The 57,227-nt window shown below is 67.7% G+C and carries 48 protein-coding genes and 2 pseudogenes (1 of these 50 only partly in view); 28 read left to right on the forward strand and 22 right to left on the reverse strand.

All coding sequences use genetic code 11. The features are described from left to right. Positions 1-67: 67 nt before the first annotated feature. Entirely contained in the window at positions 68-460 is a 393-nt protein-coding gene (locus LGM89_RS27550; protein ID WP_089458062.1) for a TraR/DksA family transcriptional regulator, read from the forward strand. A gap of 153 nt (positions 461-613) precedes the next feature. Next, the gene (polX, locus tag LGM89_RS27555) at positions 614-2,383 is read left to right on the forward strand and encodes a DNA polymerase/3'-5' exonuclease PolX (RefSeq protein WP_226274576.1); all 1,770 of its coding nucleotides are present in this window, start codon (positions 614-616) and stop codon (positions 2,381-2,383) included. A gap of 54 nt (positions 2,384-2,437) precedes the next feature. Here polX and ald read toward each other — a convergent pair whose 3' ends face one another. Continuing rightward, positions 2,438-3,553, reverse strand: a complete 1,116-nt coding sequence (gene ald, locus LGM89_RS27560) for an alanine dehydrogenase (RefSeq protein ID WP_226274577.1) — start codon at positions 3,551-3,553, stop codon at positions 2,438-2,440. A 338-nt stretch (positions 3,554-3,891) separates the two neighbouring features. Here ald and LGM89_RS27565 point away from each other — a divergent pair, with 338 nt between their 5' ends. After that, the gene (locus LGM89_RS27565) at positions 3,892-4,308 is read left to right on the forward strand and encodes a DUF3995 domain-containing protein (RefSeq protein ID WP_226274578.1); all 417 of its coding nucleotides are present in this window, start codon (positions 3,892-3,894) and stop codon (positions 4,306-4,308) included. A gap of 9 nt (positions 4,309-4,317) precedes the next feature. Here LGM89_RS27565 and LGM89_RS27570 read toward each other — a convergent pair whose 3' ends face one another. Beyond that, a complete protein-coding gene (locus tag LGM89_RS27570) occupies positions 4,318-4,905 on the reverse strand; it encodes an RNA 2'-phosphotransferase (protein ID WP_089458067.1) in 588 nt (195 codons plus the stop codon). A gap of 604 nt (positions 4,906-5,509) precedes the next feature. Between LGM89_RS27570 and LGM89_RS27575 the strand changes: the two genes are divergently transcribed. From LGM89_RS27575 to LGM89_RS27590, 4 genes are all read left to right on the forward strand, one after another. Then, positions 5,510-6,247 (forward strand): gluconate 2-dehydrogenase subunit 3 family protein, encoded by a 738-nt coding sequence (locus LGM89_RS27575; RefSeq protein WP_069251416.1) that lies wholly within the window; start codon positions 5,510-5,512, stop codon positions 6,245-6,247. Next, complete coding sequence (locus LGM89_RS27580) at positions 6,247-8,025, forward strand: GMC family oxidoreductase (RefSeq protein ID WP_089427650.1); 1,779 nt, start codon at positions 6,247-6,249, stop codon at positions 8,023-8,025. The genes LGM89_RS27575 and LGM89_RS27580 overlap by 1 nt, the downstream gene beginning before the upstream one ends. Further along, entirely contained in the window at positions 8,022-9,434 is a 1,413-nt protein-coding gene (locus LGM89_RS27585) for a c-type cytochrome (RefSeq protein WP_226274579.1), read from the forward strand. Before LGM89_RS27580 ends, LGM89_RS27585 begins: the two co-directional genes overlap by 4 nt. Positions 9,435-9,643: 209 nt before the next feature. Continuing rightward, positions 9,644-11,362: a cation:proton antiporter gene (locus LGM89_RS27590; protein ID WP_226274580.1), complete on the forward strand. Its 1,719-nt coding sequence runs from the start codon at positions 9,644-9,646 to the stop codon at positions 11,360-11,362. A 221-nt stretch (positions 11,363-11,583) separates the two neighbouring features. Here the strand turns inward: LGM89_RS27590 and LGM89_RS27595 are convergent, their stop codons facing one another. Both LGM89_RS27595 and LGM89_RS27600 read right to left on the reverse strand, forming a co-directional pair. Next, positions 11,584-13,482, reverse strand: a complete 1,899-nt coding sequence (locus LGM89_RS27595) for a peptidoglycan D,D-transpeptidase FtsI family protein (protein WP_226274581.1) — start codon at positions 13,480-13,482, stop codon at positions 11,584-11,586. A gap of 410 nt (positions 13,483-13,892) precedes the next feature. Further along, complete coding sequence (locus LGM89_RS27600; RefSeq protein ID WP_089474731.1) at positions 13,893-14,237, reverse strand: DUF3564 family protein; 345 nt, start codon at positions 14,235-14,237, stop codon at positions 13,893-13,895. Positions 14,238-14,888: 651 nt separating this feature from the next. Here LGM89_RS27600 and LGM89_RS27605 point away from each other — a divergent pair. After that, positions 14,889-16,100 (forward strand): SDR family oxidoreductase, encoded by a 1,212-nt coding sequence (locus LGM89_RS27605; protein ID WP_226274582.1) that lies wholly within the window; start codon positions 14,889-14,891, stop codon positions 16,098-16,100. Positions 16,101-16,155: 55 nt separating this feature from the next. Here LGM89_RS27605 and hpaR read toward each other — a convergent pair whose 3' ends face one another. After that, positions 16,156-16,596 carry a homoprotocatechuate degradation operon regulator HpaR gene (hpaR, locus tag LGM89_RS27610; RefSeq protein ID WP_039356885.1) on the reverse strand — a complete coding sequence of 147 codons (441 nt, stop codon included), beginning with the start codon at positions 16,594-16,596 and terminating at the stop codon, positions 16,156-16,158. A gap of 152 nt (positions 16,597-16,748) precedes the next feature. Between hpaR and LGM89_RS27615 the strand changes: the two genes are divergently transcribed. The 10 genes and pseudogenes from LGM89_RS27615 to LGM89_RS27660 all read left to right on the forward strand — a co-directional run bounded on the left by LGM89_RS27615 (position 16,749) and on the right by LGM89_RS27660 (position 24,959). Beyond that, complete coding sequence (locus LGM89_RS27615) at positions 16,749-17,438, forward strand: fumarylacetoacetate hydrolase family protein (RefSeq protein ID WP_226203582.1); 690 nt, start codon at positions 16,749-16,751, stop codon at positions 17,436-17,438. Continuing rightward, complete coding sequence (locus LGM89_RS27620) at positions 17,435-18,199, forward strand: fumarylacetoacetate hydrolase family protein (RefSeq protein ID WP_089474734.1); 765 nt, start codon at positions 17,435-17,437, stop codon at positions 18,197-18,199. Before LGM89_RS27615 ends, LGM89_RS27620 begins: the two co-directional genes overlap by 4 nt. Before the next feature lie 22 nt (positions 18,200-18,221). Next, positions 18,222-19,685, forward strand: coding sequence for a 5-carboxymethyl-2-hydroxymuconate semialdehyde dehydrogenase (gene hpaE, locus LGM89_RS27625; protein WP_059696297.1), 1,464 nt, complete (start codon positions 18,222-18,224; stop codon positions 19,683-19,685). Positions 19,686-19,734: 49 nt separating this feature from the next. Further along, positions 19,735-20,583: a 3,4-dihydroxyphenylacetate 2,3-dioxygenase gene (gene hpaD, locus LGM89_RS27630; RefSeq protein ID WP_226274583.1), complete on the forward strand. Its 849-nt coding sequence runs from the start codon at positions 19,735-19,737 to the stop codon at positions 20,581-20,583. Between the two features lie 33 nt (positions 20,584-20,616). Next, positions 20,617-21,009, forward strand: coding sequence for a 5-carboxymethyl-2-hydroxymuconate Delta-isomerase (locus LGM89_RS27635; protein WP_089427640.1), 393 nt, complete (start codon positions 20,617-20,619; stop codon positions 21,007-21,009). Positions 21,010-21,029: 20 nt separating this feature from the next. Beyond that, positions 21,030-21,833 (forward strand): 2-oxo-hept-4-ene-1,7-dioate hydratase, encoded by an 804-nt coding sequence (hpaH, locus tag LGM89_RS27640; RefSeq protein WP_175238808.1) that lies wholly within the window; start codon positions 21,030-21,032, stop codon positions 21,831-21,833. A 12-nt stretch (positions 21,834-21,845) separates the two neighbouring features. After that, the gene (gene hpaI, locus LGM89_RS27645; protein ID WP_226274584.1) at positions 21,846-22,646 is read left to right on the forward strand and encodes a 4-hydroxy-2-oxoheptanedioate aldolase; all 801 of its coding nucleotides are present in this window, start codon (positions 21,846-21,848) and stop codon (positions 22,644-22,646) included. A gap of 29 nt (positions 22,647-22,675) precedes the next feature. Then, positions 22,676-23,068 (forward strand): annotated as a pseudogene (locus tag LGM89_RS27650) (DNA-binding protein). Positions 23,069-23,271: 203 nt separating this feature from the next. Further along, positions 23,272-24,462 carry a DUF6402 family protein gene (locus LGM89_RS27655; protein WP_226274585.1) on the forward strand — a complete coding sequence of 397 codons (1,191 nt, stop codon included), beginning with the start codon at positions 23,272-23,274 and terminating at the stop codon, positions 24,460-24,462. Further along, a complete protein-coding gene (locus LGM89_RS27660; protein ID WP_226274586.1) occupies positions 24,459-24,959 on the forward strand; it encodes a hypothetical protein in 501 nt (166 codons plus the stop codon). Before LGM89_RS27655 ends, LGM89_RS27660 begins: the two co-directional genes overlap by 4 nt. A 312-nt stretch (positions 24,960-25,271) precedes the next feature. Here LGM89_RS27660 and LGM89_RS27665 read toward each other — a convergent pair whose 3' ends face one another. Then, complete coding sequence (locus tag LGM89_RS27665; RefSeq protein WP_226274587.1) at positions 25,272-26,069, reverse strand: AraC family transcriptional regulator; 798 nt, start codon at positions 26,067-26,069, stop codon at positions 25,272-25,274. A 95-nt stretch (positions 26,070-26,164) separates the two neighbouring features. On the opposite strand from LGM89_RS27665, the gene LGM89_RS27670 reads away from it, so the two are divergent. Then, entirely contained in the window at positions 26,165-26,416 is a 252-nt protein-coding gene (locus tag LGM89_RS27670; protein ID WP_226274588.1) for a hypothetical protein, read from the forward strand. Positions 26,417-26,462: 46 nt separating this feature from the next. Beyond that, positions 26,463-27,428 (forward strand): quinone oxidoreductase family protein, encoded by a 966-nt coding sequence (locus tag LGM89_RS27675; RefSeq protein WP_226274589.1) that lies wholly within the window; start codon positions 26,463-26,465, stop codon positions 27,426-27,428. 188 nt (positions 27,429-27,616) lie between these two features. Here LGM89_RS27675 and LGM89_RS27680 read toward each other — a convergent pair whose 3' ends face one another. From LGM89_RS27680 to LGM89_RS27700, 5 genes are all read right to left on the reverse strand, one after another. Beyond that, the gene (locus tag LGM89_RS27680; RefSeq protein ID WP_226274590.1) at positions 27,617-28,708 is read right to left on the reverse strand and encodes a porin; all 1,092 of its coding nucleotides are present in this window, start codon (positions 28,706-28,708) and stop codon (positions 27,617-27,619) included. Positions 28,709-28,838: 130 nt separating this feature from the next. Continuing rightward, on the reverse strand, positions 28,839-29,906 hold the full coding sequence (locus LGM89_RS27685) for an ABC transporter ATP-binding protein (RefSeq protein WP_226274591.1): 1,068 nt from the start codon (positions 29,904-29,906) through the stop codon (positions 28,839-28,841). Then, positions 29,899-31,671 carry an ABC transporter permease gene (locus LGM89_RS27690; protein WP_175239325.1) on the reverse strand — a complete coding sequence of 591 codons (1,773 nt, stop codon included), beginning with the start codon at positions 31,669-31,671 and terminating at the stop codon, positions 29,899-29,901. Before LGM89_RS27690 ends, LGM89_RS27685 begins: the two co-directional genes overlap by 8 nt. Positions 31,672-31,783: 112 nt before the next feature. Beyond that, entirely contained in the window at positions 31,784-32,884 is a 1,101-nt protein-coding gene (locus LGM89_RS27695) for an ABC transporter substrate-binding protein (RefSeq protein ID WP_089427630.1), read from the reverse strand. Positions 32,885-33,102: 218 nt separating this feature from the next. After that, positions 33,103-34,593 carry a PLP-dependent aminotransferase family protein gene (locus tag LGM89_RS27700; protein ID WP_226274592.1) on the reverse strand — a complete coding sequence of 497 codons (1,491 nt, stop codon included), beginning with the start codon at positions 34,591-34,593 and terminating at the stop codon, positions 33,103-33,105. Positions 34,594-34,695: 102 nt separating this feature from the next. Between LGM89_RS27700 and LGM89_RS27705 the strand changes: the two genes are divergently transcribed. The 3 genes from LGM89_RS27705 to LGM89_RS27715 all read left to right on the forward strand — a co-directional run bounded on the left by LGM89_RS27705 (position 34,696) and on the right by LGM89_RS27715 (position 38,338). Next, positions 34,696-35,934, forward strand: coding sequence for a multidrug effflux MFS transporter (locus LGM89_RS27705; protein ID WP_226274593.1), 1,239 nt, complete (start codon positions 34,696-34,698; stop codon positions 35,932-35,934). A 123-nt stretch (positions 35,935-36,057) separates the two neighbouring features. Beyond that, positions 36,058-36,738: a response regulator gene (locus LGM89_RS27710; RefSeq protein WP_089497090.1), complete on the forward strand. Its 681-nt coding sequence runs from the start codon at positions 36,058-36,060 to the stop codon at positions 36,736-36,738. Positions 36,739-36,919: 181 nt separating this feature from the next. Next, positions 36,920-38,338, forward strand: coding sequence for a sensor histidine kinase (locus LGM89_RS27715; RefSeq protein ID WP_226274594.1), 1,419 nt, complete (start codon positions 36,920-36,922; stop codon positions 38,336-38,338). Positions 38,339-38,422: 84 nt separating this feature from the next. Here LGM89_RS27715 and LGM89_RS27720 read toward each other — a convergent pair whose 3' ends face one another. The 8 genes and pseudogenes from LGM89_RS27720 to LGM89_RS27755 form a co-directional block, all read right to left on the reverse strand. Further along, on the reverse strand, positions 38,423-39,289 hold the full coding sequence (locus LGM89_RS27720; RefSeq protein WP_226274595.1) for an MOSC domain-containing protein: 867 nt from the start codon (positions 39,287-39,289) through the stop codon (positions 38,423-38,425). Between the two features lie 83 nt (positions 39,290-39,372). Continuing rightward, positions 39,373-40,325 (reverse strand): annotated as a pseudogene (locus LGM89_RS27725) (ABC transporter substrate-binding protein). A 37-nt stretch (positions 40,326-40,362) separates the two neighbouring features. Beyond that, positions 40,363-41,547, reverse strand: a complete 1,185-nt coding sequence (locus LGM89_RS27730; protein WP_226274596.1) for a c-type cytochrome — start codon at positions 41,545-41,547, stop codon at positions 40,363-40,365. 50 nt (positions 41,548-41,597) lie between these two features. Further along, positions 41,598-42,425, reverse strand: a complete 828-nt coding sequence (locus tag LGM89_RS27735; protein ID WP_089497085.1) for an ABC transporter ATP-binding protein — start codon at positions 42,423-42,425, stop codon at positions 41,598-41,600. Beyond that, a complete protein-coding gene (locus LGM89_RS27740) occupies positions 42,419-43,525 on the reverse strand; it encodes an ABC transporter permease (protein WP_226274597.1) in 1,107 nt (368 codons plus the stop codon). The genes LGM89_RS27735 and LGM89_RS27740 overlap by 7 nt, the downstream gene beginning before the upstream one ends. A gap of 4 nt (positions 43,526-43,529) precedes the next feature. Next, positions 43,530-44,564: an ABC transporter substrate-binding protein gene (locus LGM89_RS27745; RefSeq protein WP_226274598.1), complete on the reverse strand. Its 1,035-nt coding sequence runs from the start codon at positions 44,562-44,564 to the stop codon at positions 43,530-43,532. A 32-nt stretch (positions 44,565-44,596) separates the two neighbouring features. Further along, the gene (locus LGM89_RS27750; RefSeq protein ID WP_226274599.1) at positions 44,597-45,436 is read right to left on the reverse strand and encodes a class II aldolase/adducin family protein; all 840 of its coding nucleotides are present in this window, start codon (positions 45,434-45,436) and stop codon (positions 44,597-44,599) included. A gap of 33 nt (positions 45,437-45,469) precedes the next feature. Next, positions 45,470-46,555: an LLM class flavin-dependent oxidoreductase gene (locus LGM89_RS27755; RefSeq protein WP_226274600.1), complete on the reverse strand. Its 1,086-nt coding sequence runs from the start codon at positions 46,553-46,555 to the stop codon at positions 45,470-45,472. A 306-nt stretch (positions 46,556-46,861) separates the two neighbouring features. Between LGM89_RS27755 and LGM89_RS27760 the strand changes: the two genes are divergently transcribed. Next, positions 46,862-48,214 carry an acyl-CoA dehydrogenase family protein gene (locus tag LGM89_RS27760; RefSeq protein WP_226274601.1) on the forward strand — a complete coding sequence of 451 codons (1,353 nt, stop codon included), beginning with the start codon at positions 46,862-46,864 and terminating at the stop codon, positions 48,212-48,214. 70 nt (positions 48,215-48,284) lie between these two features. Here LGM89_RS27760 and LGM89_RS27765 read toward each other — a convergent pair whose 3' ends face one another. Further along, entirely contained in the window at positions 48,285-49,259 is a 975-nt protein-coding gene (locus LGM89_RS27765; protein WP_226274602.1) for a LysR family transcriptional regulator, read from the reverse strand. Between the two features lie 17 nt (positions 49,260-49,276). On the opposite strand from LGM89_RS27765, the gene LGM89_RS27770 reads away from it, so the two are divergent. Together LGM89_RS27770 and LGM89_RS27775 are read left to right on the forward strand one after the other, a co-directional pair. Further along, on the forward strand, positions 49,277-49,843 hold the full coding sequence (locus LGM89_RS27770; RefSeq protein ID WP_089497081.1) for a cysteine dioxygenase: 567 nt from the start codon (positions 49,277-49,279) through the stop codon (positions 49,841-49,843). A gap of 116 nt (positions 49,844-49,959) precedes the next feature. Then, positions 49,960-51,588, forward strand: a complete 1,629-nt coding sequence (locus LGM89_RS27775; RefSeq protein WP_226274603.1) for a rhodanese-related sulfurtransferase — start codon at positions 49,960-49,962, stop codon at positions 51,586-51,588. Between the two features lie 57 nt (positions 51,589-51,645). On the opposite strand, the gene LGM89_RS27780 is transcribed toward LGM89_RS27775, so the two are convergent. After that, entirely contained in the window at positions 51,646-52,791 is a 1,146-nt protein-coding gene (locus tag LGM89_RS27780) for a glycerophosphodiester phosphodiesterase (protein WP_226274604.1), read from the reverse strand. Between the two features lie 375 nt (positions 52,792-53,166). On the opposite strand from LGM89_RS27780, the gene LGM89_RS27785 reads away from it, so the two are divergent. Both LGM89_RS27785 and LGM89_RS27790 read left to right on the forward strand, forming a co-directional pair. Continuing rightward, the gene (locus LGM89_RS27785) at positions 53,167-54,231 is read left to right on the forward strand and encodes a phytoene/squalene synthase family protein (RefSeq protein ID WP_226274605.1); all 1,065 of its coding nucleotides are present in this window, start codon (positions 53,167-53,169) and stop codon (positions 54,229-54,231) included. A 490-nt stretch (positions 54,232-54,721) separates the two neighbouring features. Continuing rightward, entirely contained in the window at positions 54,722-55,936 is a 1,215-nt protein-coding gene (locus LGM89_RS27790) for a porin (RefSeq protein WP_226203529.1), read from the forward strand. A 225-nt stretch (positions 55,937-56,161) separates the two neighbouring features. Here LGM89_RS27790 and LGM89_RS27795 read toward each other — a convergent pair whose 3' ends face one another. Beyond that, positions 56,162-57,227, reverse strand: partial view of an efflux transporter outer membrane subunit gene (locus LGM89_RS27795; protein ID WP_226274606.1) — the 3' portion only. 431 nt of this gene lie beyond the right edge of the window; 1,066 of the gene's 1,497 nt are visible here — the last part of the coding sequence; its start codon lies beyond the right edge, outside the window — the gene reads right to left on this strand; it ends in the stop codon at positions 56,162-56,164.

Genomic DNA, 57,227 nt, shown 5'->3' on the forward strand with positions numbered 1-57,227 from the left:
GCCGTGCACCGGTGCGACACCGCGCGCCGCCATGCGCCGCGCGGAACCCGGAACAGGAGAGACGGCCATGGCGCTCGACCCACAACAACGGCAGACGCTGAAACAGCGGCTGAACGAGAGCGAGCAGACGTTGCGTGCGGAGATCCGCGCCAGCGAAGACCAGCGTGCGTCGGAATCCTACGCAGACCTCGCCGGCGCGGCGCCGGACGAGGGCGACGAGGCCAATGCGGATCTGTTCGTCGACGTCGATCATGCGTTGATCGGCATGAAACTGACCGAGCTGCGCGCGATCGGCCGCGCCCAGCAGCGGATGCGTGACGGCAGCTACGGCGAGTGCATTGACTGCGACGGCTCGGTCGGCTACGAGCGCCTGCTGGCGCGCCCGGCCGCCGAACGCTGCACGCATTGCCAGTCGATCTACGAGCGGCACTACGCCACCACGCCGCGCGCCTCCCTCTGACGCCGACATCGTCGCCATCACGGCGCCGCGCACGCGGCGCGGCCGGCGTACGATGATGAACGGGCGCCCGGCGGCGTCAGCATGCGGCGCCGGGCGGGCAGACGCCGTCGCGTATGCGCGGCGCCATCCACGTGGAAGGGAGCCACGCCGATCATGCCGATCCACAATGCCGAGTGTGCGACCGTGTTCGCCGAGATCGCCGACATGCTCGAAATCCAGGGCGCCAATCCGTTCCGGGTGCGTGCCTATCGCAACGCAGCACGGACGATTGCCGACTACGGGCGCGATATCCCGACGATGATCGCGAACGGCGACGATCTCGGGAAGATTCCGTCGATCGGGCCCGATCTCGCGTCGAAGCTGCGCGAGATTGCCGCGACCGGCACCTGCGAACTGCAGCAAACGCTGCGTCACGCGCTGCCGGGCGCGATCGTCGAGCTGCTCGACGTGCCGGGGCTCGGCGCGAAGCGCGTGAAGGCGCTCCATGACGCACTGCACGTCGATTCGCTCGAGCAGCTTCGCGCGGAAGCGAAGAGCGGGCACGTGCGCGAGTTGCCGGGCTTCGGCGCGAAAACCGAAGCGCATCTGCTCGAAGCGATCGACGACCGGCTGAAACGCGAACCTCAACGTTTCCTGCTGCCGGATGCGACGCACGCGCTGCAGCCGCTGCTCGAACGCCTGCGCGCGATCGCGGGCGTCGGCAAGGCCGTGCCGGCCGGCAGCTTTCGCCGCCGCCGCGAGACGGTCGGCGATCTCGACATCCTCGTCACCGCACGTGATCCGGTGGCCGTCGCCGACGCGTTCGTCGCCTATGGCGAGGTCGTGCGCGTGCTCGCGCACGGCAAGACGAAGTCGAGCGTCGTGCTCGCCGGCGGGTTGCAGGTCGACCTGCGCGTCGTCGATGCCGATGCGTTCGGCGCGGCGCTCGTCTATTTCACGGGATCGAAGGCGCACAACATCGCGTTGCGCAGGATCGCGCAGGCCGGCGGGCTGAAGATCAACGAGTACGGCGTGTTTCGCGGCGACGAACGGATTGCCGGCGCGACCGAGGCGTCGGTCTATGCGGCGATCGGGTTGCACGACGTGCCGCCCGAGTTGCGCGAGGATCGCGGCGAGATCGAGGCCGCTCGCGCGGGCACGCTGCCGGCACTGGTCGAGCGCAAGCACGTGCGCGGCGACCTGCACGCGCATACCGACGCGTCGGCCGGCCGCGACAGCCTGCGTGCGATGGCCGATGCGGCCCGCGCACGCGGGTTCGCGTACCTGGCCATCACCGACCGGGCGCCGCAGGCCGGCGGCAGCCGCAGCGACTTCGACTGGCTTGCCCGGCAGCTCGACGAGATCGATCGTCTCAACGCGTCGTTCGACGATCTCGTGCTGCTCAAGGGCGTTGAGGCCGGCATTCGCGAGGATGGCAGCCTCGATGTGCCCGATGCGATGCTCGGCCGGCTCGATCTCGTGGTCGGCGCGGTACGCGACGGCTTCGAGCTGTCGCGCGACGCACAGACCGCGCGCATGCTGCGCGCGATGGACCATCCGTATTTCTCGATTCTCGCGCACCCGACGGGCCGCGTGCTCGGCGAGCGCGATGCTTGCGAACTCGACGTGCCGCGCGTGATCGCGCACGCCGCGGCGCGCGGTTGCTTCGTCGAACTCGATGCGCAGCCGCGGCGGCTCGACCTGCCGGACGTCTGGTGCCGCGAGGCCGCGAAGGCCGGCGTGCCCGTGGCGATTGGCTCGGATGCGTGCAGCCCGGACGAACTCGACCATCTTGCGTACGGCGTCGATGAGGCGCGACGGGGCTGGCTCACGCGGCCCGACGTGCTCAACACGCGCACGCTCGCGCAATTGAGGCCGCTGCTGGCACGCACGATGGGAGCGGGCGGCGCGTCGAAGCGCAGCGGCGGCGCGAAGGGCGCGTGAACGCAGCCGCCGGCGCGTGCCGTCAGCGGCTGGCCGGTCACGAATGCGGTCGCGTCATGCCAGTACGCCGGCCGCCGGCACATAGGGCAGGCCGAGCGCCAGTGCTACGGCTTCGTACGTGATGTGTCCGTCGCACACGTTCAGGCCCGCGCGCAGATGCGGATCGTCGATCATCGCCTGCTTCCAGCCCTTGTCGGCGAGCGCGAGCGCATGGGTGAGCGTCGCGTTGTTCAGCGCGAAGGTCGACGTGCGCGCGACTGCGCCGGGCATGTTCGCGACGCAGTAGTGCACGACGCCGTCGACGACGAAGGTCGGGTCCGCGTGCGTCGTCGCATGCGAGGTCTCGAAGCATCCGCCCTGGTCGATCGCGACGTCGACGACGACCGCTCCCGTGCGCATCGTCGCGATCATGTCGCGCGTGACGAGCCGCGGCGCCGAGGCCCCCGGCACGAGCACGGCGCCGATCACGACGTCGGCATCGCGCACGGCTTCGTCGATCGTGTGTGCATTCGAGCAGACGGTCGCGATCCGGTTGGCGAAGACGAGGTCGAGCTGGCGCAGCCGGTTCACGTTGGTATCGAGCACGGTGACGCGTGCGCCGAGGCCGACCGCCATCTGCAGGGCGCCGGTGCCCACCACGCCCGCGCCGAGCACGACGACATGCGCGGCCGGCACGCCGGGCACCCCGGCCATCAGCAGGCCACGCCCGCCGCGCGGGCTTTCGAGATGGGTCGCCGCGACCTGGATCGACATGCGCCCGGCCACCTCGCTCATCGGTGCGAGCAGCGGCAGGCCGCCACCGGGGCCCGTCACGGTTTCGTACGCGATGCAGACGGCGCCGGACTTCACGAGTGCGGCCGCCTGGTCGGGATCGGGCGCGAGATGCAGGTACGTGTAGAGGATCTGGCCGCGTCGCAGCATCGCGCATTCCGCCGGCTGCGGCTCCTTGACCTTGATGATCATGTCGGCGCGCGCGAAGACTTCGTCGGCGCCGTCGCAGAGCGATGCGCCCGCGGCCGTATAGTCGCGGTCGAGCAGGCCGATCGCCGTGCCCGCGCCGCGCTGCACCAATACGCGATGGCCGTGCCGCGTCAGTTCGCGCGCGCCGGCCGGCGTGAGGCCCACGCGATATTCGTGGTTCTTGATCTCTTTCGGCACACCGATCAGCATGAGTCGCCTCCATGGCCTTCGTTATCGTTTTCGTGCAGGTGTGCAACGCGGCGAACGATGCACGTGCGGCCGATCGCGCAGAGGCGTATCGACCGCAGTACTGGAATATCAGGGTAGTAGTGCGCGGAGGGAAGTCAAGCGGCCGGACCGCGTGCAGCGGCGCGCGCCCTGCATCGCAACATGCGCGGTTCCGGGTGGCGCGTTGCGACCGGAGGTCGCAATGCACGTGGTGCCGGGTTTCGGTATCGTCACGTGTGGCGCGGATCGAGGCCGCGCGCCGGAACGTTGCCGGCAACCCATCGCGATAACGAGACAACGACACGAGGACATTGACTCACATGACCGGAGCGTATTTCAGCGTGCCGACGCTTTGCGCAATCGCGCTCGTTCACGTCTACTGGGCGTTGGGCGGGCGGCGCGGCAAGGGGGCGGCCATTCCGGAGCAGGAGGGCGAGCCGCTGTTGCGGCCGACCGCCGTCGGCACGCTCGCGGTCGCGGTGGCGCTGCTGGGCGGCGCGTGCGTGGTTGCCGCGCGTGCCGGCTGGCTGGGGCCGAATGCCTATCCCGGCACGATCTCGTTCGCGGTCGTTGCGTTCGCACTGATCTTCGCGGTGCGGGCCGTCGGCGATTTCCGTTACGTCGGCTTCTTCAAGCGGATTCGCGGGTCGCGTTTCGCACGCATGGACACGCTGTATTACTCGCCGCTTTGCGCGGCGCTGGCGCTGTCCATCGCGTCGATGTTCTGGCCGTGGTGAGCGCGCGTCTCAGCGCGCGGGCCCGTCGATCTCTTTAAGAAATTCCGCCGGCACGGTGTCGGTCAGCCATACGCCGTTTTCCGCGACGAAGAACGTGTGGCCTTGCCGATGCATGCGTTGCGCATCGACTTCGAGTATCGCAGGCACGCCGTAGCGTGTGCCGACGGCCAGCGCCGTCCGGATATCCGGCGACAGATGCACGTGATGACGGGCGCCGGGTTTCAGCCCTTGCACCCGAATCGAATCCAGGAAGCGCGTCGCCGTGCCGTGATACAGGCGCTCGGGCGGCGGCGCGGTGGGATAGCGGCGCTGCACGACGGGCGTCGAATGGCCTTGGACCGCACGGATGCGATGGCCGTCGTCGGAAAGGGCGAAGCGCTGCTTGTCGTTGGTCGCGCAGACGGTTTCGAGCGTCGCACGATCGAGGTGGAGCCCGCGGCGGGCAACGCCGGTAAGCAGTGCGTCGATATCGGCCCAGCCTTCCGGGTCGAGTTGCAGCCCGATCGACTGCGGTGCGTGGCGCAGCAGGTAGCTGAGATATCGGCTGATGCCGGTCGCGTCGGTCGCCGGCAGTTCATTCTTCTGGTGTGGTTTCATCAGACGCGGAGGCTACCAGAGCACTCCGCAAAAGGGCACGCCCCGGTACCCCGCGTGGCTGGAAAGAGACAACCTTTGGCGCCGCTCGCCACACAACAATCGTCTACCTGATGCCCCTCATCAGTCGGCGTTCACGCGATCCTTGCCGATTCCGACTCCCCGATTTTTCAATTGTTGCGATTTTCGATGCATTGAATTGCACTGATACGACACTCATTGGAACCGGTTCCATCTATAATTCGCGGCACTTGTCGCCGGACCCGCAAGAGGGTCGTGCACGTCGCGCTTGCTGTCGGCAAATGCGGCGTCTAAGTTGAATGAGGGTCGTGAGCGATGAGGGGCAGATGCGGGTAGATGCCTGCATTTGTCAGACGATAAGGCTCGCGAAGAAGCCGATCCGTGCAGCGCAACCTGAATTGGCGCGATGCGCGGCTGCATGAAGGCGCTGCCGTGCATGGCATGGCCGGCGCCTGCAGCGAGGTTGTTCGCAACACAGACGAAAGAACAGGACGGCCAGCCGCATGCGGCATGGCTGCCATGCCGGACATGCCGCATGCGGAGTGCGCGCGTCCGGGTCCCGATCCCCAACGATCAACATCCGACCATGTCCACGCCACCTGACAAACCCAACTCGCGCCGCCGTTTCCTGCGCACGTCGGTCGCGCTCGTGCCGATCGCGTCGGTCGCCGGCTGCGACCTGCGTTCGTCGTCGCCTTCCGCGACGACCGGCAACGCGCCCGGTGCATCGGCCAACGCCGAACGCGCGCCGTACAAGCCGACCTTCTTCGATGCGAAGGAATGGGCGTTCGTCCAGGCCGCCGTCGACCGGCTGATTCCGGCCGACGCCGAGGGCCCCGGCGCGCTCGAATCGGGCGTGCCCGAATTCATCGACCGCCAGATGGAGACGCCGTATGCGCACGGCGCGACCTGGTACATGCAGGGGCCGTTCCAGCAAGGCGTGCCCGAGCTCGGCTACCAGCTGAAGCTGGTGCCGCGCGACATCTACCGGCTCGGTATCGCTGCGGTCAACCGTTATTGCGAGAAGACCCACGGCAAGGCGTTCGCGGATCTCGACGCGCCGACGCGCGACACCGTGCTCGGCGCGCTGGAGAAGGGCGGCGCGCAGATCGACGACGTGCCGCCCGGCGTGTTCTTCGGTCAGTTGCTGCAGAACACGCGCGAGGGTTACTTCTGCGATCCGGTGCATGGCGGCAATCACGACATGGCCGCGTGGAAGATGATCGGCTTTCCGGGCGCGCGCGCGGACTTCATGGATTTCGTCAACCAGAACGGCAAGCCGTATCCGTACGGCCCCGTCTCGATCAACGGGGAGCGCAGCTGATGGCCGCAGAGAAAAAGCCGCATGTCGATGCGGTGATCGTCGGCTTCGGCTGGACCGGCGCGATTCTCGCGAAGGAACTGACCGAAGCGGGCCTGAACGTGGTCGCGCTCGAGCGTGGCGAGTATCGCGACACCTATCCGGACGGCGCGTATCCGAACACGATCGACGAGCTGACCTACAACATCCGCAAGAAGCTGTTCCTCGACCTGTCGAAGACGACCGTGTCGATCCGCCACGGCCTGCAGGACACCGCGCTGCCGTACCGGCAGCTCGCCGCGTTCCTGCCGGGCGAAGGCGTGGGTGGCGCGGGGCTGCACTGGTCGGGCGTGCATTTCCGGATCACGCCGGAAGAGCTGCGCCTGCGCAGCCACTATGAAGAGCGCTACGGCAAGAAGTTCATCCCCGAAGGGATGACGATCCAGGACACGGGCGTGACCTACGAGGAGCTCGAACCGCATTTCGACTTCGCGGAGAAGGTGTTCGGCACGTCGGGGCAGGCGTACAAGGTCGGCGGCAAGGTGGTCGGCGACGGCAACGTGTTCGAGGCGAACCGCAGCGACAACTTCCCGCTGCCCGCGCAGCTCAATACCTATTCGGCGCAGCGCTTCTCCGACGCGGCGAAGTCGCTCGGCCTGCATCCGTATCGGCTGCCGTCGGCGAACACGTCGGGGCCGTACACAAACCCGTACGGCGTGCAGATGGGCCCGTGCAACTTCTGCGGCTACTGCAGCGGCTACGCGTGCTACATGTACTCGAAGGCGTCGCCGAACCTGAACATCCTGCCCGCGCTGAAGCAGGCGCCGAACTTCGAGCTGCGCTCGAAGTGCCACGTGCTACGCGTCGACCTCGACGATACGAAGAAGCGCGCGACGGGCGTGACCTACGTCGATCCGGCCGGGCGTGAAGTGCACCAGCCGGCGGATCTCGTGATCGTGGCCGCGTTCCAGTACCACAACGTGCACCTGCTGCTGCTGTCGGGCATCGGCAAGCCGTACGACCCGATCTCGGGCGAAGGCGTCGTGGGCCGCAATTTCGCGTACCAGAACCTGTCGACGATCAAGGCGTTCTTCGACAAGGATACCTACACGAATCCGTTCATCGGCGCGGGCGGCAACGGCGTCGCGGTGGACGATTTCAACGCGGACAACTTCGACCACGGCCCGCTCGGCTTCGTCGGCGGCTCGCCGCTGTGGGTGAACCAGGCCGGCGTGAAGCCGATCAGCGGCATCGCGACGCCGCCCGGTACGCCGCAGTGGGGCTCGGCGTGGAAGAAGGCGGTGAAGGACAACTACGCGCACACGATCTCGATGGACGCGCACGGCACCAACATGTCGTACCGTGACGTGTATCTCGACCTCGATCCGACCTATCGCGATTCGTACGGCCAGCCGCTGCTGCGGATGACGTTCGACTGGAAGGACAACGACATCAAGATGGCGCAGTACGTGACGGGGCAGATGAAGAAGATCGCGGAGGCGATGGGGCCGAAGGCGATCAGCGTGTCGACGCGCGAGTTCGGCAAGCACTTCGATTCGCGCGCGTACCAGACGACCCACCTCGTCGGCGGCGCGATCATGGGCACCGACCCGAAGACGAGCGTGCTGAACCGCTACCTGCAGTGCTGGGACGTGCACAACGTGTTCGTGATGGGCGCATCGGCGCTGCCGCAGGGTATCGGCTACAACCCGACCGGGATCATCGCGGCGCTGGCCTACTGGTCGGCACGTGCGATCCGCGAGCAATACCTGAAAAATCCCGCCCCGCTGGTGACCGCATGAAGAGGACGATGAACCACAACGTCGCGCGCCGGATGTCGCGCGCGCTGGCGGCCGGTGCGGCCTGGGCCGCGTTCGGCTTCGCGGGCACGGCGGCGTTCGCGCAGCCGGCAACGCCCGCGGCGGCTTCCGGCCCGGCGGCCGCACCCGCGGCCCAATCCGCCGACGCGGCGCTCATCAAGCGCGGCGAATATCTCGCGCGGGCAGGCGACTGTATCGCTTGCCACACCGCGAGCGGCGGCAAGCCGTTCGCGGGCGGCCTGAAATTCGACACGCCGATCGGCGGGATCTACTCGACGAACATCACGCCGGACCCGAAAACGGGCCTGGGCGGCTGGACCGTCGAGGACTTCACGCGCGCGGTGCGCGAAGGCGTGCGCAAGAACGGCGACACGATGTATCCGGCCATGCCGTTCCCGTCCTACGCGCGCCTGACCGACGACGACATGAAGGCGCTGTACGCGTACTTCATGCACGGCGTCGCGCCCGTCGAGCACGAGAACCGTGCGGTCGACATCGTGTGGCCGCTGTCGATGCGCTGGCCGCTCGGGATCTGGCGCAAGATGTTCGCGCCGACGCCGAAGCCGTTCGACGCGGCGCCATACACCGATCCGGTGGTCGCGCGCGGGGCGTATCTCGTGCAGGGTCTCGGCCACTGCGGCGCGTGCCATACGCCGCGCGCGCCGACCATGCAGGAGCGCGGGCTGACCGACGCGGATGGCCCGGACTTCCTGGCCGGCGGCGCGGCGATCGACGGCTGGGGGCCGACGAGCCTGCGCGGCGAGCCGCGCACGGGCCTCGGCACGTGGACGGAAACCGAGATCGTGCAGTTCCTGAAGACGGGCCGCACGCTGCGCACGGCCGCGTTCGGCGGGATGACGGACGTGGTCGGCCACAGCATGCAGCACATGACCGACGACGACCTGAACGCGATCGCGCGCTACCTGAAGACGCTGCCGCCGCGCGTGCAGGGCGAGCAGCCGCACGTGTACGACGCGGCCGCCGCGAGGGCGCTGCAGACCGGCGACGCGAGCAAGCCGGGCGCGGCCGTCTATCGCGACAACTGCATGGCGTGCCACCGCAGCGACGGCCACGGCTACACGCGGGTGTTCCCGGCGCTGGCCGGCAACCCGGTCGTGCAGGGCGACGATCCGACCTCGCTAATCCACGTCGTGCTGGAAGGCAGCGCACTGCAGGGTACGCGCACCGCGCCGTCGACGTTCACGATGCCGCCGTTCGGCTGGCGCCTGTCGGATCAGGAAGTCGCGGACGTGTCCAACTTCGTGCGCACGAGCTGGGGCAACACGGGTGCTGCCGTGACGGCCGCGCAGGTCGCGAAGGTGCGCAAGAGCGTGCCGTCGACCCGGCCCGAACCGCCGCCGGGCGCGCGGTTCCCGCAGGCGTCGCGCTGACGGGGCGGCGGGGCGTCAGCCCCGCCTGTCCGATGTGCTTCAAGGCGCCGCCGTATCCGCGCGGCGCCTTTTGTTTCGCCGGGGGTTGCACCCCGCAAAGGCGCGCCAATGCGTGAATTTTTCGCGGCGGCGCGCCATTTTTCCGCCTCATCCCTTATCCTTTCGTTCTTGAACCTTACTAAATAGTTACAAGAACTTCGGGAGGGGGGATGCCTCATGACGTCAGCCTGATTGCGTTGCTCGCGGCCGGTTTCGGTCTCGCGATGGTCTTCGGTTATTTCGCGTCGCTGTTGAAAATGCCGCCGCTCGTCGGCTATCTGCTCGCCGGGATCGTGATCGGCCCCGGCACGCCCGGCTTCGTCGGCGACCTGTCGCTCGCGCAGCAGCTCGCCGAAGTCGGCGTGATGCTGCTGATGTTCGGCGTCGGCCTGCATTTCTCGCTCGGCGATCTGCTCGCGGTGCGCAAGATCGCGCTGCCCGGCGCGATCGTCCAGATTACGGTGGCCACGCTGCTCGGCGGCGGGCTCGCGCTCACCTGGGGTTGGAGCGTCGGCGCAGCGCTCGTGTTCGGGCTCGCGCTGTCGGTCGCGAGCACGGTGGTGCTGCTGCGTGCGCTCGAAGGGCGCGGGCTGGTCGAGACGGTCAACGGGCGCATCGCGGTCGGCTGGCTCGTCGTCGAGGATCTCGTGATGGTGCTCGTGCTGGTGCTGCTGCCGCCCGTCGCGGGGCTGCTCGGCGGCACGCCGCCCGGCGACGCGCAGGCGGCCGGCGGCAGCGTGTGGGGCACGCTCGGCGTCACGATGCTGAAGGTCGCGGCGTTCATCGCATTGATGCTGGTGGTCGGCAAGCGCGTGTTTCCGCGCATTCTGTGGCTCGTCGCGCGCACCGGCTCGCGCGAGCTGTTCACGCTGTGCATGATCGCGGCCGCGGTCGGCATCGCGTTCGGCGCGGCGAAGCTGTTCGACGTGTCGTTCGCGCTCGGCGCGTTCTTCGCCGGGATGATGATGCGCGAGTCGGAATTCAGCCGGCGCGCGGCCGACGAGACGCTGCCGCTGCGCGATGCGTTCTCGGTGTTGTTCTTCATCTCGGTCGGGATGCTGTTCGACCCGAAGATCCTGCTCGCGGAGCCGCTGCACGTGATCGAGGTCGCGGCGATCGTGGTGATCGGCAAGACGCTCGCGGCGGTCGCGCTCGTGATCGCGTTCCGCTATCCGCTGAATACCGCGCTGACGGTCGGCGCGGGGCTCGCGCAGATCGGCGAGTTCTCGTTCATCCTCGCCGGGCTCGGCCGTGCGCTCGGGCTGCTGTCGGCCGAGGGGCAGAGCCTGATTCTGGCCGTCGCGCTGATCTCGATCGCGATGAACACGCTGCTGTTCGCGATGATCGATCCGGCGCTCGCGTGGATCCGCAAGCATTCGGCGTTCGCGCGCAAGCTCGAGGCCCGCGACGATCCGCTCGCCGCGCTGCCGATGTCGACGCCGCAGACGCACCTGACCGGGCAGGTCGTGATCGTCGGCTACGGCAAGGTCGGTACCCGAATCGCGCACGCGCTGGACGAGCGCGGCATCGCGTATGTCGTCGTCGAGCAGAATCGCGAGCTCGTCGAGAAACTGCGTGAGGACGGTGTCGCGGCCGTGTCGGGCGACGCGATCGAGCCGATCGTGCTCGTGCAGGCGCATATCGCGCGCGCCGGGATGCTGGTCGTCACGCTGCCCGACGTGTTCGACGTGCGGCAGATCGTCGAGATCTCGCGCACCTTGAATCCGGCGCTCGAGGTCGTGCTGTGCACGAACAGCGGCGACGAGGCGTCGCTGCTGTCGAACGAGGGGATCGGCACCGTGTTCATGGGCGAGACCGAACTCGCGCGCGGGATGACCGAGCACGTGCTCGGCAGGATGACGAAGCCGGCCGCGGCCGCTGCGCATTGACGGCGCGCGGCATCGTGCCGCGGACCGGGCAGGGCGCGGCGGCCCGGGTGGGCCGAGGCGCGTAAAAATGGCAGGAGGCGACGGCGGGAACGCTCAAATGATGCGCTGCGTTCCTGGATCGAATGACGGTGCCCGATGACGGGGAAGTCCGAGGCGGCGACGAGGCCGTCGGAGCGTGACGCGCGCGCCGGGACGGCGGCGCGTCGCGCGGGCTGCGCCGATCAACCCGCTGCCGTGTCTGCCTGCGCCGGCGCGCTCGATGGCGAGGCAGTCTTCAGGGATGCGGCGGTTTTCGGCGCCGCGGCTGTCTTGGCCTGCGTCGCCGCCGCTTTCGGTGCAGCCACCGTCTTTTGCGGCGCAACGGCCTTCGCCGGCGGCGTCTTCTCGGGCTCGACCGGCGCGTCGGGCGGCACGCCGAGCAGTTGCAGCGAGCCGCTCGTGACCGACGCGAACACCGGGCCGGCCACCGTGCCGCCGTAGTAGCCCTTGCCGCGCGGCTCGTCGATCATCACCGCGACGATCAGGCGCGGGTTGCTCATCGGCGCCATCCCGGCGAACAGCGCGCGGTACTTGCCCTTCGCATAGGTCGCGCCGACCTGCTTGCGCGCGGTACCCGTCTTGCCGCCGATCCGGTAGCCGTCGACGCGCGCGCGGCGCCCCGTGCCGCCTTCGCCGACCGCCATCTCGAGCATCGAGCGGATCGCCGCGGCTGTTTGCGGCGACGTCACGCGGTGGCCGCGATGCGCGTCGATCGTCTGCTGGTCGGTGCCGTTCTTCAGCAGCGACACCGGGTGCAGCGTGCCGTCGCCGGCATAGGCCGTGTAGGTCTGTGCGATCTGCAGCAGCGACATCGACAGGCCGTAGCCGTACGCCATCGTCGCCTGCTCGATCGGCCGCCAGCGCTTGTAGCCGCGCAGCCGGCCCGACGCGACGCCCGGGAACGTGAGTTCCGGCGCGCGGCCGATTCCGTATTCCTGGTATTTGTTCCAGATCGTTTCGGCAGGCAGGTTCAGCGCGAGCTTCGCGAGCGCGACGTTGCTCGACTTCTGCAGCGCCTGCGACACCGTCAGCGACCCGTGATTCGACGTGTCGTGGATCACGGCCGGGCCGATCTTGTAGGTGCCCGGCGACGTGTTGATGATCGTGTTCGGCGTGACCTTGCGCTCGTCGATCGACAGCGCGACGACGAGCGGCTTGATCGTCGAGCCCGGCTCGAACGTGTCGATCACCGCGCGGTTGCGCAACTGCTGGCCGGTGAGGCGCGCGCGGTCGTTCGGGTCGAAGGTCGGATAGTTCGCGAGCGCGAGGATTTCGCCGTTCTGCGCGTCGAGCACCACGACGCTGCCGGCCACCGCGTTGTTCTCGACCACGGCCGCCTTGAGCTGGCTGAACGCGAGCTGCTGGATGCGGCGGTCGATCGTCAGTTCGATCGTCGCGCCGTGCTGTGCCGGGACGAGCGGGCGCGTGTCCGACACGATACGGCCGAGCCGGTCGCGGATCACTTCGCGCTGCCCGGACGTGCCCACCAGGCGCGCATTCGCCGCGAGCTCGACGCCTTCCTGCCCCTTGTCCTCGACGTTCGTGAAGCCGACCACGTGCGCGGCCGATTCGCCTTCCGGGTAGAAACGCTTCGAATCGGCGATCTGCGTGATGCCGTCGATCGCGAGCTTGTCGAGCTTGCCCGCGGTGTCCGCGTCGACCTGCCGCTTGAGCAGCACGAACGTCTTGTCGTTGCCGAGGCGCCGCTTGACCTCGACGAGCGGCATGTCGAGCAGCTTCGAGATCTGCGGGTAATCGGTGTCGGCGACCTGCTTCGGGTTCGCCCAGATTTCATAGGTCGACAGGCTGACGGCAAGCATCGCGCCGTTGCGGTCGACGATGCGCCCGCGCGTCGCATCGAGCTCGATCGTGCGCTGGTAGCGTTTCTGACCCTGGCCGACGTAGAACTCCTTGTTCGCGACCTGCACCCAGAAGGCGCGGCCGATCAGCGCGGCGAACGCGAGGAACACGATGATCACGATCAGCTTCGAGCGCCACATCGGCAGGCGTGACGCAAGCATCGGATGCTTGGTCGCGGCCGCGTACGGATCGGCGGGGTGGGTCTTCTTTTTCACGCTCATGCAATGGCCGGGTCGGGCCGCCCGGGGGCGGCGAGTCAGTCTGAATAATGCGATTGTAATAAATGAGTAATCGCCGTGTGGGGAAAGTATGTTCCGGCCCCGAGAAAACGCGGGTATCGGCGCGCTGACACCGGGTGAAAAAGGGGGAGTGAGCGACATTTTCCCGAAGCAGGTGACGATGAAACTCGGGTGACTTGCGACGTGCAGAACGGGGGGCGGCCGGGGATTTCAGGTATGGATCGAGGCCCGGTCCCCCGGTGTGCGATCAATTGACCGGCCCGCGGTTATTTCTTTAAACCGGAAAATGAAAAACGCCCCGAAGTGGGGCGCCGTTAATGCTGAATATCGAAATGAATATCGCTGAAACCGGAATAAACCCGAAAACCGCAGACGAATTACATCGATAATTTCTATCGGGCGACGGAAATGAATTCCCGGTATTCCGGCTCGCTCGTGCAACGATCGACAGCCTGCAGTCGCCACGCGCCGGGGTGATTGCCGGCGAGCACCGCGGGGCCCTGTTCGCGCTGGGTCGCATCGAACGACAGCCCCTTCAACTGGCACACGGCATTCCCGCTGTCGGCCGCGCAGAGCGCCATTGCGCCCTCGACGTCGCGGACCTTGCCCCAGGTCGGAAGATCCATGCCCTGATGTGCCTCGCGCGACCACAGGCCCTCGTCGGTATCGACCCACAGTACCGCGAAGGCATGCCGGGTTGCCGATTCGCTGCCATTAATCCGAATGGTGAGGCGCATTGTGATCGTCTCCTAAAAAAATGACACATTCGACCGTTTTGACTTGATCAGTCTAGATAGACTGGTGTGAAACGCAAGTGATAATCCGCAATAAATTCATAGCGAGTCCATTGCGATTTCAGATGGAACGACGTCTGACGATTCATGGTTATTCCGGCCGGGCACGCGCAAACACATGCGTACCGGCGATCGCGGTGCCGATGGGGGGCGGCCGATCATCGAGACATGGGATGACAGGGCCGCGAGGCGCGTCGATCTGTCGCGCAGGACCCGCCGGGGAAACCGGGCCGACCGGGGCGGCACCGCACCGTCGAAACGCGGGCCGGTCGGATGTTGGGGCAGGTTGACGGCGCGCCCGGTACGACACACTCCGACAATCCCATACAAATCGGCACACTTTCACGAAACTTTCGGGACAGACTTGCCTGCGGTCGGGCCCCACACTGGGATCTTCCCGATCCACTGCCGCGGACGCCCGTCCTCGGCGGCTGCCGCCGCCTCGTGCCAGAGACGCGATCGACGCGATCGCGGGCCGCACGCCCGATCGGGACTGCCGGGGCGCGCGTCAGGCCCCGGCCCGGCCGGTGAGCCGTGCGCAGCCCGCAACCGCGGGCGTCGCGCCGCCCGGCCGACTCTTCGAAGGAGACTATCGTGCTGATCTGGAAAACCGCGTTGTCGCTCAACTGGCGGACGAGCCTCGTGTCGCCGGCCAGCGCACCGGTCGCGGCGGCGAACGTCGGGCGGCTGGTGCTGACCGGCGCAACCGGCTTCATCGGCAGTACCGTGCTGACGGCGCTCGTCAATGCGGGGCTGCTCGAGCGCATCGTCTGCGTCGTGCGGGCGCAGGATCGCGGCCACGCCGTCGCGCGGCTGCGCGAAGCGGCGCTGCGCGCGGGGCTGGCGCCGTACTGGGCGTCGCGCCTGACCGATGCGAACGTGATCGTCGGTGCGCTCGGCGACGTGTGGCAGGGCGCCGACGCGCCGCGCCTCGCCGCCGCGACGCACGTGATTCATTGCGCGGGCCATGCGTCGCCGGCCGACGGCGCGCACCTGCGGGCCGACATCGCCGATGCGGTGCGCTTCGCCGAGCGCTTCGCCCGGGCGCCGCGCCTGCAGCGCTTCGTGTACGTTGGCACGGCCTATGCGCATGCGGGCCGCGGCGGGATCGTGCAGGAAGAAGCAGCGGCCGCTGCGGCGAACGACGGCGCGCGCGACGCGGAAGGCCTGCCGGGTGCGGTGCTCGCGGCGGACTACCTGCATGCGAAGGCCGAGACCGAGCAGCGGCTGCGGGCGCTCGGGCTGCCGCTCGTCGTGGTGCGGCCGTCGCATGTGGTCGGCCACACGGTGCTCGGTACGCGGCCCGCGCCGAATTCGTTCTGGATGTTCCGGCTCGCGCATGCCGCGCGCCGCTTCACCGCGCGGCCGATGACCCGCATCGACATCGTGTCGGTGGACGACGTGGCGCGTGCGACGATGCTGCTGGCCGTCAAGCCGACGCTCGCGCACGACCTGTATCACGTGTCGGCCGGCGACGAGGCGCCGCAGGTCGCGCAGATCGTGCGCGCGATGGACGAGGCGGCGGGGATGACGGGCGCGCCGCGCTACGCGGCGTGTGCGCCGGCCGAATTGCCGCTCGTGGTGCGCGATGTGCTGGGGCGGACCGATCCGGCACTCGAACGCGTGATCGGCCGGGCACTGCAGCGCTGCGGGGAATTCGCGACGGTCGATCGCGTGTTCGACAATCGCCGCGTGCGCGACGAAATCGATTTCGAGCCGCTGCCGTTCATCGATTACGTCGAGGAATGCATGCGCACGTCGCGCGGCGTGGCCGTGACCGAACTGATGCGCGGCGCGGTGCACTGATCGCCCGCGCCGCACCGGCGCCCGTTCCCGCGGTTGGCGGGAACGGGCGCCGTTTTCACGTGTTGCCGCCGAGCTCGATGAGCCGGTCGAGCGCGCGATAGATGTCTTCGAGGCCGTCCTGGCCGAACCGCGATTCGAGCTGCCGGTACTGCTCGTCGATCCGCGGACCGATTTCCGTGACCAGTTTCCTGCTTTGCGGTGTCAGGCTGACCAGCAGCCGGCGCTGATCTTCCTGCGCGCGCGTGCGCGTGATCAGGCCGTCGCGCTCCATCCGTTCCAGTACGCCCGTGAGGCTCGGGCTCAGGATGCAGCAGCGCCGCGCGATCTGTCCCGCTTCGAGCGCCTGCGCCGGTTCGCCGTCGAGCACGCGGATGATCCGCCATTGCTGTTCGGTCAGCGCGAATTCCTTGAGAATGGGGCGAAACAGACCCATCAGCGTTTCGCGGGCCTCGAGCAGCAGCATGGCCAGGTTGCGGTGGTCGAGCGTACGGTTCATCGGGGAGAGCGGAGGACGGGGACGCATCAATCTTAACAGCCGCGGGTAGTGAATTTCGCGTATCAGGGTAATCGAGGTTGCCAGCGTTCGATTGTTTACTTAAGATATTAACTATTGACGATGCGCCGCGACGCGCGGCAGGGGAATGACGCATGGAGCTGTCTTGCACGACCGCCGCGGCGCCGCCGTTGCCGGTCGCCATCGGTACCGTCTACGGTGCGCTGCTCAACGAGCGCGCGGCGCTCGACGCGCTTGGCGATGCCGTGAACGCACCGCCTTACGGCCGCCCGCCGCAGGCGCCGATCCTGTACATCAAGCCCGCCAACACGCATGCGAGCGACGGCGCGGCCGTCGTCGTGCCGGCCGGCGTCGACGCGCTGGAGATCGGTGCGTCGGTGGCCGTCGTGTTTGCTCGCCGCGCGACGCGCGTGCCGGCCGAACGCGCGCTCGACTATGTGCACGGCTTCACGCTCGCAAGCGATGTGTCGGTGCCGCACCCGGATTACTACCGTCCGGCCGTGCGCTTCAAGTGCCGCGATGGTTTCTGCCCGCTGGGCCCGGCCATCGTGCCGGCGTCTGCGCTGGGCGAGGTCGACGCGATCGGCCTGACCGTGCGGATCGATGGCGAGGTGGCCGTGTCTGCCTCGACGGCCACGCTGATTCGGCCCGTGCGTGAGCTGATCGCCGACGTGACGGCGTTCATGTCCTTCGACGCGGGCGATGTCCTGCTGCTCGGCGTTGCCGGCGGCGCACCGCGCGCCCGCGCGGGCAGCACGATCGAGATTTCGGCCGCCGGCATCGGCACGTTGCGGCACACGCTGATCGCGGAGGAAGCACGATGAAGACGGCGCGCGTGATCTACAACGGCGCACTGCATGCGGCCGAACCGGCCGGCGACGGTGCGATCCGCCTCGATACGGGGCGCGTCGTCGCGGAAGAGGCGGTCGAATGGCTGCCGCCCGTCGCACCGCGCACGACGTTCGCGCTCGGCCTCAACTACGCCGACCACGCGAAGGAACTCGCGTTCAAGGCGCCGAGCGAGCCGCTGATCTTCCTGAAGGGGCCGAACACGTTCATCGGCCACCGGTCGCGCACCGTGCGCCCGGCGGATGCCACCCACATGCATTACGAGTGCGAACTGGCCGTCGTGATCGGCCGGCCCGCGCGCAACGTGAGCCGCGCGCAGGCGCTCGACTACGTGGCCGGCTATACGGTCGCGAACGACTACGCGATCCGCGACTATCTCGAGAACTACTACCGCCCGAACCTGCGCGTGAAGAACCGCGACACCTGCACGCCGCTCGGCCCGTGGTTCGTCAGCCGCGACGAGATCGGCGATGCGGGCGACCTGACGCTGCGCACGACGGTGAACGGCCAGGAGACGCAGCGCGGCAGCACGCGCGACATGATTTTCGACGTGCCCGCGCTGATCGAGCACATCAGCGGCTTCATGACGCTCTCGCCGGGCGACCTGATCCTGACCGGCACGCCCGAGGGGCTGGCGGACACGAAGCCGGGCGACGAGGTCGTGACCGAGATCGAAGGGATTGGCCGGCTCGTGAACACGATCGTCGGCGAAGCAGACTACTATCGCGCCGGCTGAGCCCGTCGCCCAAGGAGAGAGCATGACCATCAAGCACTGGATCGACGGCCGCGAAGTCGAGAGCCGCGAGACGTTCACGACGCTGAATCCCGCGACAGGTGAGGTCATCACCGACGTCGCATCGGGCGGCGAGGCCGAAGTCGACGCGGCCGTGCGCGCCGCCAAGGAAGCGTTCCCGAAATGGGCGAACACGCCCGCCAAGGAGCGCGCGAAGCTGATGCGCAAGCTCGGCGAGCTGATCGAGAAGAACGTGCCGATGCTCGCGGCGCTGGAGACGCAGGACACCGGCCTGCCGATCGCGCAGACGAGCAAGCAGCTGATTCCGCGCGCGTCCGAGAACTTCAACTTCTTCGCGGAAGTGTGCGTGCAGATGAACGGCCGCACTTATCCGGTCGACGACCAGATGCTGAACTACACGCTGTACCAGCCGGTCGGCGTGTGTGCGCTGGTGTCGCCGTGGAACGTGCCGTTCATGACCGCGACGTGGAAGACGGCGCCGTGTCTCGCGCTCGGCAACACGGCCGTGCTGAAGATGTCGGAACTGTCGCCGCTGACGGCCGACCAGCTCGGCCGCCTCGCGCTCGAAGCCGGCATTCCGCCCGGCGTGCTCAACGTCGTGCAGGGTTATGGCGCGACGGCCGGCGATGCACTCGTGCGCCATCCGGACGTGCGTGCGGTGTCGTTTACCGGCGGCACGGTCACCGGCAAGCGGATCATGGAGCGGGCCGGTCTCAAGAAGTATTCGATGGAACTCGGCGGCAAGTCGCCGGTGCTGATCTTCGACGATGCCGATTTCGATCGCGCGCTCGACGCGTCGCTGTTCACGATTTTCTCGATCAACGGCGAACGCTGCACGGCCGGCTCGCGGATTTTCGTGCAGCGCACGATCTACGACCGCTTCGTGCAGGAATTCGCGCGCCGCGCGAACAACCTGGTGGTCGGCGATCCGTCCGATCCCGCCACGAATCTCGGCGCGATGATCACACGCCAGCACTGGGAGAAGGTGACGGGCTATATCCGCATCGGCGAGCAGGAAGGCGCGCGCGTGGTCGCGGGCGGCGCGGACAAGCCGGCGGGCCTGCCTGACCATCTGCGCAACGGCAACTTCGTGCGGCCGACCGTGCTGGCCGACGTCGACAACCGGATGCGCGTCGCGCAGGAAGAGATCTTCGGGCCGGTCGCGTGCCTGATCCCGTTCGAGGACGAGGAAGAAGGGCTGCGGCTCGCGAACGACACGTCGTACGGGCTTGCCTCGTACATCTGGACGCAGGATGTCGGCAAGGTGCATCGCCTCGCACGCGGCATCGAGGCCGGGATGGTGTTCGTGAACAGCCAGAACGTGCGCGACCTGCGCCAGCCGTTCGGCGGCGTGAAGGAGTCGGGCACCGGACGCGAGGGCGGCGAATACAGTTTCGAGGTGTTCGCGGAGATCAAGAACGTGTGCATCTCGATGGGTTCGCACCACATTCCGCGCTGGGGCGTGTGACGGGCGACGGTCGTCGGCAGCACGAAAGAACCATACGGAGACTTGAACGATGGGCAAACTGTCCCTCGCCGCGAAAATCACGCACGTGCCGTCGATGTACCTGTCGGAACTGCCCGGCAGGCATCACGGCTGCCGCGAAGCGGCGATCCGCGGCCATCAACTGATCGGCGAGCGCTGTCGCGCGCTCGGCGTCGACACGATCGTCGTGTCGGACGTGCACTGGCTCGTCAACGCCGGCTATCACGTGAACTGCAATGCGCAGTTCTCGGGCACGTACACGAGCAACGAGCTGCCGCACTTCATCCGCGACATGCAGTACGCGTATCCAGGCAACCCGGCGCTCGGCCGGCTGATCGCCGAGACGGCCACCGAGCGCGGGATCGCGACCCGCGCGCACGAGATCGACAGCCTCGAACTCGAATACGGCACGCTGGTGCCGATGCGCTACATGAACGCCGACCAGCACTTCAAGGTCGTGTCGATCGCCGGCTGGTGCATGTGGCATCAGCTCGACGAAAGCCGCCGCTTCGGCGAGGCGCTGCTCGAAGCGATCGAGAAGAGCGACTCGAACGTCGCGTTCCTCGCGAGCGGGTCGCTGTCGCACCGATTCAACGACAACGGCAGTCCCGAGGAATCGATCCACGAGATCAGCCGCGAATTCTTCCGGCAGGTCGACCTGCGCGTGGTCGAGCTGTGGAAGCAGGGGGACTTCAAGACCTTCTGCGCGATGCTGCCCGAGTACAACACGCATTGCCACGGCGAAGGCGGGATGCACGACACCGCGATGCTGCTCGGCTTGCTCGGCTGGGATCGCTACGACAAGCCCGTCGAGATCGTCACCGACTATTTCGTGAGTTCGGGCACCGGGCAGATCAATGCGATCTTTCCGCTCGCCTGAGCGCTGTGCCACGCCTTCGACAGGAGACCCGCCATGCCCCATATCGTCGTCGAATACACCGCGAACATTCGCGACGACGCGCGCATTCCCGCGCTGCTGCGCACGATCAACGCCACGCTGATCGCACAGGGTGGCGTGTTCCCGACGGGCGGCATCCGCTCGCGCGCGATCGAGCTGCAGGACTATTGCGTGGCCGACGGCACGGAGGACGATGCGTTCGTCCACGTGACGCTCAAGATCGGCTCGGGCCGTACCGACGAGCAGAAAAAGGCCGCGTGCGACGCCCTGTTCGACGCGATCAACGCGCATTTCGCGGAGTTGTACGCAAAACGCTACCTCGCGCTGTCGATGGAACTGACCGAGTTCAGCGAAAGCGGCTCGTACAAGCACAACAACATCCATGCCCGCTACAAGCGGGCCGGCTGAACCCCATTCCCGATCCGACCATGCTCGAACCCGCCATCATCGACCAGCTCGCGCAGCGTCTGCACGACGCCGAGCGCGAGCGCAAGCAGATCCGCCAGATCTCGCTCGACCATCCCGACATCACGATCGACGACGCGTACGCGATCCAGCGCACGTGGGTCGCCCTCAAGCTCGCGGAAGGCCGCACGCTGAAGGGCCACAAGATCGGCCTGACGTCGAAGGCGATGCAGAACACGTCGCAGATCGACGAGCCCGACTACGGCGCGCTGCTCGACGACATGTTCTTCGCCGACGGCGGCACGATTCCCACCGGCCGCTTCATCGTGCCGCGCGTCGAGGTTGAGCTCGCGTTCGTGCTCGGCAAGCGGCTCACCGGCCCGGACTGCACGATCTTCGACGTGTACGACGCGGTCGACTATGTGGTGCCGGCGCTCGAGATCATCGATGCGCGCAGCCAGTCGATCGACCCCAACACGAAGCGGCCGCGCAAGGTGTTCGACACGATCGCCGACAACGCGGCGAACGCGGGCGTCGTGATCGGCGGGCGGCCGGTGAAACCGCAGGACGTCGACCTGCGCTGGGTCGCGGCGATCATGTCGCGCAACGGCGTGGTCGAGGAGACGGGCGTTGCGGCTGGCGTGCTGAACCATCCGGCGAACGGCGTTGCGTGGCTCGCGAACCGGCTGGCGCGCTTCGATGTCGCGCTGGAGCCGGGGCAGATCGTGCTCGGCGGCTCGTTCACGCGGCCGTGCGCGGCGCGGCCGGGCGATACGTTCAGCGTCGACTACGGTCCGCTCGGGACGATCCAGTGCTACTTCGAGTGAGGTGAGCGAGCGATGCAGATTCCTTCGAATGTCTTCAAGACGGCGCTGGCAAGCGGCGACGCGCAGATCGGGCTGTGGCTCGGGCTCGCGAATCCGTACAGCGCCGAAGTGGTTGCGGGCGCCGGTTTCGACTGGCTGCTGATCGACGGCGAGCATGCGCCGAACACGGTGCCGACGATCCTCGCGCAATTGCAGGCGATCGCGCCGTATCCATCGCATCCGGTCGTGCGCGTACCGTGGAACGATCCGGTGATCGTCAAGCAGGTGCTCGACCTCGGCGCGCAAACGTTGCTCGTGCCGATGGTGCAGAGCGCCGACGAGGCGCGCGCGGCGGTGGCGGCGACGCGTTATCCGCCGCATGGCATTCGAGGTGTCGGCAGCGCGCTGGCGCGTGCGTCGCGGTGGAATCGCGTCGGTGACTACCTGCATCGCGCGAACGACGAGATGGCCGTGCTCGTGCAGGTCGAGACGCGGGCGGGACTCGACGCGATCGATGCGATTGCGCGGGTCGAAGGTGTGGACGGCGTGTTCATCGGGCCGGCGGATCTCGCTGCTGATCTCGGGCATCTCGGCAATCCGGGGCATCCGGATGTGCAGGCGGCAATTGACGGCGCGATCCGGACGATCAAGGCGGCCGGCAAGGCGCCGGGGATTTTGAGCGCCGATGAGGCGGCTGCGCGGCGCTATCTGGAAGCGGGGGCGTTGTTCGTCGCGGTCGGGGTGGATACGACACTGCTGGCAAGGGGCGCGGAGCGGTTGGCTGCGCTGTTCAAGGGGGAGGGGGCCGTGAAGAAGGGGGATGGGACGTATTGAGCCAAGTGGGCTTGCCCGTCGAGCGCGGGATGCAGGCGACTGACGAAAGGCCGCGCATGCCGACGGTTTATCTCGCAACGGGAACCGATTTGCAGCCCATTCAGATCTTCGACGGCAGAATCGCGAGCATCCGGTTGAGCTTCCGACGCCTGCTTTGGGTCTTTTGGTGAACATCCTCGCGGAGTTGGCCGACCGAAACGCGGTCAAGGTGTACCCATTCATGCGGAATTGACGACCCAGGAAGCGGCAAAATTTCTCAATGCTTCTCGTCCCCACCCGGTCACGCTGCTTGAACCGGATGCGTTGCCATAGTCAAGCATCGGCGCATACGCTTTTCCGATTTGAGGCATCACAAGGCAGAGCGCGGTCAGGCGAGTGCCGACGCAAGGTGGGCTCAGGCGTTGCGGATGGTCTACGAATGACAAGTTCGCCGTTTGCAGTTGTCGACAATGGTCGGGAAGGATTTAGTTCGACTATCTGGCCCGTGACAGGCAAGCGCGACAAGTGCTTCTGTAAGTTTGCTGTGACTCGCTCGATGGGGCACTGTTGATGAGTGGTGGTGCGCGGCATTGTTGGGTTTCGTGCGGCATTGTAAGGTCGACGACTCTACAATCCGAGTGAAAGCATGACGCGCTATAACAATAGGATTCCATACTTCAAGATCAACAAGCTAGTTTGGACGTGGAAGCGATGTGAGGGGGACGATGCAGGCATCCCGGTGTGCGATGTCGGTTTATCAATGGCAATGGCTCCCCCAGTGAAGGCGTCACCAGTAAAGCCATCTATGCCCATCGCACGGGCCGACAAGCGGGATTCGTTCGATAAGATGGTGGACGACATCGAAAGAATTGCGGGTGCATTTTCACGCTTCAAGCAATGGTTGGATGCGCCTGATCCGCCCAAGCGACCGAAACCGGCGGAGAAGGAAAGGGAAGTGCCGCCTTTCGATATTCAGCAAATCCCAGACGCTATGCGCAAGGAGCATATGCCGGTTTCGGCGAAGCTGATGGAGCGATGGTTTTCTGGAGAGCTTAACTATTCGATCACACCAAAGGATCAGCAGAACGAGATCAACCAGAATGGCGAGCTCTACCCTGAGTCGATGGTCGATCGAACCACCATTAAACTAGATTGGGTTCTTAGGCATGTGCGTGCAAAAAAGCAATATGATTATCTCATAAATGCCGCCATATATAGTCCGCTCGCATACGAAATACTTAAGGATATTCTTGTTCGATATAGCAGTATCGGGGGCGTATCACCGTGGGAAATAAGCGGAAACGATATCCGAAAACTACACAAGAAATTCCAGTTCCAGCGAGCGGCGGTGGAGAGTTCATTTGAACAGAAAGCATTGCAGGCTGTTCGACGGTTTCCGGAAGGTGGCGTTCCCGACGATCTTACTGGTGCATTGGGGGCGTTCAATTTTTATGCGGCAGTGGCACGCGCTACTTTCGATGCTGAAAATAATAGCGCGACGGTTACGCATATCGTCGTATACGTGAGAGATGGTTATTCCTTTGAAGGGCCTGAGGATTCGCGGTCACAGTATCTAGGCCATTGGGGAAAAGGCGGCGTGATAATCGTGCCGATTTACGCGGCGGCGAATCTTGCGGATCAGCCCTGGTTTGATTTTCCCATAGTGGCAGGCGGCACGGCCGCGAACCTCTATGAACCCGGGAAAACATACTATCCGGTTCGAAATCGCTCGTTCAGAGAGTGGCAAGCTAAGTACCGCCGAGGGGGAGATTTCATAATTTTTTCCGACTATAAGCCAATCATGCTGGCTAAACCAATAACGGTGTATTTTGAATGAATGGCTTGGCCACTGCTATGCAAGGGGCGGGAATTCTTGTGCTCGCGGAAATTGTGGTGATTGTATTAATTGCATGTATTCTGACGGTTGTTTTGTATGGGGTGTCGCATAAAGAGGGGCGTTTCACGCGAATGAAAGCACGAATGAAGACGCTAGGTTTTGCTCTGGCATTTGTCACTTTTCTGTGCTGGGCCGGTTCTTACTATCAGGATGCGCGCATACGTGCTCATGCAACACATTTTGATACCGAGCGATCGAGGAACGATGGGGGCCGTTACACGGCGCAATATGCGTACCTGGGAAGAGATCGGATTCTTTTGCGACTCTATCGGACATCCGACATGCGATTGCTTGCCGAGCGGACTTACGAGTATCCGGATGCCGTCCGCTTGGTGTGGACTAAGGAATCCTTGATATTCGATACTGCCGTTGATAGTGGTGGAGAGATTAAACTCCCGCCTACACATTTTGATCGATTCACGGCGATGTTGCCGTAGCTGTCGGTAATCTGGCAAAGAAGCGGTCCCGGGCCCGTGAAAGCGATTCGTGATTTTCGTGTGTGATTAGACGCTAAAGCAGACACATTCTCGATAAGTACGTTTGCTGCGCAATCGTTCCGATTTGCTCGCGGGGCAACTCGAGCGGACATCATGTTTGATGAATCGGGGGATGCCCAATGCAGTTATTATCTCGATAATCTGCACCGCCCGGGCATGGCTCAGACTTGCAAGGTGCTCAAAGCCTATCGGGAAATCCATTGGATAGCTGTTGTGCGATGAGTTGGTTCGATGCGATACGCGAATTACTCGCTATGCAGCGCTTGGAGTCGGCGGCCCAACCTCCATATACCTCCCCGGCGTCGTCCCCAACGCGCGCCGGAACATGTCGATGAACGCGCTCACGTTGTCGTACCCGAGATCGAGCGCGATCGTCGTCACCGGCACGCCGTCGGCAATGCGCTCAAGCGCCCGCAGCAGCCTGGCCTGCTGACGCCACTGCGCGAACGTCAGCCCCGTCTCCGCGACGAAGCGGCGGCTCATCGTCCTCGCGCTGATGCCGGCCCATTCGGCCCATTCCTCCAGCCGCCGGTTGTCCGCTAGATCGGCGGCAAGCGCATCGGTGATCTTCATCAGCCGCGGATCTTGCGGCCGCACCAGCCCCAGCGCCTCGATTTCCGATGACGCGATTTCATCGAGGATCACGTCGGCGATCCGCGTCCGAGCGGCATCCAGCGCCGAACCCTCCCAACTCGCCGCCCGCTGCACGGCCTCGCGCAGCAGCGGCGTCGTGCGGATCGCGCGCGGCGTATCCGGCAGCGCCGCGCAGCGTGCTTCGGCAACGAACGCCGACCAGCCGGAAATCGGTCCGAACGAGCGCAGCGAATGCCGGCAATGCGGCGGAATCCAGATTGCATGGATCGCCGGCACGACCCAGTCCTGATCGTCGAGACCGATCGTCAGCAGCCCGCTCAGCGCGCCGACGAGCTGGCCGCGCGCGTGCGAGTGGGGTGGCGTCACGCGAGGATCGCGTTGCGACAGGACAGCCGCGACGACGAACGGGCCGTCGTCGGACGTGACGAATCGGGCGGGCAGGAGTGGATCGGACATGGCCGGATAGCGGTATCGAATGGCCGTTATACCGGAGATCGGCCGGATTCGCACGCCTACACTGGGCCCATCGATGACAACCGGAGTACGACACGATGCGAGCCGAACAGATGCTTCCCGACCATGCCGACCGGATCGAGGCCGACGGAACGACGATCCGCAAGGGCACCGTCGGCGCGTTCCTGGTCAACGCGCGAGTGCTGACCGACCCGAACGCCGCGCCTGCCGACCGGGCGCGCGCGGAAGCCGACACGATCGACGCGTTGCCCGCGTTGCGCACACTTGGCCTGTTCGACGTGCTGGACGTACGCGAGCCCGCGCTGCGCGCGTGGCTCGAAGCGCATTGACACGCGCCGGAACTGTCGATCGAGTATCCCGATTCAAGGAGTCACCATGAAAGCAGCAGTCGTGACGGGCGCCGGCGAGCGTCCCGTCCATATGGAATTCGACGCGCCGCGCGCGATGCCGGGCCATTGCCTGATCGACGTGACGGCGTCCGCGCTGAGCCGGATCGCGCAGGGGCGGGCGTCCGGCACGCATTACTCGTCGGACGGGCGTTATCCGTTCGTCGTCGGCGTCGACGGCGTGGGCCGCCTCGACGACGGGCAACGCGTCTATTTCTTCGGCGCGCCCGCACCGTTCGGCGCGATGGCCGAGCGCACGATCGTGCCCGATACGCGGTGCGTGCCGTTGCCCGACTCGCTCGACGACATCACGGCCGCGGCGATCGCGATTCCCGGGATGTCGTCGTGGGCCGCGCTGACCGAGCGCGCCCGGCTCGTCGCGGGCGAGACGGTGCTCGTCAACGGCGCGACGGGTACGTCGGGGCGGCTGGCGGTGCGGATCGCGAAGCATCTCGGCGCCGCGAAGGTGGTCGCGACCGGCCGCAACGCGGCCGCGTTGCAGGCATTGCTCGGTGCGGGTGCGGATGCCGTCGTGTCGCTGCAGCAGGACGACGCGCATTTGGCGCGCGCGCTCGAGCCACACTTCCGTGCAGGCGTAGACGTTGTGCTCGACTATTTGTGGGGTGCCAGCGCGCAGACGCTGCTGGTTGCTGCGGCGAAGGCAACGCCCGAAGGCCGCCGGCTGCGCTTCGTGCAGATCGGCTCGATCGGCGGCGCGGATGTGCTGCTGCCGGGCGCGGTGTTGCGGGCGACCGCGATCGAGCTGATGGGCAGCGGCCTCGGCAGTGTGTCGCTGCCGCGCCTGCTGGCGTCGGTGCGCGGCGTGTTCGACGCGGCCGGGCCGGCGGGGCTGGCAATCGAGACGCAGGTAGTGCCGCTGGCGGACGTCGGCGTGCATTGGGGCGATGCGAGCAGCCTCGTGCGATTGGTGTTCACGATGGGCGAGGGCAGATGAAGAAGAGGCGGTGCACCGCGTGGCCGAACGCACGGCGGGCACCGTTTTCGCACGTGATCTCCTTACGATACCGATAGGTCCGGCGATCACGCTTCGTGCAACAACCAAGGGAACGGTGGCCCGTCGCGAGCGAACGGGCAACGCGGCGCAGCGACGCAACGCGCGCGCCGCCACCCGCCGCATCAGACTCAGAACCGCTGCTGAATCCCGGCCGTCACCCCGACCTGCGTGGTGCCGTACCCGTTGACATCGCGCGATACACCGACCTTCTGCCCATGCTTCCCGATCGCGAATGCGCCGGCTGCGTACAGCACCGTGCGCTTCGACAGTGCGTATTGCGCGCGCATCGACACGAGCGTCGGATCGGCATCCGTGCCGCCTTTAATGTTCTGGTGATACACGGCGCCGATCAGCGAGAACGTCGGCGTGAACTGGTACGAGCCGCCGACCCAGTACATGTCGCTCAACTGGTTCGCGGCGCTCGTGCGATACGTGCGCTTGTAATTGCGATAGCCGGCCATCGTCTTCAGGTTGCCGAAGTCGTAGCTCAGGCCGGCGTGGATGCCCTGGATATAGTTGACCGCATCGGCCGGCGTCACGCTATCGGCGGCGCCGTTCTGCCGGTCGAACGTGACCACCGCGGCGAACGGGCCTGTTTCGTAGCCGGCCGCGAAGTCGTATTTCGAGCTGGTCTTCATGCTGCCCGGCACGTTGCCGAAGCCGTACAACGCGCCGAACTTGAAGCCGCTGAATTCACCGTCGTAGCGCACCGCATTCGACGAGCGCGTGAACATGCCGTCCTTGCGGCCGCCGGTCGCCATCGACGACGATGCCCATGAATAGTTCTGCGAATAACCCATCGGGTCGAACGGCATCATGTAGTCGTACGTGACGGTGAAGTTGCGGCCGAGCGTCAGTTCGCCCCATTTGCTTTTCAGGCCGACCGTCGCGCGGCGCGCGAAGATCGAGTCGGGGCCGTCGTCGGACGCGCCGTTCGCGAGGTCGATCCCGCTTTCCAGCCGGAACACCGCCTTCAGCCCGCCGCCGAGATCCTCGACGCCGCGCAAGCCCCAGCGCGACGTGTTCTTGTTGCCCGACTTGAGCTTGACGGAATTGCCGCCTTCCGGCGCCGCGTGGTTGGCGAACTCGATGCCGGCGTCCATGATCCCGTAGATCGTGACCGACGACTGCGCGTGCGCGGCCGGCACGGCGATACAGGCTGCCGCGGCCGAACCGGTGAGGACTACTGTTCGAATCGAACGTTCTACGCGTGACTTCATTTTGACGGTGTCTCCTTGGTTTTTGTGGGCGGGTTGAAACAGAAAACGGGTACGCGTCGCGCCGATGCGGGGCGCGAAGGGATGTGTGCGCGAATGCATGCGCGGCGGCGCGTGGGCCGCCGCGACGGGGTCAGCCCGCTTTCGCGAACGCCCAGCAGTCGTTGGCCGGGAATTCGATCCAGTGCTTGCCCGCTGCGCGCGGCACGTGACCGAATGCGCGCAGGCGCATCTCGCCGCAATGGAACAGGTATTCCCAGCGGTCGCCGAGATACATCGACGTGACGAGGTCGGCCTGCAGCCGGTTCGCACCCGGGCCGTCGGCGACCTGCACGCGTTCGAGGCGGATCACGGCCTGCGCGTCCTGGCCCGGCGCGAAGGTGTCGCGGGCGAGCGCCTGCAGTTCCCAGCCGTCGCCGACGAGCGTCACGCGTTCGCCGTCAATGGCCGCGACGCGCGCATCGATCCGGTTGTTGCTGCCCATGAACTCGGCCGTATACAGCGAGCGCGGCGCGCCGTACAGCTCGGCCGGCGTGCCTTCCTGCTCGATGCGGCCGTTGCGCAGCAGCAGGATGCGGTCGGACATCGCCATCGCTTCGGTCTGGTCGTGCGTCACGCACAGGGCCGACAGCCCGAGCGACACGATCAGCTCGCGCAGCCAGGCGCGCGCTTCCTCGCGCAGCTTCGCGTCGAGGTTCGACAGCGGTTCGTCGAGCAGGATCACCGGCGGGTTGTAGACGAGCGCGCGCGCAATCGCGACGCGCTGCTGCTGGCCACCCGACAGCTGATGCGGAAAGCGTTCCGCGAGATGGCCGAGGCCGAGCTGGTCGAGCGCGCTCTGCACGCGGCGCTTCTGTTCGGCCGGTGCGACGCGGCGCAGCTTCAGCCCGTAGCCGACGTTGTCGGCGACGGTACGGTGCGGCCACAGCGCGTACGACTGGAACACGAGGCCGAGCGAGCGCTGCTCGACGGGTAGGTCGACGCGCTGCGCGCCGTCGAAGAACACGCGGTCGTCGAGCTGGATGCGGCCGTCGGACGGCTGTTCGAGGCCGGCCACCGCGCGCAGCAGCGTGGTCTTGCCGCTGCCCGACGCGCCGAGCAGGCACACGACTTCGCCGGCCTTCAGTTCGAACGACACGCCCTTGAGGATCGGATTGGTGCCGTAGCTGAGGTGCAGGTCGTCGACGATGAGCTTATCCATGAAGTTTCACTCCGAAACGCAGGGCCACGCCGAGACCGGCGCCGACCATCGCAATGTTGATGACAGAAAGCGCGGCGACCTGGTCGACGGCGCCGGTCGCCCACAGCGACACGAGCAGCGCGCCGATCACTTCGGTGCCGGGCGACAGCAGGTAGACGGCCGTCGAGTATTCGCGCTCGAAGATCATGAAGATCAGGAGCCACGCGGCGAGCAGGCCGAAACGCACGAGCGGCAGCGTCACGTCGAGCGACACGCGGCTGCGCGTCGCGCCGACGCTGCGGCCGGCTTCCTCGAGCTCGGGGCCGACCTGCAGCAGCGCGCTCTGGATGAGCCGCATCCCGTACGCGAGCCACACGACCGTGTACGCGATCCAGATGCTCCACATCGAGTTCTTCAGCTCGCGCAGGCCCGGGACGAACAGGAAGATCCACAGGAACGCGAGACCGGCGAGCAGGCCGGGCACCGCGCGCGGCAGCAGCACCAGGTAATCGAGCAGCTTGGTGGCCCAGTCGGGGCGGCGGTGGCCGGCGAACGCGACCAGCGAGTAGAAGCCGATCGCGAGCGCGCCGCCGATCACGCCGATGCCGAGCGTATTGACGATCGCGCGCACCAGGTTGTCCTGCTCGAACAGTTCGATGAAGTTCGACAGCGTGAGCACCTCGGCGAGCGCGACGCCTTCGCCCCAGTTGGTCACGAACGCGCGCAGCACGATGCCCGAGATCGGCACGATCACGGTCAGCATCAGCCACAGCGCGACGATCGCGAGCGCGACCCAGCGCCATACGCCGAGCGGCAGCACGGTCGCGCGGCCGGCCTTGCCCTTCACGGTGACGAAGCGGTTCGCGGTCTTCAGCAGGCGGCGCTGCAGCAGCACGAGCGGAAACGTGATCGCGACGATGCACACCGCGACCGCGGCCATCAGGTGATACGACGGCACGCCGAGCTTGTTGGTCAGCTTGTACAGGTAGGTCGCGAGCACGAGGTGGCCTTCCGGATCGCCGAGCACGAGCGGCAGCCCGAACACCTCGAAGCCGAGGAAGAACACCAGCACGCCGGCGAACAGCAGCGCGGGCATCGTCATCGGCAGGCTCACGTCGAGCGCGACGCGGAACGGGCGGGCGCCCGTCACGCGCGCGGCTTCCTCGACGTCCGAGCCGAGGTTGCGCAGCGCGGCCGACGAGTACAGGTACACGTGCGGCACGTGCGTGAGGCCGACGATCATAGTGATCGCGAAGACGGAGTACACGTTCCAGGGCACGCTTTGCACCCCGAACAGTGCCTTGAACCACACCGAGTAGAAGCCGACCGGGCCGGCCGCGACCACGTAGCCGAACGCGAGCACCATCGGCGACACGAACACCGGCGTGAGCAGCAGCGGTTCGAGCCAGCGGCGGCCGGGCAAGTCGGTGCGCACCATCAGGAACGCGAGGATGCCGCCGAGCGGGATCGAGATGAACAGCATCCCGCCGGCGATGATGAACGAGTTCTTCACGGCCGACCAGAAATCGGGATCGCTGAAGACGAAACGGAAGCCGTCGATGCCGAGCGTCTTGTTCGCATCGAAGAACGGTGCGGACAGCAGGCTCTGGAACAGGATGAAGCCGAGCGGCAGCGCGACCGCGATGGTCAGTACCGCGACGACGATCCAGCGCAGCATGCCGGCGAGCGGCTGCAGGCTGCTGACCGGCAGCGCGGGAATCGCGTCGCGCGGGCCGGTGGCGGGCGGAACGGCAGGCACCGATCCGCGTGTGCTGGTTGAAAGCATGAGTTCGCCCCTGCGGCCATCCGGATGGCCGCCTCTAGGAAGTCGGTATGGGGAAGGGGCCGCCCGCGCGACGTGGCGGGCGGCCATTGGCCGGCCGAAGCCGATCAGTGGATCAGCCCTTGATCGCCTGCTGCCATTGCTTCAGGAACGCGAGCCGCTTCGACTGGTCCAGATAGACGAGCAGGCCGGTGCCGATCTGGATCGGCTTCAGCGAATCGCCGAGTTCCTTCGTGAGGCCCGCGGCCGACGTTTCGCCGGTCACGTCCGTGCGGATCGCGTACAGGTTGGCCTGGTTCGCGATCAGCGTCTGGCCGCGTTTCGACAGCAGGTAGTCGACCCACAGCTTCGCGGCGTTCGGATTCTTCGCCTTCTTCGAGATGGTGGTGAGGCGGCTCACGATCTGTGTGTAGTCCTTCGGAAACACGTAGCCGATCGACTTGTCCTTCTTTGCCTTCGCGTACGCGTACGATCCGAAGATGTTGTAGCCGATCAGGTTCTCGCCCGACGAGATGCGCTCCATCATCGCGCCGGTGCTCGACTGCAGCTTCGGGCCGGTCGCGCCGATCGCCTTCACGAGTTCCCACGTGACCTTCTCGTTCAGGTGCGCGTCCTGCGTCAGCGCGTTGAAGCCGACGCCGGATTTCTCGACGTCGTACGTCGTGAGCTTGCCCTTGAACTTGTCCGGTTGCGACGCGAGCAGCTTGATCAGCTCGGCGCGCGTCTTCGGCACTTCGTTCTCGGGGATCAGGCGCTTGTTGTAGACGATCGCGAGCGGCTCGAACGTCGTGCCGTAGGCCTGCTTCTGGTACTGCGCCCATTGCGGCAGGTTCGCGCTTTCGGGGGAATCGTACGACGCCATCAGGCCGTCGTTGACGAGCTTGACCTGCAGGTCCATCGCCGAGCTCCACAGCACGTCGGCGCTGGTGCTGCTCGCCGCGTTCTCGCTGATGTAGCGGTTGTACAGCTCGGTGCTGTTCATGTCGTTGTACTCGACCTTCACGCCGTACAGGCTTTCGAAGTCCTTGATCAGCGGGCGCACGAGGCCCGTGTCGGTCGTCGAGTAGACGATCAGCTTGCCTTCCTTCTTCGCGGCGTCGATGACGCCCTGGTAGCTCCCCGGATACCCGGCCGGAACCTGCGCGGCGGCGCTGCCGGCGGCAGTGCCCAGAACGACCGCCAGCGCGGCGGCGAGGTGCTTCGGTGCAAACGGCATGTCTTCCTCCAGTTACGTCTAGGTGTTGTTCGAGTGGAGCGGATGTTAATTGCGGCGCACTTTCAGCCCGCTTTCATTTCTGTTCACAATCGTGTCGTTCGTGTCATGGATTTCCCGAGGTCGAAGCGGCGGCGGCCGCGCGTTTCGCAGCGCGCGGCACGGCTGGACAAGGGAGAGCGGCGGGTTGCCGCGGGGCGCGGCAACGATGACAGGCGCGGCTAGGCGGGTTGCGCGAGCAGCTTGCCGAGCAGCCGGCCGCCATGCCGCGCGTGCGCGGCCGTCAGCGCGGAATACCCGACGACCACGCCCGCTTCGCACCGGGCGCTTCGACAGAATCCGCGGATCGGCTGCAATTCGACGCCGGCCGCCCGGGCTTGCGCGACGTACGTCGCGTCGTCCATCCCGGGCGGCAGCCACAGCACGAAATGAAAGCCTGCGTGCTCGCCGGACACCGTGTACCGCCCGCCCGCGTGTTTCGCCAGCTGGTCGAGCACGAGGTCGCGTCGCTGGCGGTACGCGTGACGCGCGGCGCGCAGGTGCTTCGCAAAATCGCCGTGCGCGATGAAGCGGGCCAGCGCCAGCTGCGGCGCCACGCCGACCGAGCGCGCGGTCGCATGCCACACGGCCGACAGCGCCGGCCGCAGTTCCGCGGGCACGACCATGAAGCCGATCCGCAACCCCGAGAACAGCGTCTTGTTGAACGAGCCGCAGTAGATCACGCGATCGCACGCGTCGAGTGATTTCAGCGCGGGCAGCGGCGCGGTCTGGTAGCTGAATTCGCCGTCGTAGTCGTCCTCGATGATCCATGCACGGGTGCGCTGCGCCCAGTCGAGCAGTTCGAGCCGGCGCGACACCGACATCGTCACGCCGAGCGGCGCCTGATGGGCAGGCGTCACGTACGCCGCGCGCGCCTCGGGATAGCGGTCCAGCGCCGCCGTGTCGATGCCTTCCCGATCGACCGGCACGTCGATCACGGTCGCGCCCGCGATCGTGAAGATCTGCCACGCCGACGCATAGCCGGGATCCTCCATCAGCACTGGCGAGCCGGGCGCGAGCAGCGTGCGCGCGACGAGGTCGATCGAATGGCGGATGCCGGTCGTGATGAAGATGTCGCCGGCGTCGCACGGGATGCCGCGGTATTCGCGCAGGTAGGCGGCGATTTCGTCGCGCAGGCTTTCGACGCCTTGCGCCGGCGTGGCACCGAGGTCGTGCGCGGTCGCGGCAAGCAGGCTGGCCCCGAGCGCCTTCTTCCATTGCTGCATCGGCAGCAGGCCGGGATCAGCAAGCCGCGCGACGAACGGGACGCCCGGGCGCACGCCTTGTTCCGGCGCGACGTCGTCGGTCGGGCGCACTGGCGCGGGGCGTGCGTCGGAAGGGGGAAAGCCATTGGTGTCGCGCGATTGCGCGGCCGCGCGCAGATAGCTGTCCGGCACCACCGCGCATACCCGCGACCCCGACCCTTGCGTGCGGGCGATGTAGCCCTCGGAGCACAGCCGGTCGTACGCCGCTTCGACCGTCCCCCGGGCGACGCCCCAGCGCGCGGCAAGCGTGCGGCTGGACGGCAGCGGGCTGTCGCCGGGCAACAGGCGTTTCAGGATCGCGTCGCGCAGCGCGTCGGCGATGCATTCCTGCTTCGACTGCGGACTGCCCGCGGACAGCCCGGCCGGGCACGGCAGATCAAGCGGAATCGCGGCTTTGCCTCGCGGCATAGTGGTCTATTCAGTCACGGATTTAATGGCCCTTCAGCTTATATCACTTTGACCTTAGATTGCTGTCGACCCCATCAATCCGACCGGAGACGAGCTCACCGCATGAAAACGCGTTCATTACCCCAGTGGGGCTGGCTGCTCCTGTTGATGCTCGTCGTGTGCCTGCCGCGGGTCACGATCGATGCATACCTGCCATCGCTGCCGGCGATGGCGGACGCGCTGCACGGCACCGATGCCCAGTTGCAGCTCACGCTCACCCTGTACATGGTCGGCTACGCGCTGTCGATGCTGGCGTCGGGGCCGTTGTCCGACCGCTATGGCCGCCGTCCCGTCCTGCTCGGCGGCCTGTGCCTCTACGTGGTCGCAAGCGTTGCCTGCGCGTGGTCGACCAGCGTCACGGCGATCGTCGCCGCCCGCATCTTCCAGGCGTTGGGCGGCTGCAGCGGAACGGTGATCGGGCGGGTGATCGTGCGCGAGCGCTTCCCGACGGCGATGCAGGCCACGATGCTGGGCCGCATCTCGGCCGGCATGGCGCTGTCGCCGGTGATTGCGCCGCTGGCCGGCAGCGCGGTGGCCGAATGGCTCGGCTGGCGCGGCGTGTTCGGTTTGCTGGCGGCGGGCGGGCTGATCGCAACGGCGATGGTGCTGCGCTACCTGCCGGAGACGCGCGAACGCGACGGACGGCCAGCATCGGGCGCGGGGCTTCTGCGGACGTACGCGGGCCTGCTGCGCGAGCGCAGTTTCCTGCGCTACTCGCTCGCCATCAGTTTCGCTTACTGCACGTACTACCCGTTCATCGCGGAATCGTCGACGCTGTTCCAGCGGCAGCGCGGCGTATCGGGCCCGGTGTATGCGGCGATCTTCGGCCTGACCGTGCTCGGCTACCTGATCGGTTCGAACCTGTTCGCGCGGACCGGCACGCGCTGGAAGGCCGATTCGGTCATTGCGGCGGCGGCGGGCGTCAATCTGGCCAGCGCCGCCGTGCTGTGGATCGGCGGCGCGATCGCGCCGACGGCGGTCGCGGCGCTGGTCGTCCCGATGTTCTTCGTGATGATCGCCGTCGGGATCGCGATTCCGGCCTGCCAGTTCGCGGTGATGCAGCCGTATACGACGATCGCCGGGACGGCGTCCGGGCTGTTCTTCTTTATCCAGATGGCGATCACGGCCGCGTGCGGCGGCGTGCTGGCATGGCTGTCGGACGGCACCGCGCGCCCGATGATCGTCGTCACGGCCGGCGCGAGCGCCGCATTCCTGGCGGTGGCGGTCGGCCTGCGCGAGCCGCGCCGGGCAGACGACGGTTCGCGCTTCGCCACGCGGAATCGTCCCGCCGCCGAGCGCTGAGCGACGGACGGCGCGCCGGCCGACGCGCGCCCGCACGGGCGGCGCAACCCGTGTTTCCGCGAGGCGTCGTGATGGAAAGGATCATGTAATGTAGCGGCCTGTCGCTGACCTTACGGAATCCCCATGCGTGTGCTGCTCGTCGAAGACAATCCGAACCTCGCCCAGTCGCTGAACGATGCGCTGAGCGCGGCGCGCTTCGCGGTCGATCACATGGCGGACGGCGAGGCGGCCGACCACGTGCTGCGCACGCAGGATTACGCGCTGGTGATTCTCGACCTCGGGCTGCCGAAGCTCGACGGGCTGGAAGTGCTGCGGCGGCTGCGCGCGCGCCGCAATCCGGTGCCGGTGCTGATCCTGACCGCGCACGGGTCGGTCGAGGATCGCGTGAAGGGGCTCGATCTCGGCGCCGACGACTATCTGGCGAAGCCGTTCGAACTGACCGAACTGGAGGCGCGCGCCCGCGCGCTGATCCGCCGCAGCCTCGGCCACGAGCATTCGCGGGTCGAATGCGGGCCGCTTTCGTACGACAGTATCGACCGCAGCTTCCAGCTTGCGGGCGAGCCGTTGTCGCTCACGCCGCGCGAGCGCTCGGTGCTCGAGGTGCTGATCCTGCGCAACGGCCGCGCGATCAACAAGGAAACGCTGTCGGAGAAGATCTTCGGGCTCGACGAGTCGGTGAACGCCGACGCGATCGAGATCTACGTGTACCGGCTGCGCAAGAAGCTCGAGAACACGGGCATCGCGATCGTCACGCTGCGGGGGCTCGGTTATCTGCTGGAAGCGAAGGCGGAGACGGCTGAATGAGCCGCCGCAGCGCTCACGATCTTTGCGCGGAACGGGTGGGCACGTTGACGCGCCATGCCGGATCGACACGTTCGCGGCCCGCCAACGACACGCACGCCCTTCACGGCCGGCCGCGCGGGCGCCGAGTGGTGCGGGGTGCATGTTCCGCCATGCCCCATGGGCCCGCCTGGCAGGAGGCCGAGTGACCCGCACGAACCTGCGCACCCAGGTCGCGCTGTGGCTGCTGCTGCCGCTGCTCGGGCTGCTCGCGCTCGACTCGTGGCTCACGTACCAGCGCGCGATGAGCGCCGCGCACGTCGCGTTCGACCGCACGCTGTCGTCGTCGCTGAAGTCGATCCGCGAAGGCGTGCGGCTCAACGACGGCGAGATCGAGGTCGACCTGCCATATCTCGCGCTCGAAATGCTCGAGTCGAGCGACGGCGGCAAGGTCTACTACCTGATCCGCGAGGACAACGGCCACACGATCACCGGCTACCCGGACCTGCCGCTGCCGCAAGGGCGCGACGCAGGCGACGGCGCGTTGTTCGTCACGCGTTATTACGACGTCGTCTATCGCGGCGAGCAGTTGCGGATGGCCGCGCTGCGCATCCCGGTGCACGACGTGCCGACCGCGCAGTCGCGCATCGTGTGGGTGATGGTCGGCGAGACGATCGAGGCGCGCCAGGCGCTCGCGCGCGAGATCCTGGTGGGGTCGCTGCTGCAGGAAGGATTACTCGTCGTGCTGGCGCTCGGCATCGTGTGGCTCGGCGTCGGGCGCGGGTTGCGGCCGCTGAACCGGCTGTCGGCGACGGTCGCCGCGCGCAGCGAGGACGATACGACGCCGCTCGATACCGGCGCGGTGCCGAGCGAACTCGCGCCGCTCGTCGAGTCGATCAACCAGTACATCGGCCGCACGCAGCGGATGCAGGTCGCGCGGCGCCGCTTCTTCGCGGACGCGGCCCATCAACTGAAGACGCCGCTCGCGGCCGTGCAGGCGGGCGTCGAACTCGCGTTGCGACCCGACGAGCAGCCGCGCGCGAACGGGCACCTGCGGCGTGCGAACGGTGCGGTGCGGCAGGCCGCGAAGATCGTGCAGCAACTGCTGTCGCTGTCGCGGCTCGATTCGGACAGCGGCCATGCGGTCGCGCATAAGCCGGTCGCGCTGCACCGGCTCGCGCGCAGCGTGACGCTCGACTGGTCGCCGGTCGCCCGCGCGCGCGACATCGATCTCGGTTTCGAGCACGAGGCCGATATCGACGTGCACGGGCAGTCCGACCTGCTCGGCGAGATGATCGGCAACCTGATCGACAACGCGATCCGTTATGCGGGCGACCGCGCGGTGATCACGGTGCGCGTATCGCGCGATGGCGAGCATGCGCGGCTCGACGTCATCGACAACGGGCCGGGCATTCCGGCGGACGAACGCGACGCGGTGTTCGAGCGCTTCCATCGCGGCAGCAAGACGCAGACGGTCGAAGGGACGGGGCTCGGGCTGTCGATCGTGCGCGAGATCGCGCGCGTGCATCAGGGCAGCGTGACGCTGGCCGATGCGGGCGGTGGCGGTTTGGTCGTGACGATCTGGCTGCCGGCGGCGAACGACGCCGCGCCGCGCGTTGCGTGATGGCGATCAGCGATGCGGGAAGCGGTGGCCGAGAGTCGCGGCTTCCCGGCAGTGAAAGGGGGCGAGCGGTTCCGCGCGCCCGGCTCAATCGCCGAACCCGATCTCCGCTTCCAGCGACTGGCCGACTTCGAGCCACGTGCCCGCGCCTTCGACGACGATCGCATTGATGCCGAACGTCAGCGCACCGCCGTAGTTCGGGTTCGCGCGATAGGTCTGCATCGTGTCGGTCGGCTCGTGTGGCCATTGCGGATTCGGCGCGCCGCTCACCTGGTCGATCGTCGGCATCGGGCAGCGCGTGCACAGCTTCACGAGGCGCAGCCGCACGGGCGTCTCACCGCGGGCGTCGAGGTGCTCGACGAAATCCTCTTCGTACGCGTCGAGATCCGACACGACGATGTTCGGCCGGAAGCGGTTCATCGGAATCGCCGGCGCGCCTTTCGCCGTGAGCCGCGCGTTCAGGTCGTCGAGCGACGCCTGGCCGATCACGAGCAGCGGATACGCATCCGCGAACTGCGTATGCGTATCGATGTCGCTGGTCCAATCGCGGTCGCAGGCGCGGCGGGCGTCGGCGCCGAAGCGCACGAGCTTCGTCGGCAAGCCGAGGAATTCGGTGAACCACGCGGCCGTTTCGGCGCCCGTGTCGATCGCGTCGACGGTGTCGCGCCATACGGTCGCGGCCATCTTCGGGTTGGCGGGCGTCGCATCGCCGTTGAGCGGCGTGCGGATTTCCGGCATGCCCGGCGCGTTCAGCACGAGCGCATCGTGCTCGAGCGTCGGGCGGATCAGCGCGAGACGCGGGTGCGTGCGCTGCGTGAGCATCCGTCCTTGCGGATCCGTGATCAGCCAGTGGCGGTCGTACGCGAGGCCCGTTTCGAGCAGTTGCGCGCGCGACAACGCGATGCCGGCGCAGGATTTGATCGGGTAGACGAAGAGTTCGGCGATGGCTGGCATGACGCTGGCTGGAGGCGAATGGCGAGACTGCGATTGTGCCAGATCATGCCGCAGCCGTTTGGTGCGCGCCGTCGCGCGGCCGGTCATGCGAGCGGGAAGCCGGAGTCGAACGTCGTGCGCACGTCGAGCGGCTGGCGCAGCAGTCCCGCTTTCAGATAGAAGTCGGCCGTGCGTTGTTGCTCCGCGATGACCGTCGCGTCGATCGGCAGCCAGCGCGTGTTGCGGCGCTCGAACTGCAGCTTCGCGGCCGCCGGCGGAATGCCGATGATGCGCGCGAGTGCGGCGGAATACGCATCGACATGGCGGTACGACCAGGTCTGCGCGCGGACGACGCGCCGCAGGAAATCGTGCAGCACGTCGCGCTTCGCCGCGATCGCCGCGTCGGTCGCCGCGAGGTAGCTGAGGCCCGACCACAGTCCGCGGCCATTGACGGCACGCGCGCGCGGCCGCTCGTTTCGGCGAGCGCGGTATAGGGTTCCCAGGTCGCCCACGCGTCGATCGAACCGGTTGCGAGCGCCAGCATCGTGTCGGCCGGCGGCAGGAAGCGGAACGACACGGCGTCGGGCGGCAGGCCGGCTGCATCGAGCGCCTTCAGCGTGACGAAATGGCCGATCGAGCCGCGCGTGGTGCCGATGCGCTTGCCCTTCAGGTCGGCTGCGCCTTTCAGCGTCGCGTCGGGTTGCACGAGCACCGCCGTGCCGTATGGGTCGGAGCGGTTCGCGCCAATCACCTTGATGCGTGCGCCCGATGCGAGCGCGAAGATCACCGGTGCATCGCCGATCGGGCCACAGTCGACCGCGGCCGCGTTCAGCGCTTCGGCGAGCGGCGCGGCGGCCGGGAACTCGGTCCACGCGATGTCGTACGCCAGGCCGTTCAGTTCGCCGGCCGCTTCGAGCAGCGCGCGCAGCCCGCCTTTCTGGTCGCCCGCGCGCAACAGCGGCCGCGAGCCCGATTGCGCGTGGAGGGCAGCCGGGGCCGCTGCGATCGTGGCGAGGGCGCTCGCCTGTGCGAGGAAATGGCGTCGGGTCGGATTCATCGTGAAGCTCGGTCGGAAGAGAAGTTCAGGGCTTTATTCAATGCGGAAGCCCGGCCTGCACATCGCGTACGGGTTCGGTGTCGACGCGCAGCAGCAGCGCGGTCAGCGGATCGCCGGTCGCTGCCGGCACGGCCGGTCGTGCGGTGGCATCCGAGCGGCACAGCAGGTCGGCATCCGACCAGCCGGCGCTGCCCGGCAACGCGCGTGCCCGCAGCCAGCCGCGCCGATCGGCGAGCAGTTGCGTGCCGGCGAGCGCGTCGGGCGCCACGCCGGCGATCGTCGCGAAGGCGCGCCACGCGTCGGGCGTCGACGCGACGCAATCGGCTCGCGCGGCGCCGGTTGCCAGTGCCACGGGCGCGCCGCGTGCCGTGACGAGCAAGGTTTGCCAGCGCGCGTCTTCTGGCGGCGGCGTCGCGCCCGGCGCGAGCGCGACGACGCGCACGCGCTGGCCGTCGCGCCAGCGTTCGAGCGGCTGGGGCGCGGCGGCGCCGCAGCGCACGTCGAGCGCCGGCAGCGGGACCGGCAGGGGCCACGCGCCTTCCGCCTGCGCGCCGCTGCCCGCGGCGAGCGCTTTCAGGTAGTCGAGCACGGCCCAGGTGTCCTCGGGGCCGAGCGTCGCGGCGAAGCCGGGCATCGTCGACGCGCCGTGTTCGTCGCGCGTGCCGTGGCGCACGCGCCAGAACAGCTCGCCGTCGAGACGCCGGGCGAGCAGCGCGCCGGCGAAAGTCGGCGGCCAGTGCGGGAGCGCGGCCGCGAGCGGTCCTTCGCCGCGTCCGTCCGCGCCGTGGCACGCCGCGCAGTGCTGCGCATACAGATGCGCGCCGCGCATCACGTTCGATACGGAAAACGGCGCGGGATCGCGCTGGAAACTCGTCGGTACGGCAGGCGAGAGCCACAGTGACGACGGCGGCCACGGCGCGAACCACGCAACGGCCAGCGCGGCGACTGCCGATACGACACGCCACTTGCGCGAAGCAAGTGCGATGCCCGCGAGCACGACCGCCAGCACAGTCGCCGCCCCGGCGAACGCGAGTTGCCGCGTGAGTCCCGCGTCGATGCGCAGCGTTTCGAGCGCGATGCGATGAGCCCACGGCCACGCGGCTTGACCGTCGGCGTCGCCTGTCAGCCCGATCGCATGCAATACGCGCGCCAGCGCGATTTGCGCGCGATACAGCCCTTGCAGAAACAGGAGCGCCCAGTCGGCGAACGTCGGCGCGTTCATCGGCTACGGCCGCGCCGCGCGGCGGCCCTTCGTCGAACGGTACCGCGCATCTACCAGCTCGCATCGAGCCCGAGATGCCGCAGCGCGTCGTGACGCAGTTCGGCGAGGCGCGGGTCGCCGCGATGGCGCGGATAGGGCAGGTCGACGTGCAACTCGGCGACGATCCGCGCGGGGCGCGGCCCGAACACGATCACGCGCTGCGCGAGGAACAGCGCTTCCTCGACATCGTGCGTGACGAGCAGCGCGGAGAAGCCGTCGCGTTGCCACAGCCCGGTGAGCTCGGCCTGCATCGTGAGCCGCGTCAGCGAATCGAGCTTGCCGAGCGGCTCGTCGAGAATCAGCAGGCGCGGATCGTTGACGAGCGCGCGGGCCAGCGCGACGCGCTGCGCCATCCCGCCGGACAACTGATGGGGGAACACGTTCGCGAATTCCTGCAGCCCGACGCGCGCGAGCGCATCGTCGACGCGATGCTGCGACGCGCGCGCCACGCCGCGTGCCTCGAGGCCGAGCGCGACGTTCGCACGCACGCGCCGCCACGGGTACAGCGTCGGGTCCTGGAACACGACGATGCGCGACGGATCGGGTTGCTCGATCGGCACGCCGTCCTGCGCGATCGTGCCTTGCCGCGCGGCGTCGAGGCCCGCGACGAGGCGCAGCAGCGTCGACTTCCCGCAGCCGCTCGGGCCGAGCAGCGCGACGAATTCGCCGGCCGCGACCGACAGCGTGACGTCGTCGAGCACCGGCAGCGCACCGCCGGGGCCGTCGAACGCATGGCTCACGCGGCGGATGTCGATGCGCGCGCCGCGCGGCGCCGTGACGGCGGGCGTAGCGGCAACGGACGATGCAACGGACGATTCGAGTACGGCGGCGCTCACCATTTGACGGTTCCTTTCTGCCAGGCGAGCACGCGGTCGCGCACCGCGAACAGCAGCGCGATCAGCCCGGAAAACAGCAGCGCCATCACGATCAGCGCCGCATACATGTTCACGTACGATGCCCAGCCCTGCGCCCAGCTCAGGTACCAGCCGAGCCCCGACTTGACGCCCATCATCTCGGCGACGACCAGCACCGTGAACGACGCGCTCAGCCCCATGAAGATGCCGACGAACACGTGCGGCAGCGCGGCCGGAATCGCGACGCGCAGCACGAGGAAGCGCGCGTTCGCGCCGAGCGTGCGCGCGACGTCGTAATACTGCTTGTTGACGCTCGCGACGCCCGACCACGTGAGCACCGCGACCGGGAAGCCGGTTGCGAGCGCGATCAGGAACGCAGCCGCCGAATAGCTCGACGGGAAGAAGTAGAACGTGAGCGGCAGCAGCGCGGTGGCCGGCACGGGGCCGAGCACGCGCAGCACCGGATGCACCCAGTAGCCGATCCGGCGCGACCAGCCAATCGACACGCCTACGGCAAAGCCCACCGCGACGCCGTAGGCAAAGCCGAGCGCGAGCAGCTTCAGCGTGTTGCCGGCGCTGCCGGCGAGGCGCGGCCAGTCATCGACGTAGACCTCGATCAGCGCCTGCGGCGGCGCGAAGAACGGGGTCGGCAGCCAGCCGGTTTTCGCGGTGACGATTTCCCACGCGGCGAGCACGAGCGGCAGCGCGACGAGCCACGGGCCGGCCGGGCGCACGCGCGCGAGCCGCGTGCGCGTCGCGGGGACGAGATGGCCGAGCGTGGCGGCGACCAGCAACAGCGCGGCGATCGTCCACGCGCCGACGGCGAATTCGCCGGTGTACGCCCAGTCGCTGAAACCGACGACGCGGTTCGGCCACAGTCGCGTGAGGGCGCCGAGCGCGCCCCATGCGAGCGCGGCGGCGATGCCGGTCGGCCAGGTACGCGCGCGGCGCGCTTCGGCGGCCAGCGTGGCTTCGCAGGCGATGCATGCGACGCGCGACGCGGGTGCGGGCGCGGATGCGGCGGCACTGCCGCCGGAAGCGGCGGACGCGGTACGTGCGGCGGGCGCGTGTTCGATCGTCGACATCGCGTCACCCCAGCACGTTCGCATAGACCTGCTGCGCGAAGCGCTGCGGGTCGGTGCTCTTCTTCAGCACGCTGATGCGGCGGAAGTCGTCCGCGTAGAACGCGATTTCCTGCTGCAGGTCGACGTTGGTCGGGTGGTGGTTGTAGGTGAGCGTCGCGTAGAGCTTGCGCAGGTCATCGGGGTTGATCTTCGGCGAATACTTCGCGAACACCTTCGCGGCTTCGTTCGGGTTGTCGTGCGTGAACTCCGTGGCCTGCACGATCGAGCGCGCGAGCGCGGCGGCCGACGGCCGGTCGTTGCGCACGAGGTCGCCGCGCGCGCCAATCACGCAGCACACCTTGCGCGCGTATTCGCCGGACAGGTTCGTCGCCAGCTCGGTGTATGCGCCGTTGCTGCGCTTCTCGAGCAGATAGAGATTCGGGTCGCCGTCGGCGATCGCGTGGATCTCGCCCTTGTCGACCGCCACGCCGAGCAGGTCCGCCGGATACTGCCGCCACGTGATGTCGCGCTCGGGATCGATCCCGTTCTTCGCGAGCAGGATCGAGAAGAAATGCTTGCCGGGCGCGGCCAGATCGCTGACGCCGACCGTCTTGCCCTTCAGCGCCTGCAGCGTCGTCACGCCGGCCGCCTTCGCGCCGACGAGCCGCACGCAGCCGCCGTGCGAGCTGCCGATGATCTTCACGTCGAAACCGGCTTCGAGCGGCTTCAGCCAGCGGTGGATCATCCCGACCGCCGCATCGGCCTTGCCGGTCGCGATCGATTCGAGCAACTGGTCGGTCGAGCCGCTGTAGTTGATCAGATCGACCTTCAGGCCGTTCTTCTCGAAGAAGCCGCGCTCCTGCGCGACGACGATCGGCGTCAGGCAGAACGCGTTCTGGTTCCACGCGAACGTGAGCTTCTTCAGCGGCGGCGCGGACCAGGCCTTGCGGCCCAGCGTGATCGCGGGCGCGGCGAGCGCGACGGCGCCGGCGGCGCGCAGCAGCTTGCGGCGTGTGTCGTCGTGCGCGTCGTCGTGTGCGGGTGCGGTGGTTCGGGTCATGTGGTCTGGTCTCCGGTCGTGCGGAAAGGCGCTCAGTCGAGCAGGTCGGGTTCGTCGGCGACGACGCGCGCGAACAGGCTGTCGAATGCATGCAGCGCGCCGTCGGGGCCGCCGATCTGGCCGTGCGTGTGGCGTGCGGTCGCGTGATCGATCGGCTGCGGCGTGCCGGCCGCCTCGGCCAGCAACTGCGTGTGCGCGGCGTTGTCGAGCGCGATGTACCACCACGCGGCGGCCTCGACCGTCGGGCCGGCGCTCAGGATCCCGTGGTTCTTCAGGATCGCGCCCTTGTGCGTGGTGCCGTCCGGCTTCGCGAGCGCGTCCGCGATCCGTGCGCCTTCGCTCGTGTCGACGACCATCCCCGTGAAGTCGTCGAACAGCGCGTGGTCTTCGTAGAACACGCAGGCGTCCTGCGTGAGCGGATCGAGCAGGCGGCCGAGCGTCGACCACGCCTTGCCGTACGTCGAGTGCGTATGCGCGGCGGCGACGATGTGCGGATGCGCTTCGTGGATCGCCGCGTGGATCGCGAACGCGGCCTTGTTCAGCGGCCGCGTGCCGATCGCGGTTTCGCCACGCGCGTTGACGAGCAGCAGGTCGGACACCTTGATCTGCGAGAAATGCACGCCGAGCGGATTCACCCAGAAGTGGTCGGGCAGTTCGGGGTCGCGTGCGGTGATGTGGCCGGCGAGCCCCTGCGCGAAGCCGAAGCGGGCAAACAGGCGGAATGCGCCCGCGAGCCGTTCCTGACGGTGACGGCGCTCGGCGGCGACGTCGATGCGCGGTGCCGGCGGATCGAACCAGAAATGCTGACGCGGCGCTTCGGCGAGTTCGAGACCCGATGTCGTACGAATAGGCGAGGCAAGGACGGCGGACATGATGGCGGATGGCTCCAATAGGTTCCGTTGGGCTCAGGCCGCGCGGCGTGCCGCGTCGCGGGCGGCGACGGCGCTGCGCACGCGCGGAATCAGCTCGCGGCCGTAGTCGATCGCGTCTTCCAGCGGATCGAAGCCGCGGATCAGGAACGTCGTGACGCCGAGGTCGTAATAGTCGAGCAGGGCGTCGGCGACCTGTTCGGGCGTGCCGACGAGCGCCGTCGAATTCGAGCGTGCGCCGGTGAGCTTCGCGATCTCGGTCCACAGCCGCTTGTCGACGCGCGAGCCGCGTTCGGCCGCGGCGAGCAGGCGGCGCGCCCCTTCGCTCTGCTGCGGGCCGCCGGCGCCGAGGCCGGCCGCTTCGCGCAGCCGGCGCGTTTCGTCGAGGATGCGATGCGCGCGCGCCCAGGCTTCGTCCTCGGTCGCGGCGAGGATCGGGCGGAACGACACGGAGAAGCGCACCTGGCGGCCGTGCTTCGCGGCTTCGGCGCGCACGCGCGTCGTCAGGTCGCGCACCTGGTCGAGCGATTCGCCCCACAGCGCGTAGACGTCCGCGTGCTTGCCGGCCACTTCGAGCGCCGCTTCCGATGCGCCGCCGAAATAGATCGGCACATGCGGCTGCTGGAACGGCTTCACGTCCGAAAAGCCTTGCTTGAACCGGTAGTGCGTGCCGTCGTGATCGAACGGCTGCGCTTCGGTCCAGATTCGCCGCAGGATGCCGAGGTATTCGTCGGTGCGCGCATAGCGCGCGTCGTGGTCGAGGAAATCGCCGTCGCGCTGCTGTTCGCTGTCCGAGCCGCCGGAGATGAAGTGCACGGCGAGCCGGCCGCGGCTGAACTGGTCGAGCGTAGCGATCTGCCGCGCGGCGAGCGTCGGCGCGGTGAAACCCGGGCGATGCGCGAGCATGAAGTGAATGCGCTCGGTCGCGGCCGCGGCGAACGCGATCGTCAGCGTCGCCGACGGGCCGGTCGAGTGGTGCGGCACGAGGATCCGGTCGAAGCCGGCCGTCTCGTGGGCGCGCGCAAAGTCGCGCACGTAATCGGGATCGACGACGGGGCCGGATGGCGGATGGATTTCCGACTGCTTCTGGCTCTGGATCATGCCGATGAATTCGACGCTCATCTGGGTCTCCGGTGCAGGGACGTCCCGGCGCACGGCCGGGCAGGAATGGAGCGCAGGTTAACGCCGGGATCATGCGAAACGGAAATAATCAATCTCGAATTGAATATCAGATTTGCATGGTTTGGGCGGGGGCGCGCTGCGCATACGCTGTGGGCTCACGAAAGATCGGGCGCGCGGGCGCCAGCGAATCCGGCGCCGCGCGTTCCGGATCGCCGGCTTCATCAGAAACCGCGCCGCGTGGCGATCGATTGCCGCTATTGCCGCCTGTCCGTATTACTTTGCGTATTGCCCAGGGAATCCGTCTCGATGTCCGCCAGCCTTGCCGCTTCCTCGCCCGCGCCGCAGCCGCGTTCGCTGCGCCTCCTGTCCACCGACGATGTCGACGCCGACGGCGCCCGCGTCGCCGCGCTGCTCGACCGCCTCGCGCCGGAGCTGGCCGCCGACGCGGCCCGCAACGACGCTGACGGCCGCTTTCCGCACGAGAACTTCGCGCGGCTGCATCGCGCGGGGCTGATCGCGCAGGTCGTGCCGCGCGAGCATGGCGGCGCCGGTGCGACGCTCGCGCAGGCGAGCCGGATCGTGGCTGCCGTCGCGAGCGCCGACCCGGCGACCGCGCTGGTGCTGACGATGACCTACCTGCAGCATCGCGCGCTCGGTCGCGCCGACAACCGCTGGCCGGCGCAGGTCCGGCGGGCGGTATTCGACAGCGCGGTCACCGAAGGGGCATTGATCAACGCGCTGCGCGTCGAGCCCGCGCTCGGTTCGCCGTCGCGCGGCGGCCTGCCGGAAACCATTGCACGGCGCGACGGCGACGGCTGGCGATTGTCCGGCCACAAGTTGTACAGCACCGGGATTCCGGCGCTGCGCTGGCTGGCCGTGTGGGCGCGCACCGATGAACCGGCGCCGCGGGTCGGCGTGTTTCTCGTGCCGCGCGACCGCGAGGCGGACGGCGATCGCATCCGGGTGGTCGAGAGCTGGAATCACCTCGGCCTGCGTGCGTCAGGCAGCCATGAGGTCGTGTTCGACGACGTGCGGCTGCCGGCCGATCACGCGGTCGACGTACGCGCACCGGACGCATGGGCCGTGTCGGCGGCGACCCATGCGGATGCCGACGCGCAGGCCGACCAGCAGGCGTGGATGGTCGCGCTGCTCGGCAGCCTGTACGACGCGGTGGCGCGTGCGTCGCGCGACTGGCTGGTCGGGTTCGCGACGACGCGTGCGCCGAGCGGGCTGGGCGCGCCGCTGGCGACGCTGCCGCGCGTGCAGGAAGCGGTCGGCGAAATCGAGGGCTGGCTGCATGCGAACCGCGTGCTGCTCGACGATCACATCGCGCGCACCGATGCGGGCGCGGCGCCGACGGTCACGACGAGCGGCCTCGTCAAGCGGACCGTGACCGAGCACGCGATCCGCGTGGTCGAGCAGGCGTTGAAGCTGTCGGGCAATCACGGGTTGAGCCGCGCCAATCCGCTCGAACGTCACTATCGCGACGTGCTGTGCAGCCGCGTGCATACGCCGCAGGACGATGCGATCGCGGTGGCGGCGGGGCGTGCGGCGCTCGAAGCGGCGAGCCGGAGTGAGGTGAAGCGCGCAGCGAAGGGCGAGACGGAGACGAGCGGGGCGCCGGTCAACGAGACCGAACGCGGCCGCAACGATGCGTGATGGGAGCGGGGCTGGCGCGGGCGCCAATCGGGCGGCGCGATTCCGACGATTGCGACGCCGCCCGATCCGGTCAAGCAGCCTTGCCGTGCGCCTGCTCCGGCAACGCGAACGCGGTGCGCGCATGCGCGGCAACGGCGGCGAGCGGCGCGTCGAAGCGGGCCGCATCGTGCCGGCGCAGCAACCACAGATCGATCTGCGGCTTGAAATCGGCGAGCGGCACGATGTCGAGCGCATCGCGCAGCGGGCTGCCTTCGACGAGCGGCAGCGGCATCAGCCCGATACCGAAGCCGTTCGCGACGCTCTGCAGCTGCAGGTCGCGGCCGTAGGTGTCGAGCGTGACCGGCATCGGCAGGCCCTGCGCGTCGAGCGCGCGCCGCAAGCCCGCACGAAAACCGCAGCCGTCCGGATTGAGCACCCAGCCACGCGCGTGGCAATCGGCGAGCCGGTAGCTGCGGCGCGGCCAGTCGCCCTTGCGGCCGACCGCGACGAGCCGGGTGGCCAGCAGCCGTTCGCCTTCGACCTGCGCCGGCAGCACCATTTCGCGCGCGAGGAACACGAGCGCCGCATCGAGTTCGCGCCGGGCGACGCGCTCGACGAGCATGCCGCCCCAGGCGGTCGTGACCTGCGTCGCGAGCGCGGGCCATTGCGCGGCGAGTTCGGCGATCAGCGCGGGCAGCATCAGCTCGCCGAGGCCTTGCGTGAGCCCGATCCGGAATTCGCCGGCAGGCGGCTGCTCGCCGGCCGTCAGCTCGCGCAGCGCATCGACTTCGCGCAGGATCGCGCGACACTGCTCGAACACCCGCCGGCCGATGTCGGTCGGGCGCGGCGGCTTGGTGTTGCGATCGAGCAGGGTCACGCCGAGCGCTTCCTCGAGATTCTGGACGCGCCGCGTGATCGCGGGCTGCGTCATCCCGAGCTCGGCCGCGGCCTGGCTCAGGGTCTGGCAGCGGACGACCGCTGCAAAAGCGTCGATATCGCTAATTTTCATGTTTGTTCTGCATGGTCTTTCGGGTGCATCATGACGATCCATCATATTCGGCATCATATTCGAGGAGTCAGCCGATGAGTACGCTTTCGTTGCATCAGACGCCGCTGCGGCCGTTCGTCGACGGTCTGGGCGCGTTGCTCGCGTCCGGCGCGAACGAGGCGCGCATCCTCGACGAGGGCGGTGCGCTGCTCGCCGCGCTCGTCGAACACGACGACTGGTTGCCCGACGCATTCGCGCAGCCCGACCCCGCGCGCTATCGGCAGTACCTGCTGTATCTCGACCCGGACGAGCGGTTCTCGGTCGTCAGCTTCGTGTGGGGGCCCGGCCAGACGACGCCGATCCATAACCACACGGTGTGGGGGCTGATCGGGATGCTGCGCGGCGGCGAGTTCTCGCAGCCGTACCGGTTCGACGCGGCGGGCAAGCCGGTGCCGGCGGGTGACGCCGTGCGGCTGCAGCCCGGCGAAATCGAGGCCGTGTCGCCGCGCATCGGCGACGTCCATCGCGTGACCAACGCGTTCGACGATCAGGTATCGATCAGCATCCACGTGTACGGCGCGAACATCGGCAAGGTCGAGCGCGCGGTGTTCCTCGACGACGGTACCGTGAAGCCGTTCGTGTCGGGTTATTCGAATGCCTGATGCCTGATGCAACGCCCGCACGCGCGGGCGGCTTCCGGCACGCGCCGGCAGGCCCGAGATTCATCCGTTCCGCTTTCTTCACCAACCTCAACGCATTCAATCAACACAGAGACACCGTGACGCAATCCGCCGACTCCACCTCCCGCTTTCCCGTCGCGTCGTACCAGGACGTGCGCGCCCGCCTGCTTGCCCGCGACGAGATCGCGCTGATCGACGTACGCGAGGAAGATCCGTACGCGCAGGGCCACCCGCTGTGGGCCGCCAACTTTCCGTTGTCGAAACTCGAACTCGACGCGTGGACGCGGATTCCGCGTCGCGACACGCCGATCGTCGTGTTCGGCGAAGCGGGCGGCGAGGACCTTGCGCCGCGCGCGGCCGCCAAGCTCGCGCAACTCGGCTACACCGACGTGCGGCTCCTCGACGGCGGCCTCGCGGGCTGGCTCGCCGCGGGCGGCGAACTGTTCATCGACGTGAACGTGCCGAGCAAGTCGTTCGGCGAATGGGTCGAGGCCGAGCGGCATACGCCGTCGCTGTCCGCGCAGGAGGTGCAGGCGCTGATCGACGCGAAGGCCGATGTCGTGATCGTCGACGCGCGCCGTTTCGACGAATACCAGACGATGAACATCCCGACGTCGACGAGCGTGCCGGGCGCGGAGCTCGTGCTGCGCGTGCGCGCGCTCGCGCCGAACCCGGCGATGCAGGTGATCGTCAACTGCGCGGGCCGCACGCGCAGCATCATCGGCACGCAGTCGCTCGTCAACGCGGGGCTGCCGAATCCGGTCGCCGCGCTGCGCAATGGCACGATCGGCTGGACGCTCGCGGGCCAGACGCTCGAACGCGGCGCCGCGCGACGCTTTCCGGACGACATCGACGCGACGCAGCGCGCCGACGCACGCCGGGCGGCGCGCGCGGTGGCCGAACGCGCGGGCGTGCCGCGCATCGCGCTCGCGGATGTCGCCGCGCTCGACGCGCCGGGCCGCACGCTGTACCGCTTCGACGTGCGCACGCCGGAGGAATACGAAGCCGGCCACCTGCCGGGCTTCCTGAGTACGCCGGGCGGCCAGCTCGTGCAGGAGACCGACCATCATGCGGCCGTGCGCGGCGCGCGGATCGTGCTCGCCGACGACGACGGCGTGCGCGCCGACATGACCGCGTCGTGGCTCGCGCAGATGGGCTGGGACGTGCGAGTCGTCGAACCGGAGGGCGGCACGGCGAAGTTCGGCGAGCGCGGCCAGCCGCCGCGCGACGTGCCGGCGACGCCGGCCGTGGCGGAAGTGTCGTCCGCGACGCTCGCGGGCTGGCTGAAGGAGGCCGCGCCGGGCGAGCTGGCGATCGTGGACGTGACGGCCAGCGCGAACTACGTGAAACGGCATATCCCGGGCGCGTGGTTCGCCGTACGTGCGCAGTTGCGTGATGCGCTCGCGGCGATACCGCCCGCGAAGCGCTATGTGTTCACGTGCGGCTCGAGCCTGCTGGCGCGGTTCGCGGCGGACGACGCCCGCGCGCTGTTGCCGGCTTCGGCCGACATCTCGGTGCTCGCCGGTGGCACGGCCGCATGGATCGACGCCGGGCTGCCGCTCGAAAGCGGCGAGACGCATCTGGCCTCACCGCGCGTCGACCGCTACCGGCGCCCGTACGAAGGCACCGACAACGCGGCGGCCGCGATGCAGGCGTATCTCGACTGGGAGTACGGACTGGTCGATCAGTTGAAGCGGGACGGCACGCATCACTTCAACGTGATCTGACCGATGCGCTGCAACCGGGCGCGGCGCGTCGTGCGTCGCGCCCGGTCAGCGCGCATGTCAGCGCTTGAACGTATCGACGGCCGTGCGGCCGACGGCCGGATCGTCGGTGAAGAAACCGTCGATGCCCGCGCGCAGGTACGCCTGGATCTCGCGCACCGAGCCGGCCGTGTTACGCGTGGCCGGCGTGCCGCCATCCTTCAGCGACGCGGGCAGGAAGTTGTTCTCCGGGCGGAACGTGTACGGATGCACGACGAGGCCGGCCTCGTGCGCGTAGCGCACGTACGGCGTCGGCTGCTGCAGCGTGCCGTCCGCGGCCACCGCGATGATCGACGTCTTGTACGGGCCGACGCCGTTCGCATAGGTCGCGATCTCGCGCATGCCGTCGCGCGTCGACAGGTCGCCGTAGGTGCGCTTGTCGTTCGCCTTCACGAAGTCGTACGGGCGCTGGCCGGCTTCGTCCATCAGCTGCACGAGCTTCCAGTTCGGCTGGCTCGACTTGATCCGGTTGCGGATCGTCTTCAGGTTCGCGACCTCGAACGACTGGATGTAGACGGTCGCCGTGCGCGCCGTGTACGAATCCTTCAGCAGCGCATCGACGAGGCGGTCCTCGAGCGGCAGGCCGATCGACTGGAAGTAGGTCGGATGCTTGGTTTCCGGATACAGGTGGATCGTGCGGCCGGTCTGCGCGGACATCTGCTTTGCGAGCGCGACGATCTCGTCGAACGTCGGGATCTCGAACTGGTCGTTGTACGCGGTATTCGCGGGGCGCACTTGCGGAATGCGCTCGCGGGCGCGCAGCGTCTTCAGCTCGGCGAGCGTGAAATCCTCGGTGAACCAGCCCGTCAGCTCCGCGCCGTCGATCGTCTTGGTCGCCTTGCGGCTCGCGAACTGCGGCAGCGTCGACACGTTCGTCGTGCCCGAGATCTCGTTCTCGTGGCGTGCGACGAGCACCCCGTCGCGGGTCGACACGAGGTCGGGCTCGATCACGTCAGCACCGTCCTCGACCGCCTTGCGGTACGACGCGAGCGTGTGTTCCGGGCGCAGCGCGCTCGCGCCGCGATGGCCGACCACCTGGACCTTCGCGGAAATCGGCTGAGTGGGATCGGACGCGACGTCGTCGTCGCCGCCGCACGCGGCGAGCAGGAACGCGGCGGCACAGGCGAACGGGATGTAGCGCAGGGAGGTCGGGCGCTTGAAGAGCATGTCGATGAACCTTCGAAACGAGAGTCGGAAAGGGGCGATCGATCCGGCGGTGCGGCTGTCGTGGCGTGTCGCACGGAGTCGAATGGGACGCGATCGTCGCACCGAATAATTACATATGTATTACTTGAGCCTTTCCATTTCATTTTTTTAGGGTGCGATGCCGGTGGCAGGGCGGTTGAGTGCGGCTTGGCGCGGCGCGCATTCCGGCCGTCCCGGGCAGGCTTGCCGCCGGATGCACTAAACTTGCGGGAATTTTGCATCGACGCGCCGGGGCCGACGCCCGCCTGGTGCGACGATGCGGCGACTCGCGGGCCGGCGCGGGTGCCCGGCGCCCCTGTGCGTCCGGGGCCCGCGCCGGCCGATTTTTTCCGACCCATGACGACTCGAACCGATTCCGCTTTTCTGCTCGGCGACCTGCTGAAGAACGTTTCCCGCTCCTTCTACCTGACGCTGCGCGTGCTGCCCGACGGCATGCGCGACCCGGTCGGCCTTGCGTACCTGCTCGCGCGCGCGGCCGACACGATTGCCGACACGGCGCTCGTCGCACCCGATCGCCGCGCCGCGTTGCTGACTGACCTGCGCGACGAGGTCGAGCGGCTCGGCGACGGCGTCGCGCTGTCGCGGGCACTCGAGGACGTGACGCGGATGCAGACCGATTCGCACGAGCACGTGCTGCTCGGCTCGATCGAGCCGATGCTCGCGCTGCTGCGCACGCAGCCGGACGCCGACCGCGCGTCGATCCGCAAGGTCGTCGCGACGCTGACGGCGGGGATGGTATTCGACCTGCGCACGTTCCCCGACGAGCAGTCGGGGCGCGTCGTGTCGTTGCCGACGCGCGGCGAACTCGACCGCTACACGTATCTCGTGGCCGGCTGCGTGGGCGAGTTCTGGACCGACATGACGGGCATGCACACGCCGGCCGCGCGCGGCTGGAACCTGCCGGACATGTGCGAGAAGGGCATCCGTTTCGGCAAGGCGCTGCAGATGACCAACATCCTGCGCGACTGCGGGAAGGACCTGCGCATCGGCCGGTGTTACCTGCCCGACGACGTGCTGGGTGCGCACGGGCTCGGCGTCGCCGACCTGATGGCGCCCGATGCGTCGGCGCGCGCGCGCCGCGTGCTCGTCGACCTGCTGCGCGTGACGCTCGACCAGTATCGCGACGCGTGCCTCTATACGCTCGCGATCCCGCGCCGCTTCGTGCGGCTGCGGCTTGCGTGCCTGTGGCCGATCATGATCGGCCTCGAAACACTCGAGTTGCTGGCCGGCAACGATGCGTGGCTCGATCCGGCAAAGCCGGCCAAGGTGCCGAGAAAGCGCGTCTACCGGATCATGGCGTCGTCGCTCGTCCTGGTCGGCTCGAACGCCGCGATTCGCGCGCGCCTGACCGCGCTCGCCGATGCCGTGAACGCGCATCTCGCGCAGCCTGCCACGCGCTGACTTGCACTGAACGATGCCGGCGCGACAGGTGCCGGCATCGCTCCTCGGCCCGCGTTCGCCGGGCCACCACCGTCCGCCGCTTCACGCCTCGACTAAAAACGTTTTCATTATTTCGTTTCGCGAAACGTGGGTGTCATGAACGTCAGCGATCCTTCGCGGCGGCGTGAATCGTGGTGTCAGCCACGGTCGCGCATTTGTAAGACGTATGTTGCCAAAGGCATCTGACGACATCCGACGGACGCGTTGCACCCGTAAAAATGTAAAGCTAGGGTTTTCACCGGGAAATGCCGGAAAAGCCCGCCGCGTAAGCGTTTTCAGGTGTTATGTAACCGCTTGGTGAACCCGTGCGTTGCGTCGATCATACGATGACCGACTGCGCGTGTTGGGAAATAATCGGTAATCCGTCAGAATCCCGTCGGCATGTACTCGCACATGTGTCAGTCATAAAACCACACCAGAAAAGAAATCATTCTTTGAGGACGGAGAATCAATGAAAAAGCGCGTCGCTTTCGCCATGACGGCAGTGGGCCTTGCAGCCGCTACCGCCGCCCACGCCCAGAGCAGCGTGACCCTGTACGGTATCGTCGACAACGGTCTGGCTTGGCAGAACAACTCGTCGGCCGTCGGTGCGACCACGGGTGGTCACTCGAAGGTGCAAATGTCCACCGGCGTGTGGGCAGGCAGCCGCTTCGGCCTGAAGGGCAGCGAAGATCTCGGCGGCGGCACGAAGGCGATTTTCCAGTTGGAAGCCGGCGTCAACACGGCTAACGGCTCGTCGCAGTGGACCAACGGCATCTTCACGCGTCAGGCGTGGGTTGGCCTGACCAACAGCACGTACGGTACGCTGACGGCCGGCCGCCAGTACACCGCGTACTACACGCTGCTGTCGCCGTACAGCCCGACGACCTGGCTGACCGGCTACTACGGCGCGCACCCGGGCGATATCGACTCGCTGGATACGAGCTACCGCGCGAACAACTCGCTCGTGTACATGTCGCCGAAGTTCTACGGCTTCACGGTCGGCGGTTCGTACTCGTTCGGCGGCGTCGCAGGCGCGACGAACCGCGGCTCGACGTGGAGCGCGGCGATCCAGTACCTGAACGGCCCGGCAGGCATCGCGGTCGGCTATCAGAAGGTCAACAACGCGACGCTCGGCGGCGGCGTGTGGGGCGCGAACTCGACGGTCCAGAACGGCCTGACGGCATCGGGCGACGGCAACCAGCCGGCCGTTTCGTCGATCAACAACGGCTATGCCACGGCGCAATCGCAACAGCGTATCGCCGTGACGGCGGGCTACCAGTTCACGCCGGCATGGGACATCTCGGCATCGTACTCGAACGTCCAGTACACGCCGGGCACGGGTTCGGCGTTCCGCAACACGGCCATCTTCAACACGGCAGGCGCCGTGCTGCACTGGAAGGCAGCCGCTCAGTGGGACTTCGCAGCGGGCTACTCGTACACGGCGGCAACCCAGTCGAACGGCATCACCAGCTCGGCCAAGTACCACCAGGTCACGCTGTCGCAGTACTACAGCCTGTCGAAGCGCACGGGCCTGTACGCAGTTGAGGCTTACCAGCATTCGAGCGGCAACACGCTGAACGGCGGCAAGATCATCGCTGCAACGACGTCCATCGGCGACGGCGTGGGCGCAGGTTCGAAGCAGAACCAGATCGGCCTCGGCGTCGGCCTGATCCACCGCTTCTAAATGCCACGCGGCGCGTGAGCGCCGCTTGCGGCATGCGGTTGAAGAACCGGCCTTCGGGCCGGTTTTTTTATGCGCGCTACGTATCGCGCGTATTCCGGTGCCATCGCCGGCCGGCATCGACCGGATGCGGACAGCGACGAAAGCCGTGCCTGACAAGCGCACCGCTCATGCGGTGCCCGGCGTGCAGACGGCAGCATCCGGCCGGTGCCAATGTCGTCCATCCGATCACTCCGCCGCGTCATCCGTCCAGCTCCCCGCCAGCGCTTGAAACAACGCCGCCGTATCGGCGAGCCGGTCGGCCTGCGCGCGCGTCCGGTCGAGCGCCGTCTGCAACGTCTGCCGCTGCGCGTCGAGCAGGTCGAACGTGCTGATCCCGCCTGCCGCGTAACGGTCGCCGGCAATCCGGTTGCTGGCCGCCGCTTCCTGCGCGGCGGTGTCTCTCGCCTGCAATGTCGCCGCGTCGTGCTCGACCGCGCGCATTGCGTCGGCTACCTGCTGCAGCGCCTCGAGCACGGTTTCCCGGTAGCTCGCGAACGCCGCGTCGTACGCCGCTTCGGCGGCACGTTTCTTCGCGCGCAGTTCACCGCCATGAAAAAGCGGTTGCGTCAGCCCGAGGCCGACATTCCACACATTGAGCCCGCTCACGAGATCCGCGATGCGCGTGCGTTCCGAGCCGATCCCCGCCGAAATCGACAAGCGCGGATACAGGTTCGCGGTGGCCACGCCGACGTTCGCGCTCGCCTGGTGCAGCACGGCCTCGGCTGCGCGGATGTCGGGGCGTTCGCGTGCGAGCGTCGACGGCAGCGCGACGGGCAGTGTGCGCGGCAGTACGAGCGTATCGAGCGTGAGATCGGGCAGCACGGCATCGGACGGCGCCACGCCGAGCAGGATCGCGAGCCGGTGGCCGGCCTGAGCAAGGCGGCCCTCGAGCGCTGGCAGCGACGCCTGCGTCTGCGCGAGCAGTGCGCGTTGCGCATGCACGTCGGCCTGCGAAACACCACCCGCCGCGAAACGCATTTCGACGATGCGCAACTGCCGCGCCTGTGCGTCGATCAGTTGCCCCGTGAGCGCGACCTGCTGCGCGAGCGACGCGCGCAGGATCGCGGTCGCGACGACGTTGCCCGCGAGCGTCAGGCGCGCGGCGTCAAGCGTGTACGCCTGGTAGTCGACTTGCGCGCGCAGTGCTTCGAGCGCACGCCGGTTGCCGCCGAACACGTCGAGCACGTATGACACGCTCACCGACGCGTCGTACAGCGTGAACGGCCCCGGGCTGGGCACGTTGGCGGGCAGG

The organism is Burkholderia sp. AU31624 (genome assembly GCF_020420065.1).
Classification (GTDB): Bacteria; Pseudomonadota; Gammaproteobacteria; order Burkholderiales; family Burkholderiaceae; genus Burkholderia.

Coding starts and splice junctions, on each gene's coding strand:
- LGM89_RS27550 (WP_089458062.1), top strand. CDS start 68: ATGGCGCTCGACCCACAACAACGGCAGACGCTGAAACAGCGGCTGAAC.
- polX (WP_226274576.1), top strand. CDS start 614: ATGCCGATCCACAATGCCGAGTGTGCGACCGTGTTCGCCGAGATCGCC.
- ald (WP_226274577.1), bottom strand. CDS start 3,553: ATGCTGATCGGTGTGCCGAAAGAGATCAAGAACCACGAATATCGCGTG.
- LGM89_RS27565 (WP_226274578.1), top strand. CDS start 3,892: ATGACCGGAGCGTATTTCAGCGTGCCGACGCTTTGCGCAATCGCGCTC.
- LGM89_RS27570 (WP_089458067.1), bottom strand. CDS start 4,905: ATGAAACCACACCAGAAGAATGAACTGCCGGCGACCGACGCGACCGGC.
- LGM89_RS27575 (WP_069251416.1), top strand. CDS start 5,510: ATGTCCACGCCACCTGACAAACCCAACTCGCGCCGCCGTTTCCTGCGC.
- LGM89_RS27580 (WP_089427650.1), top strand. CDS start 6,247: ATGGCCGCAGAGAAAAAGCCGCATGTCGATGCGGTGATCGTCGGCTTC.
- LGM89_RS27585 (WP_226274579.1), top strand. CDS start 8,022: ATGAAGAGGACGATGAACCACAACGTCGCGCGCCGGATGTCGCGCGCG.
- LGM89_RS27590 (WP_226274580.1), top strand. CDS start 9,644: ATGCCTCATGACGTCAGCCTGATTGCGTTGCTCGCGGCCGGTTTCGGT.
- LGM89_RS27595 (WP_226274581.1), bottom strand. CDS start 13,482: ATGAGCGTGAAAAAGAAGACCCACCCCGCCGATCCGTACGCGGCCGCG.
- LGM89_RS27600 (WP_089474731.1), bottom strand. CDS start 14,237: ATGCGCCTCACCATTCGGATTAATGGCAGCGAATCGGCAACCCGGCAT.
- hpaR (WP_039356885.1), bottom strand. CDS start 16,596: ATGAACCGTACGCTCGACCACCGCAACCTGGCCATGCTGCTGCTCGAG.
- LGM89_RS27615 (WP_226203582.1), top strand. CDS start 16,749: ATGGAGCTGTCTTGCACGACCGCCGCGGCGCCGCCGTTGCCGGTCGCC.
- LGM89_RS27620 (WP_089474734.1), top strand. CDS start 17,435: ATGAAGACGGCGCGCGTGATCTACAACGGCGCACTGCATGCGGCCGAA.
- hpaE (WP_059696297.1), top strand. CDS start 18,222: ATGACCATCAAGCACTGGATCGACGGCCGCGAAGTCGAGAGCCGCGAG.
- hpaD (WP_226274583.1), top strand. CDS start 19,735: ATGGGCAAACTGTCCCTCGCCGCGAAAATCACGCACGTGCCGTCGATG.
- LGM89_RS27635 (WP_089427640.1), top strand. CDS start 20,617: ATGCCCCATATCGTCGTCGAATACACCGCGAACATTCGCGACGACGCG.
- hpaH (WP_175238808.1), top strand. CDS start 21,030: ATGCTCGAACCCGCCATCATCGACCAGCTCGCGCAGCGTCTGCACGAC.
- hpaI (WP_226274584.1), top strand. CDS start 21,846: ATGCAGATTCCTTCGAATGTCTTCAAGACGGCGCTGGCAAGCGGCGAC.
- LGM89_RS27655 (WP_226274585.1), top strand. CDS start 23,272: ATGACGCGCTATAACAATAGGATTCCATACTTCAAGATCAACAAGCTA.
- LGM89_RS27660 (WP_226274586.1), top strand. CDS start 24,459: ATGAATGGCTTGGCCACTGCTATGCAAGGGGCGGGAATTCTTGTGCTC.
- LGM89_RS27665 (WP_226274587.1), bottom strand. CDS start 26,069: ATGTCCGATCCACTCCTGCCCGCCCGATTCGTCACGTCCGACGACGGC.
- LGM89_RS27670 (WP_226274588.1), top strand. CDS start 26,165: ATGCGAGCCGAACAGATGCTTCCCGACCATGCCGACCGGATCGAGGCC.
- LGM89_RS27675 (WP_226274589.1), top strand. CDS start 26,463: ATGAAAGCAGCAGTCGTGACGGGCGCCGGCGAGCGTCCCGTCCATATG.
- LGM89_RS27680 (WP_226274590.1), bottom strand. CDS start 28,708: ATGAAGTCACGCGTAGAACGTTCGATTCGAACAGTAGTCCTCACCGGT.
- LGM89_RS27685 (WP_226274591.1), bottom strand. CDS start 29,906: ATGGATAAGCTCATCGTCGACGACCTGCACCTCAGCTACGGCACCAAT.
- LGM89_RS27690 (WP_175239325.1), bottom strand. CDS start 31,671: ATGCTTTCAACCAGCACACGCGGATCGGTGCCTGCCGTTCCGCCCGCC.
- LGM89_RS27695 (WP_089427630.1), bottom strand. CDS start 32,884: ATGCCGTTTGCACCGAAGCACCTCGCCGCCGCGCTGGCGGTCGTTCTG.
- LGM89_RS27700 (WP_226274592.1), bottom strand. CDS start 34,593: ATGCCGCGAGGCAAAGCCGCGATTCCGCTTGATCTGCCGTGCCCGGCC.
- LGM89_RS27705 (WP_226274593.1), top strand. CDS start 34,696: ATGAAAACGCGTTCATTACCCCAGTGGGGCTGGCTGCTCCTGTTGATG.
- LGM89_RS27710 (WP_089497090.1), top strand. CDS start 36,058: ATGCGTGTGCTGCTCGTCGAAGACAATCCGAACCTCGCCCAGTCGCTG.
- LGM89_RS27720 (WP_226274595.1), bottom strand. CDS start 39,289: ATGCCAGCCATCGCCGAACTCTTCGTCTACCCGATCAAATCCTGCGCC.
- LGM89_RS27730 (WP_226274596.1), bottom strand. CDS start 41,547: ATGAACGCGCCGACGTTCGCCGACTGGGCGCTCCTGTTTCTGCAAGGG.
- LGM89_RS27735 (WP_089497085.1), bottom strand. CDS start 42,425: ATGGTGAGCGCCGCCGTACTCGAATCGTCCGTTGCATCGTCCGTTGCC.
- LGM89_RS27740 (WP_226274597.1), bottom strand. CDS start 43,525: ATGTCGACGATCGAACACGCGCCCGCCGCACGTACCGCGTCCGCCGCT.
- LGM89_RS27745 (WP_226274598.1), bottom strand. CDS start 44,564: ATGACCCGAACCACCGCACCCGCACACGACGACGCGCACGACGACACA.
- LGM89_RS27750 (WP_226274599.1), bottom strand. CDS start 45,436: ATGTCCGCCGTCCTTGCCTCGCCTATTCGTACGACATCGGGTCTCGAA.
- LGM89_RS27755 (WP_226274600.1), bottom strand. CDS start 46,555: ATGAGCGTCGAATTCATCGGCATGATCCAGAGCCAGAAGCAGTCGGAA.
- LGM89_RS27760 (WP_226274601.1), top strand. CDS start 46,862: ATGTCCGCCAGCCTTGCCGCTTCCTCGCCCGCGCCGCAGCCGCGTTCG.
- LGM89_RS27765 (WP_226274602.1), bottom strand. CDS start 49,259: ATGATGCCGAATATGATGGATCGTCATGATGCACCCGAAAGACCATGC.
- LGM89_RS27770 (WP_089497081.1), top strand. CDS start 49,277: ATGAGTACGCTTTCGTTGCATCAGACGCCGCTGCGGCCGTTCGTCGAC.
- LGM89_RS27780 (WP_226274604.1), bottom strand. CDS start 52,791: ATGCTCTTCAAGCGCCCGACCTCCCTGCGCTACATCCCGTTCGCCTGT.
- LGM89_RS27785 (WP_226274605.1), top strand. CDS start 53,167: ATGACGACTCGAACCGATTCCGCTTTTCTGCTCGGCGACCTGCTGAAG.
- LGM89_RS27790 (WP_226203529.1), top strand. CDS start 54,722: ATGAAAAAGCGCGTCGCTTTCGCCATGACGGCAGTGGGCCTTGCAGCC.